A 55,631-nucleotide genomic window follows, 5' to 3' on the forward strand; every position below is an offset into this window, starting at 1 on the left:
CCGTCGAGAACGTGCTGGTGCTCTCGATCGGCTTGCCGTCGGCGCCGGCGGCGAGCGTGGTGATCGTGTACGTGGTGCCCGGCCTGGCGGTACGGGTGCTGCGCCAGGCGGTGCCGTCGGCGCTGAGCACGCCCGGCAGTTCGCCCGCCTTGCCGCCGCCCTGGATCCGGACGCTCTTGAGGGTGCCGGACTGCGCGGTGACCACCACGGTCTGGTCCGTCGGGACATTTCCGGCTTTGTTGAGTGGATTCACGACCACGGTGGCCGCCACAGGCGGCTTCGCGACTCCGTCACCGACCGCGGCGGTCTGACCGGCCGCGGCCCCGGCGGCCGGACCCCCGGTGGCGGCACCGGTCGCCCCGGCGCTTCCGGAAGGGTCGGTCTGGGTCCCAGAACACGATGTCAGCAGGGCCAGGGCCAGCAGCCCGGCGGATCCATGAGCCAAGCGCCCCACGTGCACTCCCCCGTCCGAGATCGATCCATTCCCCTCACTTGTTACCCTGAGTGATTGATTCGTCACATCCGCGCACCGGTAAAGAACAACAAAAAGCGGGCGTCCTCTCCCAGAAGAGGACACCCGCCGAAAGTCTCGCGGTCAGTGCGAGAAGTTACCCCGGTAGTACTGGAACACGAATCCGATCATGGCCATGATGATCAGGAACACGCCGATCAGGAACATCCAGAACCCGATCACGAACCCGGCGAACGCGAACGCCGCCGCCAGGCAGAGGAACAGCGGCCACCAGCTGCTCGGGCTGAAGAACCCGATCTCACCGGCGCCGTCGCTGATCTCGGCCTGCTTGTTGTCCTCGGGCTGGTCGCCGATGCGCCGCGCCGTGAACATCAGGTAGTAGCCGATCATGAACGCGAAGCCGACCGAGATGGCCATGGCCGTGGTGCCGACCGGCTCCCCGTGGCCGGTGTCCGCCTTGGTCCAGAACCAGTAAGCGACGTCCACGCCGGCGAAGAACAGGCCGCACAGCAGGAACAGCCAACCCTGTACCTTCATCAGGCCTCGACCTCCTGGGGCGTCTTGGCGGACACGTGCGGGTAGTGCAGGTCGAACGCGGGACGCTCGGACCGGATCCGCGGCAGCATGGTGAAGTTGTGCCGCGGCGGCGGGCAGGAGGTCGCCCATTCGAGCGAGTTGCCGTAGCCCCACGGGTCGTCGACCGTGACCTTCGGCGCGCTGCGCGCGGTCTTCCAGACGTTGTAGAAGAACGGCAGCACCGACAGGCCGAGCACGAAGGCGCCGACCGACGAGATGAGGTTCAGGTCGGTGAAGCCGTCGGCGGGGCTGTAGTCGGCGTAGCGGCGCGGGAAGCCGACGACGCCGAGCCAGTGCTGGATCAGGAACGTCGCGTGGAAGCCGATGAACAGCAGCCAGAACTGCAGCTTGCCGAGCTTGTCGTCGAGCATCTTGCCGGTGAACTTGGGCCACCAGAAGTAGAAGCCGGCGAACATCGCGAACACCACCGTGCCGAACACCACGTAGTGGAAGTGGGCCACGACGAAGTAGGTGTCACTGATCTGGAAGTCGAGCGGCGGCGAGGCCAGGATGACGCCGGTCAGGCCGCCCAGCAGGAAGGTGATCAGGAAGCCGATCGAGAACAGCATCGGCGACTCGAACGTGAGATGCCCACGCCACATCGTGCCGATCCAGTTGAAGAACTTCACGCCAGTCGGCACCGCGATGAGGAACGTCATGAACGAGAAGAACGGCAGCAACACCTGCCCGGTCGGGAACATGTGGTGCGCCCAGACCGTGATCGACAGACCGGCGATCGAGATCGTCGCGGCCACGAGGCTGATGTAACCGAAGATCGGCTTGCGGCTGAACACCGGGAAGATCTCACTCACGATGCCGAAGAACGGCAGCGCGATGATGTAGACCTCCGGATGGCCGAAGAACCAGAACAGGTGCTGCCACAGCAGCGCCCCTCCGTTCTCCGGGGTGAAGATGTGGGTGCCGAGCTTGCGGTCGGCCTCCAGGGCCAGCAGCGCGGCGGCCAGCACCGGGAAGGCCATCAGCACGAGCATGCTGGTCAGCAGGATGTTCCAGGTGAAGATCGGCATGCGGAACATCGTCATGCCCGGCGCGCGCATGCAGATGATCGTGGTGATGAAGTTGACCGAGCCGAGGATCGTACCCAGGCCCGACAGCGCCAGACCCATGATCCACAGGTCACCGCCCATGCCCGGCGAGCTGATCGCGGTCGACAGCGGCGTGTAGGCGAACCACCCGAAGGAGGCGGCGCCGTTGGGCGTGAAGAAGCCCGACACCGCGATGATGCTGCCGAACAGGTAGAGCCAGTAGCTCACCATGTTCAGCCGGGGGAAGGCCACGTCCGGCGCGCCGATCTGCAGCGGCATCAGCTCGTTGGCGAACCCGGCGAACAGCGGCGTCGCGAACATCAGCAGCATGATCGTGCCGTGCATGGTGAACAGCTGGTTGAACTGCTCATTGCTGGTGAACTGCAGCCCCGGCTGCGCCAGCTCGGCCCGCATGATCAGCGCCATGACGCCGCCGATCAGGAAGAAGGCGAACGACGTGATCAGATAGAGGTGACCGATGATCTTGTGGTCGGTGCTGGACAGCCACTTCACGACCACCGCGCCCTTGCTGGCACGCCTCGGGGTCGTCGAGATTGGCTCTTGGATGGCGGTCACTGAGCGCTCCCAGCCTGAGTCGCGATGTACTGGTCGTACTCAGCCTGCTTGACGAGCTTCACCGAGAAGAGCATGCGGCTGTGGTCGACGCCGCACAGCTCGGCGCAGCGACCCGCGTAGACGCCGGGCTTGTCCAGCGTCTTGATCTCGAAGAAGCGGCCCTTGTTGTCCTTGGGCAGCCCCGGGATGACGTCACGCTTGAACAGGAACGCCGGCACCCAGAAGGAGTGGATGACGTCGGGCGACTCCAGCTCGAACTCCACCGTCTTGCCCACGGGCAGCACGAGCTGCGGGCCCGACTTGTAGTCGCTCACGGGCTGGCCCACGACCGGCTTCAACGTCTTGCCGTTGAGCGTCGTGGTGAACCGCCAGCTCCACTGGAACGCCTCCACCTTGACCTTGACGTCAGGGTGGCCGGACAGGACCTGCAGATCCCGGCTGTCGCGCGCGGTGAAGAAGAAGAACACCGACACCATCACCAGCGGGATCAAGGTGTAGAGCATCTCGATCGGCAGGTTGTAACGGACCTGCGGCGGAAGCTCGGCCTTGGCCTTGCGCTTCACATGGAACACACACGCCCAGATGATCAGGACGATGACCACGGCGCCCGTGGCGAGTGCGGCGACCCAGGCCCCGTTCCAAAGATTCTGGACGATGTCGCCCTGGCTGGTGATGTGCGTAGGAAGCAGACCCTCACGCCAATTGGCCTCGGGAATGTCATTAGCACATGCCGTAGCGGAGGCCAGCAGCAACGCCAAAGCGGCGGCTCGCGGCACTCTGCGCCGGGCCAACGAACGCCGTGTCGAACGGCGAGTCGGACTCACGGATCGCCTACCCCACAGATGAAGCCCAGGAGTCCTCCTGGGCGCTCGTAATGTCTAAAAGCACAGCTGATTGCAGACACATTAGCGTGCAAGAGCCCCGCCCTCCCGCGCGCCCCCTCGAAGGCGTACGGCAAGTGGGACGATGGGTCTCGTGGCGTACTTTGACGCGGCCTCGACCGAGCCGCTCCACCCCCAGGCCCGCGAGGCGCTCCTGGCGGCGATCGATGTCGGCTGGGCCGACCCCGCGAGGTTGTACGGCCAGGCCCGCCGTGCGCACCTACTGCTGGAGCAGGCCCGTACGGAAGTGGCCGAGGCGCTCGGCGCGCGCCCGGACGAGGTGTCGTTCACCTCTTCGGGCACACAGGCCGTGCATCTCGGCGTGCTCGGCACCCTACACGGCAGGCGGAGGGCGGGGCGGCATCTGGTGACGAGCGCGGTCGAGCACTCCAGCGTGCTGCACGCCGCCAGCCTGCACGAACGCGGCGGCGGTACGGTGGAGATCGTGGGGGTGGATCTGCGCGGACGCGTCGACCCGGCCGCCTTCAAGGCCGCCGTCGCCAGGCCCGACACGGGCCTGGCCTGCCTGCAGACGGCCAACCACGAGGTCGGCACGCTCCAGCCGGTGGCGGAGGTGGCCGCGGCCTGCCGGGAGCACGGCGTCCCGCTGCTGGTCGACGCCGCGCAGACGGCCGGTCGGCTGCCGATTCCGGAGGGCTGGTCGGTGCTGACGGCCAGCGCCCACAAGTGGGGCGGTCCCGCCGGAGTGGGCGTGCTGGTGGTGCGCAAGGGCACGCGGTTCAGGTCGTTCCTGCCGGAGGACGAGCGCGAGCGGCGCCGGGTCCCTGGGTTCGAGAACGTACCGGGCATCGTCGCCGCCGCGGCCGCGCTGCGCGCGATGACCGCCGAGGCGGCGCGCGAACGTTCCCGGCTCTCCGCGCTCGTCGACAAGATCAGGCGGACCGTGCCGGAGATCGTGCCCGACGTGGAGGTGATCGGCGATCCGATCGAGCGGGCGCCGCACATCGTGACCTTCTCCTGCCTCTACGTCGACGGGGAGGTCCTGCTCACCGAGCTGGACAAGGCCGGATTCGCAGTATCGTCCGGGAGTTCGTGCACCGCTAGTACGCTTCGTCCATCGCACGTTCTGGAAGCCATGGGCGTGCTCACGCATGGGAATGTCCGGGTGTCACTGCCCAGGGGCGCTTCCGCGGCCGAGGTCGACAGGTTCCTCGCCGTGCTGCCCGATGTGGTGCACCGAATCCGGCAGGACGCAGGAGTCGCATGACCGAGGTTATTCAGCCGGCGTTGACGATCGACGCGCTCGGGAAGAAGTGCCCGATCCCGATCATCATGCTCGCCGAGCAGATCAACTACGTCCCGCTCAACGCCGTGATAGCCGTCCTGGCCGACGATCCGGCCGCGTTCACGGACGTCCCCGCGTGGTGCCGCCTGAAGTCCCACCGCCACGTGGGCTCCTACGAACTGCCGCAGGGCGGCTGGTCCATCCACGTACGCCGCAATTACTGATATTTCGTACGTACGGCGCAGAACATCCCAAAGTGGGTAGGAAGTCCCTCGGGTCAGACCATCGACTTCCGGGGGGAAGACATGACGGATGGACATTCACATCGGACCGCGCGCGACCTGATGAGCCAGGGCGCGGAGTGCATCCCCGCCCACGAGACGCTCGACCGGGCCGCGCAGATGATGCGTGACAGCCACGTCGGGGCACTGCCGGTCTGCGTGGACGATCGCGTGACCGGGATCATCACCGACCGCGACATCGTTATCAAGTGCGTGGCCGAGGGCCGTGCCCCGTCGGCCATGCGGGCGGGCGACCTGGTGGTCGGGCTGGTCTCGGTGCCGGTCGACGCCACGGTCGAAGAGGCCCTCCAGCTCATGGAGGAGAATCAGATCAAGCGACTGCCGGTGATGGCGGACACGCGGATCGTCGGCATGATCACCGAGGCCGACCTGGCCAGGCACCTGCCCGACGACCAGTTGGTCGAGTTCGTGCACCGGGTGTACATGGGCGCCTGACCGCCTGCCGCGTCGCGGGGCGCACAGGCCCCGCCGTGGTCGCGTACATATGTGGCGCGTCTTCGCGGGAAAACACACCACCCCGCCGCATTGACCGTGCGGCGGGGCGCTCCACGAGCGGTGGGTCAGGCGTGGTGGCAGCGGACGAGGTCCGCGATCTCCTCGGCGGCCCCGGCTCCGTAGGCGGCGCCGAAGCGCTCCAGGAAGGCCTTCTGCCCGAGCTCGTACTCCTGGCCGCCGACCCGCTCCAGCACGTGCGTGGCGGTCAGGTTGCCGAGCTGGCCGCAGCGCTCCAGCGGCAGGCCCCAGGCCAGACCCGACAGGAAGCCCGCGCGGAAGGCGTCGCCGACGCCGGTCGGATCGGCCTTGCCCTGCTCCGGCGCGGGAGCGACCTGGATGGACGGCTCACCCGCGCGGTCGATGACGGCGCCCTTGGGGCCGAGCGTGGTGACGCGGACGCCCACCCGGTCAAGGATCTCGGCGTCGGACCAGCCGGTCTTCTGCTCGATGAGCCCCTTCTCGTAGTCGTTGGAGAACAGGTAGGCGGCGCCGTCGACGAGGTCACGGATCTGCTGGTCGCCCATGCGCGCGAGCTGCTGCGAGGGGTCGGCGGCGAACGGGATGCCACGCTGGCGGCACTCGTCGGTGTGGCGCAGCATGGCGTCGGGGTCGTTGGGGCTGATGAGCACCAGGTCGAGCCCGCCCACGCGGTCGGAGACGGGCCGCAGCTCGATGAGCCGCGCCTCGGCCATCGCCCCGGTGTAGAACGAGGCGATCTGGTTGTGATGCTCGTCCGTGGTGCACAGGAAGCGGGCCGTGTGATGGTTCTCGGAGACGTGCACGGAATCGCAGTCCACGCCGTGGCGCTCCAGCCAGGAGCGGTAGTCGGCGAAGTCCGAGCCGACCGCGCCCACGAGAATCGGGGTGAGCCCCAGGCAGCCCATGCCGAAGGCGATGTTCGCCGCGCACCCGCCGCGACGTATCTGCAGGTCGTCCACCAAGAAGGAGAGCGACACCCGATCTAGCTGCTCGGCGATGAGCTGCTCACCGAAGCTTCCTGGGAAGGTCATCAGGTGGTCGGTCGCGATGGAGCCGGTGACGGCGATGCGCACGGGATTCTTCTTCCTCGTTGTCGGCAAGCCAATGAACCAAACGAGGATACGCGAGTAAGGATACGCGAAGGTCCCGCGTCGCACGGATGCGAGCGGGACCTTGAGCGCATCGACTAGTTGAACGAGTCGCCACAGGCACAGGAGCCGGTGGCGTTGGGGTTGTCGATGGTGAAGCCCTGCTTCTCGATCGTGTCGACGAAGTCGATGGAGGCGCCCAGCAGGTAAGGGGCGCTCATCCTGTCGGTGACCACGCTCACGCCGCCGAAGTCGGTAACGACATCGCCGTCCATCGAGCGGTCGTCGAAGAAGAGCTGGTAGCGCAGACCGGAGCAGCCACCCGGCTGCACGGCCACGCGCAGCTGCAGGCCCTCTTCGCCCTGCTGCTCAAGCAGGGCCTTGACCTTGGCGGCGGCCGCGTCAGTCAGGATCAGGCCCTGCGTCGTGGTCTCGCTGCTCTCAACCGTCATCTGCTGACTCCCTAACCCGGCTGTCTGTTTACGACGTCCTACTTAGACGCTACCAACACATCCCCTGTGCTACACATTCCCAGCCCTCCGGACCCCCGGAATAAACGCTACGGGCTATATGTCATGATGAGTATCGTCAGTTCGACGATAAGGGGGTATGGCCATGGCCACCCAGACTGGGCTGCCGCTCTTCGTACTCGGCCGGGACGCCGATCCGCACAGCGAGAAGGGGGTCGACTGTCCTGGTGAGCTGCCACCGGCCTCCGATCCGGACCTGGTGGAGCGTGCGCGTAAGGCCAAGGAGGCGCTCGGTGACCGGCTGTTCGTGCTGGGCCACCACTATCAGCGTGACGAGGTCATCCAGTTCGCCGACGTCACCGGCGACTCCTTCAAACTCGCGCAGCAGGCCGCGGCCAGGCCGGAGGCGGAGTTCATCGTCTTCTGCGGCGTGCACTTCATGGCCGAGTCCGCCGACATCCTGACCGGCCAGGAGCAGAAGGTCATCCTGCCCGACCTGGCGGCGGGCTGCTCGATGGCGGACATGGCCACCTTCGACCAGGTCGAGGAGTGCTGGGAGTCGCTGGAGGACGCCGGTCTCGCCGATCAGGTGATTCCCGTCACGTACATGAACTCCAGCGCCGACATCAAGGCCTTCTGCGGCCGCAACGGCGGCGCGGTCTGCACCTCCTCCAACGCCAAGCGGGCCCTCGACTGGGCCTTCGAGCAGGGGCAGAAGGTGCTTTTCCTGCCGGACCAGCATCTGGGGCGCAACACCGCGGTGCTGGAGATGGGCATGTCGCTGGACGACTGCGTCGTCTGGAACCCCCACCGCCCGAACGGCGGCCTCACCCGCGAGCAGCTCGACCGCGCCAAGATGATCCTGTGGAAGGGCCACTGCTCGGTGCACGGCCGTTTCACGGCCGAGTCGGTCGATGACGTACGGCGGCGCATCCCGGGCGTCAACGTGCTCGTGCACCCGGAGTGCAAGCACGAGGTGGTGCTCAAGGCCGACCACGTCGGCTCGACCGAGCACATCATCAAGACGCTGGAGGCGGCTCCGGCGGGTTCGAGCTGGGCGATCGGCACCGAGCTGAACCTGGTCAAGCGGCTCGCCACGCAGTTCCCCGACAAGAACGTCTCGTTCCTGGACAAGACGGTCTGCTACTGCTCGACGATGAACCGGATCGACCTGCCGCACCTGGTGTGGGCGCTGGAGTCACTGGCGCTCGGGGAGGTCGTCAACCAGATCACGGTCGACCCCGACACCACCCACTGGGCCAAGGTCGCCCTGGACCGCATGCTGGCCCTCCCCTAACGCCGGGGCTCCCCTGCCACGACGGACCGCCCTTATCCGCTCCCCCGCAGGGGGTATCCCGCCCAAGAGCCCCAGCCACAACGGACCGTTCCTCAGGCACTCCCCCGCAGGGGTTCCCCCAGGGGCCCCTGCCGCAACGGACCACCCTCATCCACTCCCCCGCAGGGGGTAATCCCCCCGGAGGGACCCCAGCCACAACGGACCGTCACAGGGATCGAGACAGTCGCGTGACGAACCCCACTAGTCGCCGAAGGCGTACACGACCCGGACGCCGATCGACAAGGTCTGGCGTCCGGGGCTGATCGACGCCTTCTCCTCCGCCGCCAGCGCGGCGAACGCCATCGGCTGCGGCCCGCCCACCGACTCCTCGGTCACCGACACGACCCCGCCCAGCGAACGCCCGGCCAGTTCGGCGTACTGGGCGGCCTTGGCGGCGGCGTCGCGGAACGCCCGTGTCCTCGCCTCCGCCAGGGCCCCGCTGGGGTCGGACAGCTCGAACGAGACGCCGTTCAGCCGCGCCTCCTCCCCCACCGCCGCCACGGTGTCGATCACCCGGTCGGCCCGCGACAGGTCGCGGACCAGCGCCTCGACGCCTTGCGCGGCTCTGTAGGCGGCCACCTTGGGATAGACCTCGTACTCGGGGCCGAGGGACAACTCGCTGGTACGCAGGTCCTCCGGGGCGATGCCGGCCCCCGTCAGCGCCTCCGTGAGCCGGACGGCGGCGGCCCTGACGGCGGCGAAGGCTTCGGCGGCCGAGGTCCTGCGCACCTCCACGCCCGCGTTCAGGCGCATGACATCCGGCGCGGCCGAGACCGCACCTTCACCGGCGACGGCGATCTGCTCGTGCTCCGTTTCCACGCGCACCCCCTTGGGTCCGTAGGATCGGCGGGTTCGTCAGGGCGTACCGCGACTGAAGCGCATGCCCATCTTGTCGAACTCGGCCCGCTTGGCCGCGGTGGCCAGCACTCTGATGACCTGCCCCTTCAGATCGATCACAACCGCCTCATATCCGGCGCCCTTAGCCCGCCACACGGCCAGGTGCTGGTCATCCCACCAGCCGATGAGCCGGTTGGTGACGAACGGGATGGTCACGGGCGTGCCGCCGCCGCCCGTCGTGGGCCTGGCGCAGACCGCGCCGCCCGCCGCGGTGCAGTGGGACAGGAACAGCCCGCCCGACGGGGAGACGTCGTCGCCCTCCACCCAGACGGGTGAGCCCGCGCTGGACAGCGTACGCAGCGCGTTGCCGTCCAGGTCGTAGAACTTCATCCGGCCGCCCACCCACGTACCGACGGCCTGTCCGCCGGCGTCCCAGAAGAAGCGCCACTCGCCCGCGCCCTTCTCCTTGACCTGGTAGACCTTGCCCGTGCCCCGCGCGACGTCGATGACGCCGTAGCCGTACTCGACGCTTTTCCCGCCTGTGTCCTTGAAGAGCGTGACCAGGCCGAGCTTGCCGTCCGGCGACCAGCGCGGCGTCGTCGGGAACACCGGCCTGGTGCTGAGTTTCACCGTGCGCTTGGCGCCGGTCCGGTGGTCGATGATCGACACGAGGGAGTAGCCGTCGCCGCTGTAGTCGACGTCGGTGGCGAGCGCGCGGGCGCCGTCGGCGTCCAGGGCGTACTCGAAGTAGTGGTTGTCGAGGGTGAAGTCGTCGGAGGCGGCCCGCCGGATGTAGACGCCCTTGCCGCCGTTCAGGCTGTAGGAGGCCAGCTTGATCGGGTCGGAGCCGTTCTCCCGGATCTCGACGGAGGTGCCGGGGAGCGCGATGGTCCGGGTGCTCTGGTCCGGGCTCGGCGTCGGGGTCGGGGTCGGGATGTACGAGGCGTCCGTGCTGTTCGTGTCGTCCGGTGTCGGCGAGGATGTGCCGATCGGGCCCGGCAGGGACGCGAGCCGTACCGCGACGATGCCGCCGACCGTGGCCAGCGCCAGCGTGCACGCGACCGCCGTGGCGACGATCCACCCGATGCCCCGCCGACCGCCCGTCCGTGCGGGCGGCTGGGTCAGCGGGAGCTGCTGTTGGTATAACGGCCGCGCGTACGGGGGCGGCGGAGGCTGCTGGTACGGCATGTGCGCCGACGGCACCGGCCCCGAGCCGCCCGGCGCCCGAGGCGTGGAGCCCATCACCGGGATGGGACCCGAGGTCACCGGCGGGACCGGGCCCGAGGCGGCCACGGCGGTCCCTTGGTGCAGGAGACTCGGCGAGGCGCCGCCGGGCTGGTGTTGGAGGCCGGGCGACGCGCCGCCGGGCCCGTGACCGAGCAGCCGCATCAGCGCCTCACCCGCCGTCGGCCGCCGCCCGGGATCCTTGGCCAGGCAGTCCGTCACCAGCGAGCGCAGCGCCGGATCCTGAATCGGCGTGACGTCGGCGTCGGTATGGATGATCCGGTTCACCACCGCCGGCAGGCTGTCCTGCCCGAACGGCGGCTGCCCGGAAGCGGCGAACAACAGCGTGCACGCCCACGCGAACATGTCCGCCTGAGGCCCGGGAGCCGCCTCCGTGAGCTGCTCGGGCGCCATGAACGACGGTGTGCCGATGGCGCTGGCCGTCAGCGACGAGGTCAGGTCGAGCGCCCTGGCGATGCCGAAGTCGATCACCCGGGGGCCGTCGGAGGCCAGCACGACGTTCGACGGCTTGAAGTCGCGGTGCACGATGCCCGCCTGGTGGATGGCGACGAGCGCGGTCACCGTACCGATCGCCAGGCGGTGCAGGGACGTCCCCGAGCGCGGACCGTCCGTACGCACCACGTCATCGAGCGTCGGCCCGTCGATGTACTCGCTGACGATGTACGGCAGACCGCCGAACAACCCCGTCTCGATGACCTGAGCGGTGCAGAAGGGGGCGACCCGCCGGGCCATCGCCACCTCGCGGACGAACCGTTCCGACGCCTCATGGTCCCCGGCCAGGTCCGCGCGGAGCAGCTTCACCGCGACCCGCGCGCCGTTGGCGGCGGTCGCGAGATAGACGGTCCCCTGCCCGCCCTCGCCCAGCCGCCCCGACAGGGTGTACGCCCCGACCGACGCGGGATCCCCTGGCCTGAGGGCCACGAGGTCCGGCATTACAACCCCCATATATGGCGTCTTTTCCGCCATTCTGGTGGGTTCTGCGGCTCCGCGTCAGCCCATCGACCCACACACCAGCCAGAACACGCCGGTCGCGTCGGTCCGCGGTCCGCCACCGAGACCGGGCGCGCCGTCGCGTCACGGCCCCGGACGGCGTCACGGCCCCGGACGGCGTCGCGTCACAGGCCGCGGACGGCGTCGATGATCGCGCCAGAGGCGGCGAGGTGGATGCGGCGGGTCGAGGCGGTCAGGCGGACGTGGTCGGCGTTCAGGTCGCCCGCCAGCCGCTCCTGACGTCGTGCCCTCCAACCCGCGCTGATCACGGTCACCGGGCTGATCACCGTTACCGGTACGTCCGGGAAGGCGTGCCGCGCCCGGACGAGGCGCAGGTCGGCCGCCATGTCCCGCCGGGCGAGGAACTCCCCCACCGCCGCGGCGAGCACCCGGCCGGTACGGTACCCGCGCCCCCGGTCCGGCAGCCCGCTGACCAGCCGATGGACGACCGGCCCCGCCAGGAGGGCGAGCGCGGCGGCCCCCCAGGCACCGCCCAGCGCGGGCAGCCATCGGCCGACGGACCGGCCGAGCGACGAGGCGCGCCGGTCACGGTCGGCGCGGCTCGGGTCGACGAGCACCAGCCGGGACACGCACATCGGATGCAGCCTGACGAAGGCCTCCGCGTGCCAGGCGGCCACCGAGTGGGCCACCACGGTGACCTGTTCGGGATGGGCGGGGGCCAGGGCGGCCAGGCGGGCCGCTTCCCCGTACAGAGTGGGTGGAGCCGGCGAGGCGGGACTGCGGCCGAGACCGGGCCGGTCGAAGCGGATCACCCGGTGGCTCCGCGCGAGTTCGGCGGCCACCCCGTCCCAGTGGGACGACACACCGCCCAGCCCCGCGCTGATGAGCACGACCGGCCCCGCGCCCTGAACGACCACATGCGGCCCCTGACCAAGCGACAGCGGAGGGTCGTCGGCCTCCAGCAGCCGCAGCGCGACGTACACCAGCCAGATCGCCACAAGCGTCGCCTGCCCGCGCTGCGCCAGCCCGGCCGGATACCCGCCCGCGATGGCCGCCAGCGTCAGTGCGGTGACGCCCAGGGCCGCGCCGGTGATCAGCCAGGCGAGGCAGGTGTCCCAGTAGCGGCTCAGCAGGGCCATCGCGGCCAGCACGGCGGCCGTGGCCAGCACACCGGTCACGGCGTGGACGTGGTGCGAGAGCGACAGCGGGCCGAGCTCGCAGACGGGATCGCCCAGCGCGGCGCAGTCGAGCGGGAACAGCCCACCGGCGAGTACGAGAACGCCGAAGGCCGCCAGCCCGAGCCAGGCGAACCGCTCCCGCCGCACCCGAGGCGTCAGCGCCACCCCGAGCACGATCGCCAGGCCCGCCAGCACGTCGGCGGTCCTGAACAGGCGCGTCGCGGGCTGGTCGCGCGCCGCCAGCTCGCCGACCAGGCCGTCGCTCCGATCGACCAGCGGACTGGTGAACTGGCCGGGCATCCAGGCGCTGTACAGCACGGCCGCCACCACGAAGGCAGTGGCCGCGAGCACCAGCAGTCGTCGCTCCACGTGATCATTAGATCACCCGGTGCGATCAGAGGCCGGGGGCGCCCCAGACCGGGAACCAGCGGCCGAGGTCCTGTTCCAGCGGTAGCTCGCCCTCCAGCGCGCCTCTGGCCTGGAGTTCGAGCGCGTTGTCGCGGTGCTGGCCGGACAGCGGCGCGAAGGGGTAGAACGTGCCGCGCTTGTACAGGTAGACGACCGCCAGCCGGCGGCCGTTGGGATCGGTGAACGACACCAGCGAGCAGAGCAGCGAGGGACCGAATCCGGCGCCCTCCAGCGAGGCGTTGACCGCGTGCAGCTCGGTGACCAGGTCGCTGACGTCGTCGGGCGATCGGCGCACCAGGAGCCAGGTGTAGCCGTAACCGTCGGAGGATTTGTCGACGCGGTCGCCGAGCAGCGCCTGCACATCGCTTTCGAGAGTGGCGAACGCGCCGCCCTCCGCCGCGCGGAAGGACACCGAGCCGAGACCGGTGGGAACGAGACCGGTGGCGGCCTGCAGCGTCACCGCCGCGGACGGCAGCGCGAACAGTGCGTCGAGGTTGGGTGGTGCGGGCTTCGACCGGCCTAGCAGGGTGTCGAGCCAGCCCATACGGTCAGCCCCTTCCGAGTTGGGCGGAGATCCTGGCCAGCTGCTCCAGGCGGCGCTCCAGCGGTGGGTGAGTGGAGAACAGGGTGGCGATGGAGGCGCCCTTGGCCAGCGCCGGGGCGAAGTAGAAGGCGTTGAACGGCGCCGCCTCACGCAGGTCCTGGCTCGGGATCCTGGCCATGTCGCCGGTGACCTTGGTCAGCGCGCTGGCCAGGGCCGACGGCCGCTGGGTGAGCAGCGCGCCCGCCCGGTCCGCGGCCAGTTCGCGGTAGCGCGACAGGGCTCGGGTGAGCAGGAAGCTGATCGCGTACACGACGATCGAGACCAGCATGATGATCAGCCCGATCGGCACGCCGCCGTTGTTGTCACGGCTGCGCCCCAGCCCGGTGTACAGGGCGAACCTGGTCATCAGACCGGCCACGATGCCGAGGAACGAGGCGATCGTCATGACCGCGACGTCACGGTGGGCGACGTGCGACAGCTCGTGCGCCAGCACGCCCTCCAACTCCTGGGGCTCCAGGCGGCGCAGGATGCCGGTCGTCACGCAGAGGACGGAGTTGTTCTGGTTGCGGCCGGTGGCGAAGGCGTTGGGGACGTCGGAATCCGCTATCGCCACCCGCGGCTTGGGCATGTCGGCCATCGCGCAGAGGCGATCGACCATGCCATGGAGCTCGGGAGCCTCTTGCGGCGAGACCTCCCGGCCGTGCATTGCGAACAGCGCGATGCGATCGGACAGGAAGTACTGCGCGAGCAGCAGGCCCCCGGCGAGCACCAGCACGACCAGTCCTTGAACGCCCACAGCGATGAGGACACCCATGAAGGCCACGTAGAGCAGCCCCAACAGGAACATCGTCACGACCATGCGGGTGGTCAGACCGCGGTCGGGCGCGAACCGCGTGTTCATGGCTAACCCGGGATGAGACCCTGGTCGCCCAGCATCTCCCGGACCTCCTCGATCGAGGCGTCCGCGGGGGGAAGGATCAGCTCTGACGGCTCAAGGCTGTCGTCGGGAAGCGACTTGCCGACGTGGCGAACCTTGTCGAGCAGGGCGTGCAACTTGACCCGGAAGCTCGCCTCGTCGTCGGACTCGATGGCCGACTCGAGCTCGCTGTCGAGCTGGTTGAGCACGGAGATGTCGTCGGCCGAGATCTCGACCTGCCCCTCGCCCATGATTCTGACGATCATGCGCCCTCCCCAGGCTGGCGCAGCTGCTGCGTGTTCTGAGGCTGAGCCTGCTGGGGCGCGCCCTGCTGGCCGCCCTGGCCCGGCTCGATGGCGCTCTTGGGCGCCGGACCCTGGCCGAGCTCGGCCTTCATCCTGGCCAGCTCCAGCTCCACGTCCATGCCGCCGCCCATACGGTCGAGCTCGGCCTGGATGTCGTCGCCGCGGGTGCCGCTGTAGTCATCGAGCGCGCCGCTGGCGAGCAGCTCGTCGATGGCGCCGGCGCGGGCCTGCATCTGCGCGGTCTTGTCCTCGGCGCGCTGGATCGCGAGACCGACGTCGCCCATCTCCTCGGAGATGCCGGAGAAAGCCTCGTTGATGCGCGTCTGCGCCTCGGCCGCGGTGTAGGTGGCCTTGATCGTCTCCTTCTTCGTACGGAAGGAGTCGACCTTCGCCTGCAACCGCTGGGAAGCCGTGGTCAGCTTCTCCTCCTCGGCCTGCAGGTTCTCATGCTGGATCTTCAGGTCGGCCATCTGCCCCTGCAGATTGGACCGGCGCTGGAGGGCCTCACGAGCCAGGTCCTCACGCCCGACGGACAGCGCCTTACGGCCCTGCTCCTCATAGCGCCTGGCCTGCTGTTCGAGGCCGTTGACCTGCAATTCCACCCGCTTGCGCGAGGTGGCGACGTCCGCCACGCCCCGGCGTACCTTCTGCAGCAACTCCAGTTGCCGCTGGTAGGAATAGTCGAGGGTCTCGCGCGGATCCTCCATTTTGTCCAGGGCCTTGTTGGCCTTGGACTTGAAGATCATCGAAAGTCTCTTCATCACGCTCATGCGCGTCGGCCGTCCCCTTCTTAGGTCGTGCTGGTGTTCACCCAGTGCAGCGCAGCCGCCTTGGGATTACCCTACGCATAACGCACGGGGGCGTCACTAAGTTGCCATCCAGGTAGGGTTGACGTCGTGTTGCGACGCCGTTCCCAAACCTCCGTGGACGACACCCCCGTCCCCATTGACGATCCTAAGCCCCAGGGCAAGGGTCGTCCCACACCCAAGCGCCGGGACGCGGAAGGCAGACGGCGCCAGCCGGTCACCGCGCCCAAGGACCGCAAAGAGGCCTATCGACAGGCCCGCGCCAAGCAGACTGTCGAGCGCGAGCGGGCCCGCAAGGGCATGCTCGCGGGCGACGAACGCTATTTCCCGGCCCGCGACAAGGGCCCGGCGCGCAAGTTCGCGCGCGACTGGGTCGACTCGCGGCGGCTGCCGAGCCAATACTTCCTGCCGTTCTCGCTGGTGATCCTGCTGGCGACGTGGATCCCATGGCCCGCAGACATCCGTCCGCTGGTGCTCGGCTACGTGATCACGATCGGCTGGCCGATCATGATGATCGGTGTGCTCTTCACCTCGATCTTCGTGGCCTGGCGGATCAAGAAGCTGGTGGCGGAGAAGTATCCCAAGGAGAACCTGCGCGGCGTCGGCTTCTATGCCGCGATGCGGGCTCTGCAGATCCGCAAGCTGCGTTTCCCGCCGCCCGCGGTCCTGCCGGGCGGCAAGCCGGTGCCACCCAAGAAGTAACGCGGTTCGCTCCGGCTTTCGCGCCGGCTTTCGCGCCGTTTCGCTCCGGCTTTCGCGCCGTTTCGCTCCGGCTTCTCCCAGCGCGGCACTCCTCGCGTGACCGTGGGCCGCCGGCCGCCCAAGGCCGGCTGCGGACACGCTCGCGGGGTGTTCAGCCCCTCATGGCGGAGTAAGGCTGTCGTGCAGGATGAAGGGGGGATATCCCATGACAGATCGTCCGCCCGAGAGCACCGGCTCCACATCGTCGTCGGACAGCCGCGGGACGACCGGGGCGAAGTGCGCGCTCGCGGTCAAGGGCCTGATGGGGATAGAGGCCATCACCTGGGGCAGCGGAAGCTCCTGGCGTACCGGCACGGGAGTTCCGGATCACATCGCGGCGCCCATCGAGTTGATGTGCTTCGAACTCCTGCCCTATGCCCTGCTCAGGGCCGCGCACATCAGCGAGAAGACGTTCCTGCTGGGCATGCGGAACCGGTCTTCGACCAAGTACGACGGCGGGTCGGAGGCGTGGGCGGGCTTTCTGTGCGACCCGGTGTCGAAGGACCGCGTGCCGGTGGACGAGCTCGCCGGCCTGCGTACCGTGGCGGGCGACGTCATCGTCATGATCGGCGCCTCCGCCGACGCGTTCCACACCGTAATCGTCTCGGGCACCGCCTCGACCGGCCCCGCCAAGGAAGGGCCGATGATCTACTCCCTCGCCGACCGCAGCCCGACAAGCGATCCCACCGAAATGACCCTCGGTAAGATCATCGCGCAGTTCCTACCTTATGAGACGGTCGCCGTACAGGTGTTCACCGTGAAGCCGGGCCTCCTGGAGTGAGTTCACGGCCACCAGCGGAAAGAGCTGTCGCGGCGCCAGGTGGGGGCGCCGATCTGTCACGGGCGGGCGCCGTACCACGTCTCTTTCGATTCTTTCGACGACCGACAGGGGCTCGTTCACAGCCATTGGCGGGTGGGCCAGGCTTCGAGGCGCCACGCGCTGTCCCAGAACATCCACTCGTATTCGGCCGCCCGGAGGAACGCCTCCGCCATGGCTTCGCGGATGGCGGGGCCGGACTGGGCGGCCTGCCGGTCGGTGATGGCCTTCGCCTGTTCGGCGGAGACGGCGAAGGCGGGGTCGGAATAGGTGGCGATCCACGCGTGGTACGGATGGTCGCGCCGCCCCTCCGTACGCGCCAGCAGTGCCGTGCCGACGTCCTGGTACACCCAGAAACACGGCAGCACGGCGGCGGCGAGCACGGGTAGTGGCGCGGTGAGCGCGGTGGCCTGAAGGTAGGACGCGTATGCCAGGCAGGTGGGCGAGGTGGGAATGGCCGCCATCTCCCCGGCGTCCAGGCCGAATTCGCCGAGATAACGGCCGTGCAGGGCCCGTTCGACCGTCAGCGCCGTATGGGCGGACTGGGCGAAGAACGCGGCGTCGGAGGAATCGTCCGCCCGGGCCGCCGCCGTCGCCAGCGTTTTCGCGTACGCCGCCAGATAACGGCCGTCCTGAACGAGATAGAAGGCGAAACGCTCCCGGTCGAGACCGCCGTCCCCCAGCGCGTTGTTGAACGGATGGTTACGGATCGCGTCGAGCAGCTTGGCCGCGCGCGTCCAGATTTCATCGCAGAACATGCCCTCACTCACCAGAGTGCGTGGAAATGGTGGACGGGGCCGTCTCCCCCGACCTGGAAACGCCCGCGGCCCGCGGCGCGCCGTTCAGATATCCCTGACCGTCCGCGCTCGAGTCGGTGCCGACGACGGAAAGCATCTTGGAAACGGGAGCCACCCGGACGTCCCTTCGCTAGTGCGAACTAGATCAGGTTCTACGGGTGTGATCTCAGCCCAACCTGCCGGGCACCCCGCGTCGCAGATCAGGGTAACAGAGGTCATGGTCGCGGACGGCGGTCCGCCATGGGCCCGCGAGGGGGCGGACGTCGCGATCGTGACGTACGCGTTCGGGATGGGCATCGACCGGCCGGACGTACGGTACGTGCCGCACCAGGAGCAGGCCGCCTCCATATGGTCGGTCCACAGCGACGCCGAAGAGAAGGCGGTCTTCATCCGGCCACGTTCCCCAGCGAGGCGAAGGCACGCGTCCAGACGAACCTGTTGGGGATTCTCGCGGTCGATCAACGGCCCGAGCACCTTCGTTCCGGCCGCGTGCCGAGCGGGAATCGCCAGCGCCTCGAAGAATTCGATGAATTCCGAGCGGACGATTGAGCTCGTCGCCGAACCCGAACCAGGTCTGAGTTTCTCTCTTGGTGCCTTAGACCGGCTCGACCGTAATGCGCGCCGCGCCTGGTACAGAGTTTCATTTGAGAAGCCTGGAAGAGTTTCATTTGAGAAGTCTGGACGTGTCGCCTCGGGTATCGGCCGTCGGGCAATCCGGAAGCGCGTCGGCCTGTATCATTCGACCGGGCTCTAAACGTCCCCGCATCGCCTCTTCTCGGCATGCGCCGAATCACTAGGATCGACTCCCTGTGGCCGCACGGCTCACAGCAAGGAGGATTTTCATGCGCATTTTACGCACCGGCTATACTCTCGCCCCGGCAATGGCGGCGGCGTTCTTGGTTCTGACGCTGACCTCATGCGGCAGCGGCAGCGGCGAAACCATCGCCACGGGAACCACCGCTCCCGAAGCCGCGGACACGAACCAGAAGGCGACGGGAAAAACAGCGGCCCCCGCCGGTGAAAGCGGCGTCAAAACCGGCGTCATGGATCAGCTGCGCAAATCGCGGGAGATAAAGGAGCTGCCGTACAAGCCGGCGGCCGTGACGAAGTTCGTGTCGTGCATGGCCGACGTCCTGGTGAAGTACAGCAACAAGAAGGACCTGCGAGCCTACGCCGACGGCTCGCTCGACCTGGAGAGCATCCGGCAGACCGACAAGGCCGCGGCCGACAAAGCGGGCTTCAAGTGCTCGGACGTCGTCACCAAGGACGATCTCAAGCAATAGACGGCCAGCCGCCGGATGACACCCGGCGTCCGATCCAGCAGGTCGATCGGCCGGGCACGTGCCTGGTCCATCGGCGGCGCGGCCAACCCGGACGATCCCTTGGCCAGGGGCTCGCGAACCACCAGACTTTGCGGCTCCGGCAGCACGGCCATGGATCGTCCGCCCGCCTCGCGCCGCTCGCGCTCGCCCAACGGCATCCGTTCGGCCTGGTCCAGGTCGGTGCCGCCGAACGTGTCCGTCCGACCATCCTTGGAGAGGTCAAGCTTGGTGGTATCAGGCCGCCCCGCCCACGAGCGGTGCCGAGCCGCGCAGTCGTCGAGGACCGCCAAGCCCCGTCAGCGCGCCCGGTCGATGAGCGCCCCGGCGGGCAGACCGCACCCCATCCCGGTTTAGATCACCGCATGAGACGGGCCTAAGGTCGGATCTATGGAATTCCGTACCCTCGGTCGCAGCGGTCTCAAGGTCAGCGAGATCAGCTACGGCAACTGGCTCACCCATGGCTCCCAGGTCGAGGAGGACGCCGCCAAGCAGTGCGTGCAGGCGGCGCTCGACGAGGGCATCACGACGTTCGACACCGCCGATGTCTACGCCGGCACCAAGGCCGAGTCGGTGCTCGGCCGGGCCCTGAAGGGCGTACGCAGGGAATCGCTGGAGATCTTCACCAAGGTCTACTGGCCGACGGGCCCCGGGCCGAACGACCGCGGCCTGTCCCGCAAGCACATCACCGAATCCATCCACGGGTCGCTGCGGCGTCTGCAGACCGACTACGTCGATCTGTACCAGGCGCACCGCTTCGACTTCGAGACGCCGCTGGAGGAGACGCTCAAGACCTTCGACGATCTCGTACGGCAGGGCAAGGTCCTCTACATCGGCGTCAGCGAGTGGACGGCCGACCAGATCGCCCAGGCGCTGAAGATCGCCGACGACATGGGCTTCGACCGGATCGTGTCCAGCCAGCCCCAGTACTCGATGCTCTGGCGCGTCATCGAGCCGGAGGTCGTACCGCTCAGCGAGCGTGAGGGCATCGGCCAGATCGTCTGGTCGCCCATCGCGCAGGGCGTACTGACCGGCAAGTACCTGCCCGGCCAGGCCCCGCCGGCAGGCTCCAGGGCGACCGACACGGCCGGCGGCGCCGACATGATCGCCCGCTTCATGAACGACGACGTCCTCACCCGCGTACAGGAACTCCAGCCGATCGCCGCCGACCTGGGCCTCACCATGGCGCAGCTCGCGGTCGCCTGGGTCCTGCAGAACCCGAACGTCTCCAGCGCCATCGTCGGCGCCTCCCGCCCCGAGCAGGTGCGCGACAACGTCAAGGCGGTCGGGGTCAAGCTCGACGCCGACGTACTGGAGCGGATCGACGCCGTGCTCGGCCCGGTGGTCGAGCGCGATCCCGCCAAGACGGCCAGCCCGCCGAAGCGCCCGTAACATCCCCGGCAGCAAAAGCCCCTTGAGCGACAATGACGCTCAAGGGGTTTTTCATCTGAATGTGGCACTACTACCCGCCTTTCGAAAACAGTGTGGAAAGACTCGGTCACGTTCGGTAATGTGTGCGGTGGGTGAGATTGCTGTGACAGGAGGTGTGCGATGGCGATCCGCCGCTCCGCCACCAAACGCCACGGCCTGCCCTCGATCGTGCAACTACGGCTCACGCCCACCCCGGCCGAGGCCGACGCCCTGGCCGCGGCGGTGCTGTTGTGCAATCAGGCGGCCACCGTCGTCTCCCGGCTGGCCTGGCAGCACCGCGTCTTCGCCGTGGTGGAGTTGCATCGGCTGGCCTATTACGAGGTGCGCGGGCAGGTGGCTGGGCTGGGTGCGCAAGCGGCCGTGCGGGCGATCGCCCGGGTCGCCGGCGCCTACGCCAACCGGCGCGCCAGCAAGAAACGCGCCCACATCTTCCGCCCACACGGCGCCGTCCCCTACGACGCCCGGCTGATGAGCTTCAACCGGGACGCCCGCACCGTATCTTTGTGGACCCCCACCGGCCGCGTCACTCTCCCCTACACCGGCCGGCCAGAAGACCTCAAAGCCGTGGACGCGCTGCCGCTCGGCGAGGCCGACCTGATCTGCAGACGCGGCGTGTGGCTGCTGCAGGTCACCCTCACCCTGCCCCAACCGGCGGTGCGTGAGCCGGTCGGCGGCTTCGTCGGGGTGGATCAAGGGGTGGCGAACCTGGCGGTCACCTGCGACGGCGTGGTGCTGCCCGGCCCCGCCCTGGCCGGACCGGTCAGCGGCAACGGCCACGTCCGCACCCTGCGACAGCGGCGGCACCGGCAACGCCGACGGCTGCAGAAGAAGGGAACTTCTGCGGCTCGGCGGGTGCTGCGCCGCCTTGCCGGGCGTGAGCACCGGATGATGACCGACCTCAACCACCAAATCTCGAAGTACGTGGTGCGTGAAGCCGAACACACCGGCCGCGGCATCGCCCTGGAGGACCTTCAGGGCATCCGCGCTCGGGTAAGGGCTCATCGGCTCCAGCGGCACACCCTGCACAGCTGGGCCTTCGCCCAGCAGATCACCTTCACCCGCTACAAGGCCGCCCGCGCCGGGATCGCCTTCGCCCTGGTCGACCCCGCCTACACCTCGCAGGCGTGTCCGGAATGCGGGTACGTGTCCAGGGCGAACCGGCCGGCGCGGGGCCGGTTCGTCTGCACCAGGTGTGGCCTCGCTGGGCACGCCGACCACATCGCAGCCCGCAACATCGCCACACGCGGCGCTGCGGGCTGGGCTGCCATCAACCAGCCACACGCTACCGGCCTTCCCTCAGCCAGACGGGACCGAGAGAGCAAACCACCAGCTTCAACCGGCGGTAGTTGATTTCTCCTTGCTTCACTCCGGACGCAATGACAATCCCGTGTATTCGACCCGGTCCTCGTCGAGCAGCGCCACCTGCTCGACCCCGGATTCCAGCAGTTCACCCCAGTTCTCGCCAAGCCAGGACTCCGCGTCCGCCTGGCTCGGAAAAACTTCTCGCGGCAAAGGGCGATCCGTTACCTCACCACCATTTGCATTTTCATAACGCCACCGCCATGTCATGCCATACGCTCCTTTTCCGCGGGTTCGCCGACGCACCCTCCGACGGCACTGGAACCTTACTCCCGAGCTTGGCGGTCAATCGATGCCGCGCGCGTATCGTGTGGCGGCGGGAGTCGCCGTCGCGGCGGCCGCCTTCCTCGCTGCCCCCTCCCGCCCTCGCCGCATTCTGGGTCTTCCCCACCCTCGCCACACTCTCCGTCGGACCCAACGACCCCGTCCCCGGAGCGCCCGACCCCAACGCCGTACGCCTATGGAGCGTCTGGCAGAGCGACGACACCGCTTGGCTCGCAAGCTCCGCCAAGGACGCTCCGCCGGACGGCTCGATGATCGGCCGGCGCTTCTCCGCCTCGCCCGACGGCACCGCGACGGGGCCGCCTGGGGGCGACCTGCCGTCGTTCCAGACGGTGTGCGGCAAGGACGCCGCGGCCTCCGGCGGCAAGCGGGTCGTGGTCAGGGTGGACTTCGGCGACCCCGAGTCTGACGCCTTCCCCGGCGAGCAATCGCCCGCGGAGGGGCTGACGAAGTGCGTGACGGGCGCGGAGACCGCCTCCACGGCCCGACTACTGGCCACGGCCGCCAAGGCCCGTGTGAACGCTCAGGGGGACGTGGTGGCGATCAACGCCTACCCGGCCAGGGCCGCCGCCGGCACCGACCTGGGCACCCCCGTCTCACCCACTGACGCCTCATCAGACGGCGCCTCGTCGCACGGGCCGCCACTCACACTGATCCTGGGCGGCGCGGTCGCCCTCGTCCTCCTCGGCGGCGGCGGCGCCATCGTGGCCACCCGCCGCCACCCCCGAACCCCCTCCCGCTGACCTACACCCGACACCCCATGCCCGCGCCCACGCCCGCCCCCGACGCCAGGCTCCAGGCCCTAACGCGCTGAGAGCGGCAATTCCGCTTCGGGTCGCTCCCCAACCCCAAGGCCCCCAGCCCGCCGAAACCGACAACTCCGCTACGGACCACCCTCCAACCCAAGAGCCCCAAGCCCGCCGAAACCGGCAGTCCGGTTGGAGACCATCCCCCCAAGAACCTCAGCCCGCCGAAATCGGCAGTCCCGCCGCAGGCCACCCACAAGAACCTCAGCCAGCCGAAAGCAGCAGCTCCGTTGCGGGCCGCGATGCCGGAGCCTATGTACGCTCGGCCCGGTGAAACTCCATCTCGCCGGTACCGCGGGCCCCACGGGCTGGCCGGAGCCGGGTTGCCCGTGCGCCTCATGTGCCGGGCTCCCCTACGGCCACAGACGACCGTTCGAGCTCGTCGTCGACGGTGTGGCGCGCTTCCCGTTCGACGACGTGCCGCCCGGTTACCGGGTCCTGGCCGACGGTCACGGCCTGGAGGGTCCCGATGGCACGCGCCTGCTATACGCGCCCTCAGAGGCGACGGCAGCCCCGGAGCCGACAACGGCCCCGGCCGGCCCGTACGACATCGTGCTGGTCGATCCGCTCGTCCGGCCCGAGCGGATCGGGCTCCTGCGCCGGGCGGGACTGGTGGCCGACAGCACCCAGGTGGTGGCCGTCGGGATGGACCACCGGGTCAGGTCCGAAGAGGAATTGTCGCGGCGGCTCGCCTTGTGGGGGGTGCGAGCCGTGCCGGACGGGACGACGCTCGACACCGCGCTCGCCGTCCCACCGGCTTCACGGGCTCCAGCACAGCCGAGGAGAACCCTGCTGCTGGGCGGTTCCCGTTCGGGCAAGTCGGCGGAGGCTGAGCTACGACTGGCCGCCGACCCGTACGTCACCTATGTCGCCACCGGCTCGCGCGGCGAAGGCGACGGTGAGTGGGCGGCGCGGGTACGGGCCCACCGCGAGCGCAGGCCCGCGCACTGGGTGACGGTGGAGACCACCGACCTGGCGGGGACTATCCGCGCGGCGACGACGCCGCTGCTGGTCGACGGGCTGGGCACGTGGCTGGCGGCGGTGTTCGACGAGTGCGGTGCCTGGGACGGCGATCGGGCGCCGGTGACCGCGCGCTGCGATGAGCTGGTGGCGGCGTGGCGGGGGACGACCCAGCGGATCGTGGCCGTGTCGGACGAGGTGGGCATGGGCGTGGTGCCCGCCACGGCCAGCGGGCGCGCGTTCAGGGACGAGCTGGGGCGACTCAACGAGCGCCTCGCCGACGAGTCCGAATATGTCGCTCTGGTGATCGCCGGCCGCCCAGTGCGTCTGTGACACCGGGATACGCGACGTCGGAGTGCGGTCGGGCCGGGCGGCGAAGCGCTCTGGCGTACGACCGGGCCCAGCGGCCGACCGCTTCGGCGTACGGCCGCAGACCGCCCTGGCACACCGCCGGTCTAGTGGCGGATCGCTCGGGCGTACCAGCGACCCTCCATGCGGTCGACGTGCAGGGAGCGGCCGAAACAGTCGGACAGGTTCGCGGGCGTGAGGACGTCCGCGACCGGCCCCGACGCCAGGACGCGCGCGTCGCGCATGAGCATGGCGTGCGTCGTCGTGGCGGGTACCTCCTCCAGGCGGTGGGTCACCGTCACCGTGGTGAGCACCGGCCTGGTCGTCGCCAGGTCCTCCACCGCCTCGATGAGGTCCTCGCGGGCCGGCAGGTCGAGGCCGGCGAACGGCTCGTCGAGCAGCAGCACCGCCGGGTCGGCCATGAGCGACCTGGCCACCCTGATCCTGGCCCGCTCACCCTGGGAGCACACCCGGAACAGGCGCTCGGACAGGTCCTTGCAGCCCACGTCCCCCAGCAGGCGCAGTGCGCGGTCCCGCTCGGCGTCGCCGTACCTGTCCCAGAGCGGGGCGCTCGTGCCCGTGTGGCCGGTGAGCACCACGGTGAGGGCGGTGGCGCCTTCCTCCTCCAGGAGTTCCTCGTCGATCAGCCGCTGGCTGGAGGCCACCAGGCCGATGTGGCGCCGCAGCGAGCGTACGTCGGCCCGGCCGAGCCGGTGGCCGAGGACGCTGACCGTGCCCTCCGTCGGGTGCCGTACGGCCGCGGCCAGCGAGAGCAGCGTCGTCTTGCCGGCACCGTTGGGCCCGAGCACGGCCCAGTGCTCGCCGTACTCCACTCGCCAGTCGACCGCACTCAGCAGCGACTTGCCGGCGACCCGGACGCTTACGCCTTCGAGTTCAACAACGTGCATCCGGCCACCCTAGTGGCCGCCCCCGGACTCCCTCAGCGTCCGATGGGTGGGGGTTATTGCTATTTTTACGGCCGGCCCGGTGAGCCCCACCCGCCATCTGCGGCTGAGGTCTGTCCAGGGGCACGCTCCTCCGGTTCACCGGGCTGGGCGCCGTGACGTGCGTCTACTTGACCCCGGTCCGTGGACGCGCCGACACCATAGGGAGGGTGTGCGGCTTCTTGGCCGGTCCGTGGGCGTGTCGGCGACCGTAGGGAGAGCGTGATGGACGGGGTGCGGTTCTCGGTCGGGACGCTGAGTGTGTTCCCGGTCCGGGTGACACTGGTCGATCGCCAGGTGGCGGGGCGGGCGATGGTGCTGGCTCCGGCCGTCGGGCTGGTGCTGGGCGCCGTGGCCTGTCTGCCGTTGCTGCTCCCGGGGCCGCCGTTGCTGGGTGCGGCGCTCGCGGTCGGGGTGCTGGCCGTACTGACGCGGGGGCTGCATCTGGACGGCCTGGCCGATCTCGCGGACGGGCTGGGCAGCGGGAAGCCCGCCCCTCAGGCGCTCGACATCATGAAAAAGTCGGATATTGGGCCGTTCGGCGTGATCACCCTGGTGCTGACGCTGCTCATCCAGGTGACCGCCCTTTCCGGGCTCGAACCGCCCGCCCTGACCGGGCTCGGGTCCACATCCCTGGCGACCGCTCTTTCCGGGCTCGGGCCGCCCGCCCTGGTGGCCGCCTGCGTCACCGGCCGGTTGGCGCTCACCTGGGCCTGCCGGTCGAGCGTTCCCGCCGCCCGCCCCGACGGGCTCGGCGCGCTGGTCGCGGGCACGGTCCGGCCGGGCGCCGCCTGGGCGGCCACCGCCCTCGCGCTGGCGGCGGCAGCGGGCCTCGGCCTGGTGGCGGGACAAGGGATGGTGTACATCCTTCCCCTTGGCGTGGCCGCCGGGCTCGCGGCGGCCTTGCTCCTGCTCCGCCATGCCAGGCGGCGCCTGGGCGGGGTCACGGGCGACGTGCTGGGGGCCCTCGTCGAGACGGCCACGGCCACCACGCTCACGGTCTGCGCCGTGCTCGGCTGACCGACGCCGCCCTTCACGGCCACCGCGCTCACGATCTGCGCCATGCTCGGTCGTACCCCTTGAGAGCGTCACGCCTGTACGGCGGGCCGCTCCGCGATGAAGGCGTTGATCAGGGCCGCGCCGCGCTCGGCGTCGTCGATGCTCACGGCCAGCTGCCCGCCGGAGCGGTAGCGGATGATCAGGCATTCGCCGCCCCGCAGCATGATGGTGGCGCTGCCCGGCAGCCCGCGCAGGCCCCAGCCCCCGACCTGGCTCGGATACCGCGACTCGGACCACGCCTTGTCGATCTTCGACAGCCGGATCCGCCGCACCGGCCAGCCCAGCGGCCCGAACCCGATCGCCAGCCCGTCCCGGGTGACCCGGGCGGTGAGCGACGAGGTGAGCAGTCCGGCGAACAGGACGATGCCCAGCCCGGGCACCGTACCCCCGGCAGGCAGGCCCGCCAGGACTCCGGTGATCGCCAGCACGCCGGCCACGGCCAGGGCGACGGCCGCGGCCATGCTCATGGCGGTCAGCCAGGAGTTGGTGATGCGGCTGACCCATACCGAGCGCTGTCCCGGCTGGAGCCGCAACCGGGGCGGCTCCTCACCCACGGGCGGGCGCTGGTCGAGGCCGCCCCTGCCGAGGTAACCGGCCAGGAGCGCGGCGGCGAGCGCGGCGCCGATGACGACCAGCACGGTGCGGCCTTCCAGGTCCGCCTCCCGCCAGGTGGGCACGTCGAGGTTGGCGAGCAGCGTCGCGCCGCTCATGCCGAGCGCGAACACCCCCATGCCGGCCAGGGACCCCCACCAGTACATCCGGCTGAGCCTGCGCTCCATCGCCTTCCCGTTCACCGCGACCCCGAACAGCACCGCCCAGGCCACGCCCCAGGTCACGACGCTCACGACCAGGAAGGCAGTGAACGAGTGCTCGCCATCGGGCACGAGACCCGATCTCCAGTGCACGGCCAGCGGGTCGGGCAGCCGGCCGCGCAGGGCGAGCGGGGCCGCGACCAGCGCGGCGGCGACGATCAGCCCCCAAGCGGCGGCGGCGAATCGCGAGTTCATGGCAGCTCCTCCAGCATCGTGATGAGGTCTTCGCGGCGGTAGCCGAGCCTCGTGGCCTCTTCCAGCAGTTCGCGGGCCCGCTGCAGGAGCAGTGCCCGCCCGTCGGCGCGGCCCGCGACGCTGACGCCGCGCCCCCGCCGGAACTCCAGCAGCCCCTCGTCACGCAGGTCACGCAGGGCGCGCAGCACCGTGTTGGGGTTGATGCCGAGCGCCTCGGCCAGGTCGCGGGCGGGTGGCAGCCGGTCACCCGGCGCGTACGAGCCCTCGCCGATGGCACGGCGGATCGCGCCGGCCACCTGCTCGTGCAGGGGACGCGCGTCGTTGAGGTCCAGAGTCAGCAACATGGTGCTAATGACACTAGCACCAAGTCGTCATGTGCGCGCGACGGCGAATGGTAGGATGAACCCCTGTTTGTGAGTACCTCTAAACCCTGGATAGCATCGGTTTACGTGACCACTGTGCGGCTGAACTCAGCAGATCCAGTCTCTTTCGACACCGACGCGCTGATCGTCGGGTTCCGGTCCGGCCCGGAAGGCCCTCGCCCCGCCACGGACGCCGAGTCCCTCGACGCGGCCTTCGGCGGCAGACTCGCCGCCACGCTCACCGCCGTCGGCTTCTCCGGCAAGCCCGGAGAGCTCGCCAAGGTGCCCGTGTTCGGCGCCATCACCGCTCCGCTGCTGGTCGCGGTCGGTCTCGGCGACTCCGCCGACGCCGAGACGCTACGCCGCGCCGCGGGAGCCGCCGTACGGTCCCTCGCCGGCACCGCCCGCGCCGCGCTCCTCCTGCCCGCCGAATCGGCCGACCAGGCCGAGGCCGTGGCGCTGGGCGCGCTGCTGGGCGCCTACGGGTTCTCCCGCTACCGCACCAACGGCGAGGTGAAGGCGCCCGTGGGCGACCTCACCGTACTGTCGGCGAACGAAGCGGATGGATCCGACGGGATCGCCGGTCGCGCCTCCGTGCTCGCCGAGTCGGTCACGCTCGTCCGCGACCTGGTCAACACGCCGCCCTCCGACCTGTGGCCGGCCAAGTTCGCCGAGATCGCCGAGCAGCGCGGCGGCGAGGCCGGGCTGAGCGTCGAGGTGCTCGACGAGAAGCAGCTCAAGGACGGCGGCTACGGCGGCCTCATCGGCGTCGGCCAGGGCTCGGCCAACCCGCCGCGCCTGGTCCGCCTCTCCTACACCCACCCCGAGGCCACCAAGACGCTGGCGTACGTGGGCAAGGGCATCACGTTCGACTCCGGCGGCCTGTCGCTCAAGCCGTCCGCCTCCATGGACTGGATGAAATCCGACATGGGCGGCGCGGGCGCGGTTCTGGGCGCCCTGATCGGCGTCGCCCGCCTGGCCCCGAAGGTCAACGTCGTCGGCTACCTCTGCCTGGCCGAGAACCTGCCCAGCGGCACCGCGCAGCGCCCCTCCGACGTCATCCACAGCTACAGCGGCAAGACCGTCGAGGTGCTCGACACCGACGCCGAAGGCCGCCTGGTCCTCATGGACGGCATCGCTCGCGCCGCCGAGGACTCCCCCGACCTGATCGTCGACGTGGCCACCCTCACCGGCGCGCAGATCGTCGCACTCGGCTGGCGCACGGCCGGCGTCATGGCCAACGACGACGCCGTGCGTGAGCTGGTCGTCGAGGTCGCGGGCGCCGCGGGCGAGGGCGCCTGGGGCATGCCGCTGCCGGAGGAGCTGCGCAAGGGCCTCGACTCCCCGATCGCCGACATCGCCAACCTCCAGCCCGAACGCTGGGGCAGCATGCTGGCCGCGGGCATCTTCCTGAAGGAGTTCGTGCCCGACGGGGTGCGCTGGGCGCACATCGACATGGCCGGACCCGCGTTCAACAAGGGCGAGCCGCACGGCTACACGCCGAAGGGCGGCACCGGGGCCATCACCCGCACGCTCATCGGACTGGCCGAGCGGCACGCGAGCATCTGAAACAAATGAAAAGATGACGGCATCACGAACACCCCGACAAGGAGCCTGACTGTGGCCTACGACATCGTCGTCCTGGGAGGCGGCAGCGGCGGATACGCCTGCGCGCTACGGGCGGCTGAGCTGGGCAAGACGGTCGCCCTGATCGAGAAGGACAAGATCGGCGGCACCTGCCTGCACAGGGGATGCATCCCCACCAAGGCCCTGCTGCACTCGGCCGAGGTCGCCGACGAGACCCGCGAGAGCGAGACGTTCGGCGTCAAGGCCCGGTTCGACGGCATCGACGTGCCGGCCGTCCACGCGTTCAAGGACAAGATCGTCACCCGCGCCTGGAAGGGCGTGCAGGGCCTGCTCAAGGGCGCCGGCGTGACGATCGTCGAAGGCGAGGGCCGGCTGGTCGGATCGCACCGGATCCAGGTGGGCTCCGAGGTCTATGAGGGCCGCGACATCGTCCTGGCCACCGGCTCCGCGCCCAAGTCGCTGCCCGGCCTGGACATCGACGGCGAGCGCGTCATCACCAGCGAGCACACGCTGAAGATGGACCGCGTGCCCTCCTCGGTGATCGTGCTGGGCGGCGGCGTCATCGGCGTCGAGCTGGCCAGCGTCTACCGCTCCTTCGGCGCCGAGGTCACGATCGTCGAGGCGCTGCCCCACCTGCTGCCGACCGAGGAGGAGTCGAGCTCCAAGCTGCTGGAGCGCGCCTTCCGCCGCCGCGGCATCAAGTACGAGCTGGGCGTCTTCTTCGAGGGCGTCAAGACCACCGACACCGGTGTGGTCGTCACCCTCGCCAACGGCAAGACCCTCGACGCCGAGCTGCTGCTGGTCGCGGTCGGCCGCGGCGCTGTCTCGGCCGGGATGGGCTTCGAGGAGCAGGGCATCAGGGTCGAGCGCGGCGCGGTCGTGGTCGACGAGCACTGCCAGACCTCGATCCCCGGCGTCTACGCCATCGGCGACCTGATCCCGACCCTCCAGCTGGCCCACGCCGGGTTCGCCGAGGGCATCATGGTGGCCGAGCACATCGCCGGGCTCAACCCGCCCGCCATCGACTACGCGGGTGTGCCGCGCATCACCTACTCCGACCCCGAGGTCGCCTCGGTGGGCATCACGTCCGCGCAGGCCGCCGAGCGCGGCATCGAGATCGTCGAACAGGTCTACGACCTCGCGGGCAACCCCAAGAGCCAGATCCTCGGCACCGCGGGTGCCGTCAAGGTCATCGCCCAGAAGGACGGCCCCGTCGTGGGCGTTCACATGGTGGGCCGCCGCATCGGCGAGCTCGTGACCGAGGGTCAGCTGATCTACAACTGGGAGGCGCTGCCCGCGGAGGTCGCCCAGCTCATCCACGCCCACCCGACCCAGTCCGAGGCCGTCGGTGAGGCGATGCTGGCCCTGGCCGGCAAGCCGTTGCACGTACACAACTAATTCAAGCCCTCGAAATAAGAACGCGAGAGAAGATAACGATGCCGGTCTCTGTACAGATGCCCCAGCTCGGCGAGAGCGTCACCGAGGGCACGGTGACCCGTTGGCTGAAGAAGGAGGGCGAGCGCGTCGAGGCCGACGAGCCGCTCCTCGAAGTGTCGACCGACAAGGTCGACACCGAGATCCCGTCGCCGTCCGCCGGCGTCCTCACCAAGATCGTCGTCGCTGAGGACGAGACCGTCGAGGTCGGCGCCGAGCTCGCCGTCATCGACGAGAACGGCCAGGCCGGCGGCGCCGCCACGCAGGAGGCCGCGCCGGCGCCCGCCGCGCAGCCCGAGCCGCAGCCGGAGCCCGAGCCGGCCCCGGCTCCCGCGCCGGTCTCCTCGATCCCGCAGCCCGCTCCTGCCCAGGCTCAGGCCCCGGCGCCCGCGCCCGCCCCGGCGCCCGCTCCGGTGCAGCAGGCCCCGGCCGCTCAGGCGCCCGCCCCGCAGGCTCCGGCCGCCACCGAGCCGACCCAGCTGCCGTCCTCGGGTGACAGCCCGTACGTGACGCCGCTGGTGCGTAAGCTCGCCAACGAGCACGGTGTCGACCTCGAGTCGATCACCGGCACCGGCGTAGGCGGTCGCATCCGCAAGCAGGACGTTCTGGAGGCCGCCAAGTCGCAGCGCGAGCAGGCCGCCGCGCCGGCTCCCGCCGCCGCCCAGGCCGCTCCGGCTCCCGCCGCCGCGCCCGCTCAGGCCGCGCCGGCTCATGTCGCCGCCGCTCCCGAGCCCGTCGAGGTCGACACCACGCTGCGCGGCCGTACGGAGAAGATGTCGCGCCTGCGGCAGACCATGTCCAAGCGCCTGGTCGAGTCGCTGCAGACCGCGGCCCAGCTCACCACGGTCGTCGAGGTCGACGTCACCAAGATCGCCCGGCTGCGCGAGCAGGCGAAGGCCGACTTCCTGCGCCGCGAGGGCGTCAAGCTGTCGTTCATGCCGTTCTTCGAGATGGCGGCCATCGAGGCGCTCAAGCAGCACCCGAAGCTCAACGCCACGATCAACAACGAGACCATGGAGGTCACCTACTTCGACGTCGAGCACCTGGGCCTCGCGGTCGACACCGAGCGCGGCCTGATCGCGGCGGTCATCAAGAACGCCGGCGACCTCAACCTGGCCGGCCTCGCCCGCAAGACCGCCGACCTGGCCGAGCGCACCCGCGCCAACAAGGTGACGCCCGACGAGATCACCGGCGGCACGTTCACGCTGACCAACACGGGCAGCCGCGGCGCCCTGTTCGACACGCCGATCCTGAACCAGCCGCAGGTCGGCATGCTCGGCACCGGCGCCGTCGTGAAGCGTCCCGTCGTGATCGACACCGCTGAGGGCGAGGTCATCGCCGTTCGGTCGATGGTGTACTTGGCGCTGACGTACGACCACCGCCTCGTGGACGGCGCCGACGCGGCCCGCTTCCTGACCACCGTGAAGCGGCGCCTCGAAGAGGGTCGTTTCGAGGCCCAGCTGGGACTCGCGTAGTTCAGGCGCGTCAGGGCCGGGGATTGATCGCCTTCCTCGGCCCTGGCCCACCCACCTCGGACGTCGGGGACGGCGATTCTGAGGGATCGCACCCACCGCCCTCGACTCGGTCAGCTGGTGGTGGTGACGAGGTAGACATCGCTGCCGACGACGTGGCCGAGCAGTTCCTCGACGCGATCGGCGGGGAGCGCGATCACCAGGCCCGTTCGTGGCTCGCCGCCGGACAGGTCGAGGACGGTGACGCCGGAGAAGGTGAGGGATTGCGCCTTTTCGGCCGATGTGGCGGGCGGGAGCACGAGGCGCAGCATGGCCGTCGTGCCCCGGGCGGCCGCGTCGGCGTACAGATGGCCGGGGCCCGGGCGCAGGGTGATGACGGTCTTGCCGTCGACGGCGCCGCATGGCAGACGAGGGCCCAGGGCTTCCGGGGGTACCTGCTTGCCCTCCTCGATCTGGCGCAGCACGTACCGGCCTACCGCGCCGACCGCGGACGGGCCCTTCACGTCGGTGCCAGCGAGGACCTGGTACGGGTGCAGCGTGCGGGCGGCCACCCAGCCGCCCGGCGATCGGACGGCCACATTGCCCACGACGACGAGGATCCCCATGGCGGTCGCCACGGCCACCAGCCACGGGCCCAACCGCAGCGGTCGTGCCTTCCGCCCGCCCCCCGAGGCACTCACCGAAGCTCCGGCCACGGGTGCGAGGTCGTCGAGCGGGCTGTCCCGTGGCTCCGCAGGGTCAGGAACGGCCCCGGGGATGTCCCGAGCAGGCTCGGCGGGGTCCGGAACGGGCTCGGTGGACTTCGGGGCGGGCTCAACGGACTTCGGGGCGAGTCCGGAGGGGGCCAAAACGGGCTGCATGGGCTCGGCGGCCGGGTAGCCGAGGCTGGTGACGTGTTCGCTGTCGGCCGCCCCGATCACCCAGAGCTTGTCCAGCTGCCGCCACTGCTCCGGCTCGCCACGATACTCGGACGGCCGCCGCAGCCCCATCGTGTCCAGCAACGTCCACCGATACACGTCGAACGCCGAACGGAACAACTCCCCGTACGGCTCAGCGGCACACACTGCCCCCCGATACCCCCACCACGCGACCACCAGCCCGCCCCAGCAGCACCCCAGCGCCCAGTGCCACGGCAGCAGCACCGCCCCGAGCGCCCCGCCCGCCAGCGAGAACGCCAGCCCCAGCCCGCTCACCGTGACCATGAGGTCGAGATCCCCCGCGGCCGCCGCGAACGTCTGCCGGAAGGTGTCCGGCAGCGTCGCGTACAGGCGCGGCCACGCCGTCACCCCGTCGATGCCGTACCTGTCGCGGCTATGGTCCTCGGCCCCCCGCAGGATGTTGCCCAGCGCGGTCGGCATCAGCCGGGACTCCTCCACCGGATACAGCGAGCCCCGCTGGTCGTCGGATGCCATGAAACGCAGCCGGCACCGCTCGGCCAGCCGTTCTCCGTACGGCAGGCCGTCCCAGTAACCCTCATAGACCCGGATCAGCCCGGCCCGCCGCACGGCGACGAGCTGGCTGATCAGCAGCGCGCCCGCGAGGACCAGCCCCGACATGACGACCTGCGCCTCCGCGCCGAGCCCCGACCACCAGCGGGCCGCTGTGGCCCAGCCCACGCCCGCGACGGCGACCGCCGCCAGGGCGCTCAGGAAGGCCAGCACCGGCAGGAACGTCGTGGTGAGCAACCGGCGGTCGACCACCCCCGACGCCGCTTCGACGAGTCCGCCCATGTCAGGCGCTCCAGTAGGGGACGAAGTCGTGATCCCCGTGCTGGCAGGTGTAGGCGGCCGCATGACTGAAGCGGCGGAAGGTGTTCGTCGCGCCGCAGGTCTTGCACTGGATGCGGCTGGGGCCCGGCGCGGCCCGCCTGCCGTAGGGCTGCGCGTCGCCGAGCTGCCGTCCAGAGACGAGGCGGGAGGCGGTGTCGCGAACGATCTCCGCTTTGATCGCCTCAGCGCTGAGCACGCCCACGACGTCCTTCCCCCGTACGATCACCAGGCCTGGGCTGCCGGACACCAACGCGTGCAGCAGGTCGGCCGAGTCGAGCACGTCGCCGAACGGAGTGTCCGCCTCGACGACGCAGGCCGGTCCCCGCTTGCCCGCGCCGGTGAGCCCGGCAGGCTCACCGTCCGGTCCGAGCAGGACCGTGAACCCCGGCCCGCCGTCCGCCACCTCCGCGACGGTGAAGTCATCGGTCATCAACTCCTCGACCGGCCGTTGCCGCTCCACACCTTCCCCCTCCTGCCGTGATCAGAGCCAGTCGCCGATCAGCGTGAACGGCGCCCAGTGGTACGGATCGGCGAACGCGGGCACGCCAAGGTCCGGTGCCGCGCCCGTGCCTGTGCCCGTGTCCATGACGAGCGTGGCCTGCAGCATGCCCACCTCCGCGCCCTGCCGCTGCTCCTCGTTCAGGTCGGGGCCGGCGACGAGGTCGCGGAACAGGCTGGCCGCCGCGGAGTAGTCACCCGCCGCCAGGCGCAGCCGCGCCTCCTCCAGCCGGACGGCGGCCAGCGCCCGGGGGTCGCCCGCCAGGCGCAGGCAGGCGCCACGCGCGTAGTCAAGGACGTCGGCGATCGTCCTGTCGCGCAGCCACAGCTGCGCCCTGCGCAGGGCCCCGGCCTTGGGCGAGCCGGCCCGCAACGCCGCGTAGAACTCGCCGAACAGCATGCTGGTCGACAGCTCGTCCACGCGCCACAGGGCGACCAGTGCCGAGGGCGCGCCCGCGTACAGCAGCGCCCTGGTCAGGCCGATCAGCTCGTCTCCTGGGCGGCTCTGGCTCATGCCGGTCTCGCAGGCCGCCAGCGTCACCAGGTCCACGTCGAGCCGGAGCCCGAGGATGTCCGCCGCGGTCAGTCTGCCGCCCGCGAGCTCGATCCCGGACCGCATCGGGTCCTCACGGTCGAATACGCCGTGTGTCGCGAAGTGGACGATGTCCGGCGCCTGCCCGGGTTCGGCGAACCGGGCCAGCAGGCTCTCGCGGGAGGCATCGCCCGCCGCCAGCACTTCCTGGCCGCCGAGCGTCTGCGACACGGCCAGCGCCTGCTCACTGGCGAAGGCCAGCGGATGCTCTTCGGGCGGCGCGGCGACGATGAGCGCGCTCGCGCGGCGGGCCTTCCGCTTGGCCTGGCAGTAGCGCAGTACGGAGGCCGACGGCACGAACACGACCGGGTTGCGCTCGATCAGCGGGACGCCCTCGACGAGCACGGCCTGCAGGGGCAGCAGGTGAAGGGAGTCGTGCGGCACCAGGTAGACCACGTCCCCCGGCTCGGCCCACTCGGCCACCGGCGCGAGCAGCCGCACCAGTCGCTCGTCCGCGAGGTGCGCGCCGAGGCCGGTCCTGTCGCGGGCCAGGGTGTCCCCGGCGGCCCCGGCCAGTTCGCGAAGCTCGGCTCGGGTCACGTCCACGGTGACGACCTGCGGCTCCGGCGCGTCGGCCGTCACGCCGAAGACGTACGTCTCGTGGTCGGTCACGTGGTACTCGGCCAGCACCAGACGAGCCATGGCCTCGGTCCCCTCTGGCCCGTCCTGTGAAGGGCCCGGAGTCAGCAGCGCGGTGATGCCGTTCCAGCCGAGGCGTTCTGCCCGGCGCATCGACACGTACTCGGGAGTCAGCTCGGCGAGCTGGTTTTCCAGCCGGTGCAGGCGCGACAGGTTCTGCCTGTAGGCCGTCAGCAGCGCCGCGTCCGCCGATCCACCGGCCCGCAGGCCCGCCTCCTGCGCACGCAGGAGGCGGCGGGTCTCGGCCTCCTCGGCGAGGATCGTCGCCGGTGCGCCGGGTGGTGTGGCCAGGGCGGTCCAGGCCAGCCTGCGTACGAGCTCCTGACCGCGCGCGGCGTCCGCCCATTCGAGTGCGCCCGCCCTGTCGCCCAGGTGGAGCGAGAGCCGTACCAGCATGCCGGGGGCGTCGAGACGGGACTCGCTGAAGTAGGTGACGGCGTCCGTCTCGTCGAGCAGCGCCCGCCTGGCGTCCCCCATCGCCTCCGCCGCGGCCAGGTAGGCCACGCGCGCCTGCGCGTAGTCCTCCTCCAGCATGCTGATCTCCGCCAGCAGGACGCGCGTCTGGTAGACGGTGTGCGGGTCGGCGAGCGTCTCAGCTTCCCGCAGCGCCTCCTGCAGGTGGTGGCGCGCGAGAGGGAGGTCGTCCTGGTCGCGCGCCAGCACCCCCAGGTCGCAGAGGGTGGCCACGACCGCGCGCCGGTAGCCCGCCCCGCGCTGGATGTCCAGCGCCCGTTCATGCACGCGGCGGGCCTCGTCGTACTGCCGGGCGAGCTGGAACAGCGACGCTATGGCACCGAGGTCGTCGGAGACGCCCAGCTCGGCGCCGATCTCCAGATTGATCGTCAGGGAGGTGGTGAAGCATTCCATGGCCTCGCGGTGCCGCCCGCCCGTGTCCAGCAAACGGCCCACGTTGTGCGTGGCGGCCGCCTCGCCCTCCCTGTCTCCCGCCGCGCGGTAGGCCTCGGCCGCCTGCCTGGCCAGCCGTTCCGCCGGTGCCGGTTCATTGAGCAGCTCGTGGACGAGGCCCAGAGTGAGCAGCGTGTGCCCGAGCAGCGCCGGGTCGGCGCAGTCGCGGGCCGCGGGCTCGATGCCGGCGAGCAGCCCGCGCGCCTCGGTGAGACGCCCCTGGTCCTTGACCGCGACGGCGAGGTTGACGGCGGCGCGTACGGTGCCCTCGCGTGAACCGGCCCGCCTGAACAGCTCCACGGCCCTGCGGTGGGACTCCTCGGCCGCGTCGAGTTGCCCGAGGTCACGCTGCACCAGGCCGAGGGTGTCCAGGGTGCTCGCGTACTGCTCCGCTGCCCCAGGGCCATCCCCCAGCAGCTCACAGGCCTGGACCAGCGCCCGCAACGCCTCCTGACCGCGCCCCGCCTTCAGCAACGCCAGCCCGAGCCACTGCCGCAGCGCGGACCTGATGAGCGGATCGGCGCGCCTGCCGTCGGCGAGCCTGCACGCCTGCCGGTATTCGCGAGCCGCGTCCTGCGGCCGCCCGCGCGCCAGGCGCCGCCGCGCACGGGCCAGGTTGGGCGTCCAGGGGTCGCCGGTCCGGACACGCAAACGCCTTGGCATGGCCCTCCGCGCTGGTTCTTCCGCCGCCACGCAGAAGCTATCCCCACCGGATCGCTCTGAGAAGGGCGAGATACGCATTCGTGATCGGGCGTGAACAGCGGCGTTCGCGGGGAAATCCCTCCGGTGGGTGACAAGCGGGCGTTACCTGATCACGACCTGCCGATCCGGCCGCCGAGGCGAGCCGACCGGGTATCAGCGTGGGCACGGCTGTTCGTCTCGGCCACGCCGTAGGCACTCGGGGACGGCGGCACCGCGGTCACCGCCTGGCAGTTCTCCGAGCTGGGCCGCTCCAGGGTCTTCCTCGAACTGCTCGGCGAGCGGCTGCCACCGCCCGCCGAGGGATCCGCCGCCAAGCGTGAGGCGTATGACACCTATGTCCGGCTCCGTGACCTGTCGGACCTCGAGAGCCCCGGCGCGGCCCAGGCCGTGCGGAAGGCTCACGACGAGTGGCACGCGGCGTGCGCCGAACTCGCCGCGCAGGGCGGTGCCGCAGGCGAGTACGCCGCCCTCCGGCTCGGGCGCCCGATCGAGTACGACGAGCTGCGCCGGCTGCTGGGCACGGCCGGCGAGGTCGTGCCCGGATCATGATCAGTTAGACGCCCAGCGAGGAAGGCCCGCTCAACCTCGTTGTCGGTCAGCTCCAGCGCCTGCCGGTACGCGGTCGCCGCCTCGTCCGTACGGCCGAGGCGCCGAAGCAGGTCCGCCTTGATCGCCGGCAGGTACTGGTACCGGGAGAGCCGGCCATCCTGCTCCAGCGCCTCCACCAGCGTCAGTGCGAGCGCCGGTCCATGGAGCATCGACACCGGCACGGTCCGGTTCAGCGCCACCACCGGTGACGGCCAGAGCGCCAGCAGCCTGTCGTACAGTGCCACGATCTGTGGCCAGTCCGTCTGCTCGTACGACGGCGCCTGGGCGTACAGCAGGGCGATCGCCGCCTGCAGCAGGTAGCGCCCCGCGCGGCCGCCGCGCGGCCCGGCCACGATCAGCTCATGCGCCTCGGCCAGCGCGCCGCGGTCCCACAGAGAGCGGTCCTGCTCCTCAAGCCGCAGCAGCCGGCCGTCGGCGCCCGTCCGGGTCGCGCGCCGGGCGTCGGTGACCAGCAGGTGGAGCACGCCGAGTACGGCTGCCAGCCGGTCCGGCAGCTCCGCCGGGCGCGGCACCCGATAGGGGATGCGGGCGACGGAGATCTTCTTCTTCGCCCGGGTGATGCGGGCGGCCATCGTCTGCTCCGACACCAGCAGCGCCCGGGCGACGTCCGGGGTCGGCAGCCCGCACACCAGCCGCAGCGTGAGCGCGAGCCGCGCTTCCTGCGCGAGTGCGGGGTGGCAGCAGGTGAAGATGAGCCGCAGCCGTTCGTCGGGTACGGCATCCTCCAGTTCCACCGCGTCCGCCTCGTCGCGGTCCGCCAGTCTGTGCGGCGCGAGCTCTTCGGACTCCACCAGCAATGGCAGTTTCGACCGGAAGGTCCGCTCGCGGCGGATCGCGTCCATCGCCCGGCGCTTGGCCGTGGTGGTGAGCCACGCCGCGGGGTTGGCGGGGATACCATCGCGTTCCCAGGCCGACAGCGCCGCGGCGTACGCCTCCTGTACGCACTCCTCGGCCAGGTCCAGGTCCTGCGCGACGCGCACGGTCGCGGCGAGCACGAAAGCCCACTCGCGCCGATGCGCGGCGGCCACCGCCTGTCCCGCGTCCGCCCGTCCCACCTCCGTTTGGCCCGCGCCCGCCTGGCCCGCGTCCGTTTGGCCCGCGTCCGCCGCGGCCGTCATCGGGCGGTGGGTGCGATGCCGCCTGCGACGGGACGTACCTCGACGCCGCCACGACCCCACTGGACGGCGGGGTTACGACGCGCCAGGTCCAGGGCGGCGTCCAGGTCGGGGGCCTCGATGACGCAGACGCCGGCGATGACTTCCTTGGCGTCGATGAAGGGCCCGTCGGTGACCACGTCGCCGCGCAACGAGGTGGCGGTGTCGGCGGACCGCAGCGCGTACGCCGCGATCATGGCGCCGGAGTCGAGGAGGTCGTCGGCGTGCCGCTGGCTCGCCGCCTGCTGCTCGGGGGTGTAGTCGCCGGCTCCGGCGTCGTCGAAGATGAGGATCGCGTACTGGGCCACGAGGGTCTCCTTGGCTGTCTGTCCGGTCGGTACGCCTCTACGTCGGACGGGCGAGGCGAATTCGACAGACCGTACGCCAACCTTTCCAGACGCGCCCTGGCGCGACTTCAACAAGGCACCCCCGCTACTTGACGGATCGACGAGCGGGCCGGGCTGGGCATGGCGATGTCATTGCGATGGAATTACCCAGGTCAGGGGTGCGTTGTACCCATCTGTGCGCCTGGCCTAGACAGTGAGCATCCCTCTGGCCGCGCCGCCAAAGTCCGAGTACGGACGTCATACCCATCACATGCATCACAGGAAATCACCTGTGACCGCTGAACCCGCCTGTGCGCGGGACCGGGGACCCATGTCTCGATCGGGGCTAATCGGCACGTCAACGTGCCGTAGGGCAGCTTCCACGCCCGAGCCCGTCAGCTAACCCGGTAAGCGGAATGGAAGCAAGGAGCAATCACCATCATCCGCATCCCCAAGATCAACTATGCCAAGATCGCGCTCGGCGCGACCCTCACCGCCGCCGCCCTCGGCGCCCACACCGCGGCGAACGCCGCCACGGCTCCCACCGGGCACACTCCCATCGCGGCTCAGGCCGCCCCCGCCTCCGCGCAGGGCGGCAGGAACGGCGAGGCCCAGGTGAACGTCACCGCCCAGCAGGTCCTGAACCTGGCCAAGGCCCAGGTCGGCACGTCCGAGGACGCCAACGGCGGCGGCACGAAGTTCCAGAAGTGGTACATGAACTCAGCCCGCGCCGCCGAGACCGTCCAGCGTGACGGCGGCAGCAGGCAGGACTACCTGAACGCCGCCTGGTGCTCGATGTTCGTCTCCTGGGTCGGCGAGGAGACCGGCGCCCGCTCCCAGGTCGGCTGGGACGCCTACACCGTCGCCCACGCCAAGTGGTTCGCCGCCAACCACCGCTGGGGCACCATGGCCAAGCCCGGCGCCGTGGTCTTCTACTCCTGGAGCGGCAGCAAGGACCTGAGCTCCATCAGCCACGTCGGCTTCGTGGTCAAGGACAACGGTGACGGCACGATCTCCACGATCGAGGGCAACACCGGCAACGGCAAGGTCGAGCAGCGTGTCCGTCCCACCTCCCAGGTCGTCGGCTACGGCTACCCGCGCTACGCCGCCTGACAGCTGTTCTGCCGCCTCTGGCACCCCCCGAACGGCGTCCCCCCGAACGGCGTCCCCGGAGCGGTGCGCCGACACCGGAGGTGGAAAGATCGTCGCATGCCGATCGATCCGCACCTGCTCGCCGTTTTCACCGCGACCACCATCGTCGCTCTGATCACCCCCGGACCGGACATGCTGTTCGTGCTGGGATGCGGTCTGCGGGGTGGGCCCCGCGCCGGGCTGCTGGCCACGGTCGGCGTCATCACTGGTGACGCGTTGTACATAGCCGCGGCCGCCGCCGGGCTCGCCGTGCTGCTGACGACGTTCCCGGTCGTGTTCACGGTGCTACGGCTCGCCGGCGCCGCCTACCTGATCTACCTCGGCGTCCAGATGATCCGCAACCGCAAGAACAGCCAGGCCGACGATCCGGCCAGCCGCGGAATGTCCGGCCGGCGTGCCTTCCTCAACGGCGTGGTCTCCTCCATGGCCAATCCGCAGACGTTCACGTTCATGGTCGCCTTCCTGCCCCAGTTCATCGATCCCGGGGCGGGGCCGATCTGGCTGCAGTTCGCCGTCCTCGGCGCCATCCTGATCGTCCTGGAGTTCCTGGCCGACGCGACGGTCGGCGTGCTGGCCGGGCGGATCGGCGGCTGGCTGCGCGGTCGTCAGGCGGTGCGCCGCCGGATCGACGCCGCGACCGGGAGCGTGTTCATCGGTCTGGGCGTCACCCTCGCGGCCGAACGCTGACCGACTGCGGCACGGTCAGCGGTTGAGCAACGCTGTCACGGTAACCGCGGTCGAATAGCGCCAAAGGTCGGCCGAACCCCCGATGTGCATCCAAGCCCCGGCTCGGCGAGCCGGGGCTTTGTCACGTCGCGTCGCATGCCGAACCCCTCCTGGCCGACGGCCCGGCCGTGCCTGGCAAGTCCCCCCGGTCTTCGATTCCCTTGCGATGGCCTCTTGACGTGGGCCGATGTGCATGAGGTACATTCCTCGGCAATAGTCTGGGAAGTTCCCAGATGGTAAGGGAGTCCCACGTGGAACAGCGAGGGGGAAGCCCTCAGCTGCTGCGCCGGATCAACGACCGCGCGGCGCTGCTGGCTCTGCTCGATCGAGGGCCGCTGACCCGGTTGGAGCTGGAATCACACATCGGCCTGTCGAAACCGGCGACAGCCGACCTCCTGCTTCGGCTGGCGGAAAGTGGTCACGTACGGCGCGCGGGGCTCCGGGAGGGCGGTAAAGGGCCGCGCGCGCAACGCTGGGCGGTCAACGGCGCGCTGGCCTACGTGGCGGCGGTCGACCTCACCCCGCGCGCGCTGGACATAGCGGTGTCCGACATCTGTGGGGAGATCGTCGCCGAGCACCGATACCGTCCCGGCGAGGAGGCGGACCTCGACGTCGAGGATCTGTGCCGCGCGGTCTCGGCCGCCACGGCCGAGGTCGGCCTGACCACTGGGCAACTACGCAGGGTCGTCGTGGGAGTGCCCGGTTCTGTGGACGCGCGCACCGGGCACCTGGGCTTCGCCCCGCATCTGCCGCCCTGGCAGGGCTTCGACGTCCTGGATCGGCTGTCAGGATCGCTCGCCACGTCGGTGGCCGTCGAGAACGACGTCAACCTGGTCGCCCTCGACGAGATGGCGGTCGGCCAAGCCGTCGGGGTCGACGACTTCGTGCTGATCTGGATGGGGCGCGGGATCGGTGCCGCGGTGGTCTCGGGCGGGCGTTTGTTACGGGGCGCGTCCGGTGGTGCCGGCGAGATCGACTGGATGCCCTGCCCGCCCTCCGGCGTGGGCGGTGGCCGGCGCATCGGTGACGTGCTCGGCATCAGGGCGGTGATGGAACTGGCCCACGCGCACGGGCTCGCCGGAGACGATCTGGAGAAGCTTCTCGCGCAGGATCTCGACACGGACCCTGTCGCCCGGTCGGCCTTCCTCCGTGACCTGGCGCGCCGGGTGGCGCTGGCCGTGGCGGGTGTGGTGTCCGTGGTCGATCCCGAACTGGTGGTTCTCACAGGCGACGTCGGCAGGGCCGGCGGCAGCGTCCTGTGCGGCCTGGTCACCGAGGAACTGGGCGAACTCGTCCTTCCCCGGCCAACGATTCAACCAAGCCTGCTGACCGGTAACCCGGTTCGCTCAGGCGCGCTGCGGCTGGCATTGGCCGGAGCGCGCGAAGAGGTGTTCGCCATCCATCCCTGACGACAGCCTCACCCCTTGACCTGACCATGGCGGCGGGTCAGCAGTTCACCCCCTTTGGAGGGTTTCGATGCGACGAATCGGTGTCGCGGCGGCGTGTGCGGCATTCACGCTCCTCGCGAGTGCGTGTGGCCCGGAGACGAGCTCATCAGGTACGGCCAATGCGCCGAGCGCCGATGAGAAGGTCTCCCTCAGCGTCTGGAGCAAGTTCAGCGGTCGCGAGCTGGGAATACTCCAGAAGGTGCTGGACGGTTTCCAGGCCAAGCACCCGAACATCACTGTCAAGAACCAGGGCAGCCAGGACGACGACAAGGTCGCCCAGGCGATCAGAGGAGGAAACCCTCCAGACGTCGCCATCTCCTTCTCCACCGACAACATCGGCCAGTTCTGTTCCAGCGGTGCCTGGCAGGACCTCAAGGCCTACATCGCCCGCGACAAGGTGGACCTGAACCAGCTTCCCGCCGCCACCCGCGCGTACACCGAGTTCAAGGGCACGCGCTGCGCGATGCCGCTGCTCGCCGACGTGTACGGCCTCTACTACAACAAGGCGATGTTCGCCAAGGCCGGCATCAGCGCGCCCCCGAAGACGATGTCGGAGCTGTTCGAATACGCCAAGAAGCTGACAGTGCGCAACCCCGACGGGTCCATCAAGGTCGCCGGCTTCGTGCCCACGATCGGCTTCTACGCCAACCACGTGCAGATGTGGGCGGCCAACTGGGGCGCCCAGTGGGCGGGCCAGGACGGAAAGTCCGCCCTGGGCACCGACCCCCAGTGGCAGGCGATGCTCGAGTGGGGGAAGAAGTTCACCGACTTCTACGGGCGCGACAAGCTGGCGAAGTTCACGGCCGGTCTCGGCCAGGAGTACTCACCGGACCATGCCTTCGAAAAGGGGCAGATCGCCATGGTGATGGACGGCGAGTTCCGCACCGCCTTCATCGAGGCCGAGGCGCCCAAGCTGGACTACGCCACGGCTCCGTTCCCGGTCGCGGACAACAAGCCTGAGCTCTATGGGGGCGGCTACACCACCGGCACGATCATCGGGATTCCCAAGGGCGCCGAGAACGCCGGTGCCGGCTGGGAACTGGTCAAGTATCTGTCGACGGATTCCGGCGCTCTGCAGGAACTGGCCCATGGCCTCAAGAACGTCCCGTCCACGGTCCCCGCGCTGCAGGATCCGACGCTGCGGAAGGATGCCCACTTCAAGACCTTCCTCGACATCTTCGCCAACCCGAACCTGGCCACGAACCCGGCCAGCGCGAACGGCGGCGCCTACCTCAAGTCCGCCGAGGACTTCTCCATCGCCTATCAGGGCGGTGGCGTCCCCGACCTGAAGGCGGGACTGGCCAAGACGGGCGCGCAGATCGACGCCGACGCGCAACTCGGCAGCTGAGCGCTGATGACCGCCGCACCGCACACCACGCATGTGGCCGGATCCACCTTCACCAGGTGGATCCGGCCGCGGCCGGGACACTGGATACGGCCGCTGGCTTTCATGGCACCGGCGCTGGCCGGATTGGCGCTGTTCGTCGCCTACCCGCTCCTCGCGCTGGTCTACTACTCCTTCACCCGCTACGACCTGCTCAACACTCCGATGTGGGTCGGGCTGCGCAACTACGTCTTCCTCCTCTGGGGCGATCCGCTGGCCCGCAAGGCGGCCTACAACACCGTGTGGCTGGTCGTCGTCATCACCGTGCTCCGCCTGGTCTTCGCCACCGGAGTCGCGGCCGTGCTGGTGCGGGTCAGGAACGGCGCCGGGCTGTTCCGGACGCTGATCTACCTGCCCGCGCTGGCTCCGCCGGTGGCGGCCACCCTGGCCTTCACCTTCTTGTTCAATCCCGGAACCGGGCCGGTGAACACGGTGCTGAGCTGGTTCGGCGTCTCCGGGCCGCTGTGGTTCAGCGACCCCTCGTGGGCCAAACCCGCGCTGACCTTGCTCACCTTGTGGGCCTCGGGCGAGCTGATCATCATCATCATGGCGGGGATGCTCGACGTGCCGGGTGAGCTCTACGAAGCGGCGTCCCTGGACGGCGCGGGCTCGGTACGGCGGTTCTGGCACGTCACGCTTCCGGCGATCGCGCCCGTGCTCGTCTTCGGAGTGATCAACTCCATCATCCTCGGGCTGCAGTACTTCACCCAGGCGGTGGTCGCGGCCTCGGTGGCCTCCGGGTCGGCCGACATCGCCGGCAGCAGGCGGGCCATCGGCTACCCGGACAACTCGACGCTGACCTTCCCCGTCTGGCTCTACCAACAGGGGTTCCACTACTACAACATGGGCTACGCCTCAGCCATGTCCATCGCTCTTTTCGTGGTCTCGACGGTGTTCACCGTGTTCTTCGTGCACCGTCTACGCCGTGCTTCCCATGCTGAGGAGGTGGCGTGATGGCCACTGTCACCACCACTGCCGACGTCTCCTCCAGCTCGACGTCCCGGCTCGGCCCGGCGCACCGCCGGTCGAACCGGCGCGGCATCATGCGCTGGATCGCGGTGCACAGCATCGCGCTGGCCCTCGGACTGATGTTCGTCCTGCCACTGATCTTCGTCGCGCTCACCGCGTTCATGTCGGACCGGCAGGCGCTGACGGCCGATCTGTGGCCCCGCTCCTGGCATCCGGCGAACTTCGCGGAGGTGTTCCACGCCGCGCCGCTGCTGAGGTATCTGGGCAACAGCATGATGTACTCGCTGCTCGCCGTAGCCGGGATGCTGCTGTCCAGCGTGCCGGCCGCCTATGCCCTGGCCCGGATGCGCTGGCGGGGCCGCCAGGCGGTGTTCCTGGTGATCATCGCCGCCATGATGATCCCGCCGCAGGTCCTGTCGGTCCCGCTCTACATCCTGTGGGCCCGTCTCCACCTCACAGGCACCCTTTGGCCGCTGATCCTGCCGTACTTCCTGATCGACGCGTTCAGCATCTTCCTGCTGCGGCAGTTCTTCCTCACGGTCCCGCAGTCCTACCTCGACGCCGCCCGCGTCGACGGCTGTGGCGACCTGCGGACGCTGCTGCGTGTCCTGCTCCCGATGACCCGGCCCGGCATCGCGGCGATATCCCTGTTCTGCTTCATGTACACCTGGAACGACTATTTCGGGCCGCTGCTGTACGCCGGGGAGAACCCGGACGAGTGGACCCTGTCGCTGGCCCTGGCATCTTTCCGGGGCGCGCACCAGGTGCAGTGGAACCTCACGATGGCCGCCACGGTAGTGGTCATGCTGCCGGTCATCCTGCTCTTCGTACTCGCTCAAAAGTCCTTCGTCCGAGGCATCACTTTCACAGGAGTCAAGGGTTGAAACTCACCATCGTCGGAGGCGGCTCCACCTACACCCCGGAACTGGTCAGCGGAATCGCCGATCAGCACGCCGCTCTCGATGTCGAGGAGATCGCGCTGGTCGACCCTGACACCGAGCGACTCGAGGTCGTGGGCGGGTTCGCCCGCCGCCTCCTCGATCACGCGGGCCATCCGGCCAAGGTACGCCTCACCGCCGATCTCGAGGCCGGCGCCGATGGGGCCGCCGCCGTACTGCTCCAGCTACGCGTCGGCGGCCAGGCGGCCCGCGTGACGGACGAGACCGTGCCGCTGGAATGCGGGTGCATCGGTCAGGAGACCACGGGAGCGGGAGGCCTGGCCAAGGCGCTGCGCACGGTGCCGGTGGTCCTCGACCTCGCCGAACGGGTACGGGAGATCGCCGGCGAGAAGACCTGGATCGTCGACTTCACCAACCCGGTCGGCATCGTCACTCGCGCGCTGCTCAACGCCGGTCACCGCGCGGTGGGACTCTGCAACGTCGCCATCACCTTCGAGCGCTGGGTGGCCGGGCAACTGGGTGTCGCTCCGGAAACGGTCACGCTGGAACACGCCGGGCTCAATCATCTGACCTGGGTGCGTGCCGTACGCGTCGACGGGGTGGACGTACTTCCCCAGCTGCTGTCCGAACATGCCGACCAGCTCGCCGACCACGTCGGGCTCCCTGTCGCCGCGATGCGCCGGCTCGGCGCCATACCGTCCTACTACCTGAAGTACTACTACCGTCACGACGCGATCGTGGCCGACCGGCAAGGCCCGTCACGAGCCGAGACCGTGAGCGAGATCGAGCACCGTCTCCTTGAGATGTACCGCGATCCGAGCCTGGTCGCCAAACCGGCGTTGCTGGAGCAACGGGGCGGCGCCTACTACTCGGAGGCGGCGGTGCGACTGGTGGCGTCCCTCCTGGGCGACAAGGGAGACGTGCAGGTGGTGAACACCCGCAACGGCTCCACCCTGCCGTTCTTGCCCGCCGACGCCGTGGTCGAGGTCCCCGCCCGGATCACCGGCACCGGCCCGGCGCCACTGCCGGTGGCCCCGCTGCCGCCGGCCATCAGGGGCCTGGTCGCCCACGTCAGCGCGTACGAGAGCCTCGCCCTGGAGGCGGCGCTGCACGGCGGCCGTGACCGGGTGTTCGACGCGCTGATGGCGCACCCGCTCATCGGCCAGATCGACCAGGCGGCGACCCTGGCCGATCGGCTGGTCGCCGTCAACCGTGACTTCCTGCCCTGGGCGGCGGCGTGATCGACGGAGTGCTGGCGATCGACGGCGGCAACTCGAAGACGGACGTACTCCTCGTCGCGGCCGACGGCACGGTGCTGTCGCGGGTGCGCGGTCCCGGAGCGTCCGCGCAGAAAGTAGGGGTCACCGCCAGTGCCGCCGCTCTCGACGCGCTGGTCCGGCAGGCAGCGCGGCAGCTCGATCCAGCGGCTCGCGCCCCGTACGCCCGGCACACCGCGGCCTACCTCGCCGGAGTCGACTTCGGCCGGGAACAGCAGGCGCTGACGCGGGAGCTGGCCGAGCTGGGCTGGTCCGAGGAGATCACCGTCGACAACGACATCTTCGCGCTGCTGCGCGCCGGTACCCCCGGGCACGGGGTCGCCGTGGTCTGCGGGGCAGGCATCAACTGCGTCGGCGTGGCACCGGACGGCAGGACGTTGCGGTTCCCCGCGATCGGCCGGTTGTCCGGCGACTGGGGTGGCGGTTCGTTCCTGGGCGACGAGACGCTGTGGCGGGCGGTGCGGGCCGAAGACGGTCGCGGCCCTGACACCGCGTTGCGACGGGTGGTGGCCGATCACTTCTCCGTGTCCTGTGTGGCCGACCTCGTCGAGCGGCTCCACTTCGGGGAGGTCGGCCGCGCCCGGCTCCAGGAGCTCAATCCCCTGCTGCTGGCGACCGCGGGGGCCGGCGACGCCGTGGCCAGAAAAGTGGTCGACCGGCTGGCCGAGGAGGTGGTCCTGCTCGCTTCGGCGGCGCTGCGCCGGTTGGATCTGCTCCACGTTCCGGTGGACATCGTGCTTGGGGGTGGCGTCCTCGCAGGTGGCGATGAGTACCTGCTCGACCGCATACACGCCGGTTGCCACCGGGTGGCGCCGAAGGCGACGGCCCGTGTGGTGGATGTGCCCCCGGCCGTGGGCGCCGCGTTGCTGGGCCTGGACAAGATCGGGGTGAGCGCCGACGCGGAACACCGCCTACGCGACTGCTACCGTGCCGGCACCGCCTGCGGGTAGAGCGCGACCCTGGCATCCAGGGTGGCCTTCAGGCATCCCGCGAGCGCCACGTTCTATGATCAAGCCGGTGGAAGATCAGCCGGCCGGTGGGCTCGCGCCTCTGTACCTGCTCGCGGGCGCTCCTGGCGCGGGAAAGACGACCTTGCTGCCGTACCTGCTGCGGAACGCGGGCGGGTTGGTCGTGATGGACATGGACGAGCTGCTCGAGGACGGCGCGCTGCTCGGGGTACCCATCGCGGAGCCGCAGGCCGCTCCTGTGTGGCCCGCGTACGACCGGCTGTGGACGCGCATCGTGACCATGGTGCGGCGGGCGGGGACTCCGGTGCTGTTACTGTGCCCGGTCCCCGATGCCCATGAGCTCGTACCGGAGGGGCGGTGGGGCGGGCCGGTCCATTGGGCTTTGCTGGACTGTCCCGATGAGGTACGGGTGGATCGGCTGCGGGCGCGCGATTTGGGGCTCGAGTGGATCGAGGAGGGCATTGAGGACGCGATTGAGGACGCCGCGCAGGGCCGGGCGCTGATCCCGCTGGTGTTCCACTCCGGGAGCTCCCAGACCTCTGGAAGCTCCCGGAACTCTGGGAGCTCCGGAAGCGAGACGGGGAGCGAGGAATTGGGCGGAGATGTCGCCGGTCTGGCGTCGCGGATCCTCTCATGGGCGGGCTCCGGGACGACGACGAGCGGCGCGGCTTCGTGAGGCGCTGACGGCGTGCGGATCGCGCTTCTGGGTGAGCTGGAGGTACGCGACGACGACGCAGGCGGCCCTGTTCTCGCGCGGCCTTCGCCCGGCGGTTCCACGACCCTGGCCTGCCCGCACCGCTGACCTATCTCATGTGGCGGCGCTTGATCTCCGCCAGCCCCTGGCACCGACAGGTAGGGCGGGCAGCAGTGGGCTCTATGGGCGGTAGGCGTCGCGGCGGTGTTTGATGGACTGGATCGTCACGGTGTGTTTGTCTTCGTCTATGCGGTAGACCACACGGTAGGTCCCGCGCCGGGCAACATGCAGTCCCCCGTATGGCTCTTGCAGAGGCTTGCCGACGCGCCATGGTTCGCGAGCGACAGTGCCGGTGATCAACTCCCAGGCCGCGGCCGCTACAGTCTCGGGAAGGCCCGAGGCGAGCGCACGACGAGCCGGTGGGCTCAGGAGGATGGTGTAGCGGTCGCTCACGCGCCGGCCTTGCCGAGGCGGGCTGCCAGGATAGCCGTCATCTCCTCCTCGGTGGTCACGTCACCGCGCGCCTCGGCGGCAGCGGCCTCAACCAAGTCGGCGCGCATTTCCGGGTCAGCGAGAATCTCGAGTGTCTCCTGCAGGGACTCCCACTCGGCCACGGACACGATAACGGCATGCGGCCGCCCGTTCCGGGTGAGCGTGAAGTGATCGTGCTCGCGCGCGGCCCGGTCGGCAAGCTCAGTCAGCCGGTCCTTGGCTTCGCTGATCGGAATTACCTCCATGGGTCCATGATAACGCCATGGCTGGGATATCGGCCAAGATTTCGGCTAGCTACCGATGCGCTGCACTGCTCGGTTGGCCCGCTCACGACCGTGCACCAAGTGGCGATGCCGGGACTGCGCCGAGGAGCGGCGCCGCGTCGATCAGCTTCTCTCCCCAATAGGCACGGCGGACGGCACCGCGGTAGCGGTCGTGTCTTCGTCGTCGTCCCCGATGGCGTCCCTCCCCCGTCCGTCCGGTCCGTCCCGTGTGGTCGCCCGTTGCCTTGAGCTCGGCCATGGGCATCACCTGTCCCATCTGGACAACGACCGAAGCCGTGGGCGAAGCGCGCGGCGGAGCCGCGTCTCGGGAAGACGCCCGAGCGGAGCGAGGACCGACGCGGGGGCGGGCGCCAGCCCGCCTGACAGGGCGAGCGAGCGAAGCGAGCACCTTTTGATCGGGGTGGGCATCAGACGGCCAACACTCCAGACGGGTAACGGGGGGTGGCGGGGGCCCCGGCGTAGTGTGGGGGTATGGCGATCATCGTTACGGGGGCGTCCGGGCTGCTCGGGGGGCCCTTGGTGGAGGCGCTCAAGGGGCAGGGGCGGCGGGTTGTCAGGATGGTGCGGCGGCCTCCGGAGAGCGATGAGGAGGCCTACTGGGAGCCTCGGGACGATGTGATCGATCTTTCGGTGCTCGAAGGGGCCGAAGGAGTCGTACATCTGGCCGGAGCGCCCATCGCCGACCGGCGCTGGAGCGAGTCGTACAAGCGCGAGCTGGTGCGCAGCCGGGTCGACGGGACTCGGGTGCTCGTCGACGCGTTGCGGCAGTTGTCGAGGCCGCCTGAGGTGCTCGTGTCGGCCTCCGGGGTGGACTTCTACGGTGATACCGGGGATCGGGTCATCGATGAGTCCCAGGGGAAGGGCACCGGGTTTCTGGCTGATCTGTGCGAGCTCTGGGAAGGTGCCGCCAGGGCCGCCGAGGAGGTCGGTGTCCGGACCGCGCAATTGCGTACCGGGCTTGTATTGAGTGGGCGGGGTGGGGCGCTTGGGCGGATGCTGCCCATCTTCAAGATGGGGCTCGGCGCGCCGCTCGGGAGTGGGAAGCAGTACTGGTCCTGGATATCCGAGGACGACTGGGTTCAGGCAGTACTACATATCCTGAAAAATCGGGAATTGGTGGGGGCGGTTAATCTGACTTCGCCCAATCCGGTGAGCAATGCGGAGTTCACCACCACGCTCGGGAAAGCCCTGCGTAAGGGCACCGTACCGATGCCTGTCCCGGCCTTCGCGCTGAGCATCGGCCTGGGAGAGTTCGCGCGGGAAGGGCTGTTGCCCAGCCACCGGGTTCTGCCCGGGAAACTGTCCGGAAGCGGCTACGGATTCACCCATAGCCACCTCGACGAGGCCTTGAGCGACATAATCTAGCGCCATATTCTTAGGTGCTGTTCATCCTTTACCACGCGGGAGATGCCAACATGACCAGGTCAGGCCAGTCGCACATTCTTGCCATCGGCGGTGGGTCGTTCCGCCAGACGGCGCGTTACGGCTTTCTGGAGGCGAGCCCGCTGCTGCGCTACGGCCTCGACCTGACCGGCCAGGACCGGCCGAAGCTGGGGCTGGTCGCCACCGCGATGGGCGACGACGCCGACTGGCTGCTGAAGATGTACGGCGCCTTCGCCGGATGGGACGTCGAGCTGAGCCATCTGACGGTGTTCCCGATGCCCAACGTCAAAGATCCCCGGGCGTGGATGCTCGAGCAGGACATGATCTATGTCAGCGGTGGCAGCGTGGCCAACCTGGCGGCCCTGTGGCGGCTGCACGGCTACGACGAGGCGTTCGAGGAGGCGTGGCGGTCGGGCGTGGTGCTGTCCGGGCAGAGCGCGGGCGCCCTGTGCTGGCACGTCGGCGGCAACACCGACTCCTTCGGTCCCGAGCTCAACGTGTGGGCCGACGGCCTGGCCTTCCTGCCCTACTCGTGCGGAGTCCACTACAACTCCGACCCGCAGCGCCGGCAACTGCTGCACCGGTCGGTGGCCAGCGGCGAGTTGCCCGAGGGCTACGCCGCCGACGAGGGGGTGGCACTGCACTACGTGGGCACCGATTTCATTCAGGCCGTAACCACCGATCCAGCCGGATACGCCTACAAAATCGAGCATGACGGGGCCGAGGGGGCAAAGGAGTTCCGGATCGAGCCTCGGCTGCTCACCTCCTGAATTACCCTGGATGGGTGAGGGAACGGCACAATGGACACATGCGCCCCAAGCACGGGGTCGACCCCCACGCATTGGCCATCGTCCGTCTCGGTGTCGACGTCCCCTACGAGCAGGCTTGGCAGCTGCAACGCTGGGTGCACGGCAAACGGGTGGCCCGGGAGCTGACCGACACGGTCCTGCTCCTGGAGCACGCTCCTGTCTACACGGCGGGCAAGCGCACCGCCCCGCACGAACGCCCCTCCGACGGCACCCCCGTGATCGACGTCGACCGCGGGGGCCGCATCACTTGGCACGGTCCCGGCCAGCTCGTCGCCTACCCGATCGTCGAGATCGACGACGTGACCCGCTACATCTGCCGGCTCGAAGACACGATGATCCAGATTTGTGCGGACTTCGGCGTCACGGCCAGGCGGATACCGGGCTGGGCCGGGGTCTGGGCCGCGGGCGACCCCATCCTCGGCCTGCCCGACCGCCAGCTCGGCGCCGTGGCCATCCGCGTCTCACGCGGCGTCACGATGCACGGCTTCGCGCTCAACTGCGCCAATGATCCGCGGTGGTTCAGCCGGATCGTCCCGTGCGGCATCCCGGACGTGGGCGTCTCCTCACTGTCCGCCGAGACGGGCAGGCGGATCGTGGTCGAGGAGGTCATGCCGATCGCCGAGAAACGGCTGGCCGAAGCGCTGGGCCTGGAGCCGTACGACCTGCACGAGGAAGACCTCATGCGCCGCTGACCCACTGCCGGTCGCCGAATCACGGTGAAATCTGGCATTCGCCTGTTTACGATCAGCCTGTGAAGCGGTCTGCGACGTGGCTCGCGGCCCTGGTTCTCGCTCTCGTCGTGCACACCCTGACGCTGGCCTTCGTCGTGCTGGGCGGGTGGACGATCGTGGTCAACGCCCAGTTCGCCGCGGCGTGGGCGCTCGGTGCCCTGCTGATCGCCATCGGGTGGATGCTGCGGCCGCGCCTCGGCAGCCTGCCCGCCGATGCCGAGGTCCTCGATCCTTCCTCGGCCCCGCAGGTGTACGGCATGGCGGAGCGGGTGGCCGACCGGATCGGCGTCAAACGCCCCCAGAAGGTGGCGGTCAGGGATCTGATCCTGGGCACCACGTACGCGCGCACCGGTCCGCTGCGGGTGCCCGTGCTGGTCATCGGGCTGCCCTCGTGGCTGGCCCTTTCGCCGCGGCAGCGGGTCGCGCTGCTGGCCAGGGCGTATGCGGAGCTGCCGACCAGCAGCGAGCTCATCGTGGACGGCGCGCTGGCGACGCTGGGCGCATGGCGAGAGGCGCTCATCGGAGCGGCGCCGCTGCGTGCGCGCGAGGCGGCCCACACTCAGATGGCCACCTCCCTCGGCGTGCTGAACTCCAACAGCACCGGCTACGAGGCGGTCAGCTTCCTGGGCCGGATCGTCGGGCGGGTGCTCGGCGGTCCGGTGCTGCTCACGGAGTACTGCCTGAAGCGGCTGGCCCGCTCCGACGACGCCCGCAGGCACGAACGGCGGCAGGCGAGGGCCCTGCGCGTCCTGACGGCCGAGGAACTGGCCGAGATCGACGGGCTGCTGGCCAGCGGCAGGTACGTAGCCCCCATGCAGGCGGCGGCCCTGCGCGGCGAGAGCGTGGCGTCGATCAGGCGGACCGCGCTGCTGGCCCCCGACAGCGCCCCCGACGGCGTCCGCGCCGCCGCGCCTGGCCCGGCGCTGTCCGGTTCCGTACTGTCCAGCTCGGAGCTGCTCGGCGCGGCCGAGTCGGACCGGATCGACGACGAACTGCTCCGCCACTACACCCGCGCCATCCGCGGCTTCGGCCTGATCATCTGAGCCGGCCAAGCCAGCCGAATCATCCGATGACCCGGCGAATGATGCCCCTGGGAGTGGGACAGGTTGGGCGAGACGTAAGCTGGGGCGGTGACCGTTGCTCCTGAAGGCCGAAAGCTCCTCCGCCTGGAGGTGCGCAACGCCGAAACCCCTATCGAGCGCAAGCCCCCGTGGATCAAGACCAAGCTGAAGACGGGCCCCGAATACACCGAGCTGAAATCGCTCGTGCGCCGGGAGGGCCTGCACACGGTCTGTGAAGAGGCGGGCTGCCCCAATATCTACGAGTGCTGGGAAGACCGCGAGGCGACGTTCCTCATCGGCGGCGACCAGTGCACGCGCCGCTGCGACTTCTGCCAGATCGACACCGGCAAGCCCAAGGAGTACGACCGGGACGAGCCGCGCCGCGTGGCCGAGTCGGTCGAGCAGATGGGCCTGCGCTACGCCACGGTGACCGGCGTGGCCCGCGACGACCTGCCCGACGGCGGCGCCTGGCTCTACGCCGAGACCGCGCGGCAGATCCACGCGCTGCTGCCCGGCTGCGGGGTCGAGCTGCTGGTGCCCGACTTCAACGGCGACCGTGAGCAGCTGGAAGAGGTGTTCTCGGCCAAGCCCGAGGTGTTCGCGCACAATGTCGAGACCGTGCCGCGGATCTTCAAGCGCATCCGGCCCGCGTTCCGCTACGAGCGCTCGCTGGGCGTGATCACGACGGCCCGTGAGGCCGGGCTGGTCACCAAGTCCAACCTGATCCTGGGCATGGGCGAGACGCGCGAGGAGGTCGTGGAGGCGATGCGCGACCTGCACGCCGCCGGCACCGACCTGCTGACGATCACCCAATACCTGCGCCCGACGCCCCGCCACCACCCGGTCGAGCGCTGGGTCAAGCCGGAGGAGTTCGTCGAGCTCCAGGCGGAGGCCGAGGCGATCGGCTTCGCGGGTGTCCTGTCGGGCCCGCTCGTCCGCTCCTCCTACCGCGCGGGCAAGCTCTACAAGCAGGCCATCGAGGCCCGCCAGAGCGCCTGAAGTTCCCTGGGCCGCCTCCGCCACGGAGGCGGCCTGGCCGCGTGACATCGGCTCCGCTGAATGGACGTGCAATACCGGTTTGGTAACGCACGTAGGCCGGGGTCTCACCGTCACGTCACGGCGCCCGGCCCCGCATCACCGGAGGAGCGTGCCCCTGGACAGGGCCCGGCCCCGTACGGCGGGTGGGGCCCACCGTGCTCTGCCGTAAAAGAAAAACCCCCGAACGACCAGAGGCGTTTTCGTATCCCGCTCGGTTGGTTTGTATTCTTCGAAGCATGGCAAAGTCCGAGGACCCAGAGAAGCCGGGACGCATCAAGCAGTTCCGCATGATCGCGCAGATCATCAAGCAGGCCAACCCCAAGGGGTTGCCGATCGTCTTCCTTTCGGCGGTCGGCACGCTGGCTGTGATCGTCGTGATCGGGCTGGTCACGGACTATCTGTGGTATTCGGTGTTCCTCGGCGTGCTCGCCGCGCTCACCGTCGGCCTCGTGGTGTTCGGGCAGCTGGCGCAGCGCGCCCAATATTCGATCCTGCACGGCCAGACCGGCGCCGCCGCCGCGGTGCTGCAGGGCATGCGGGGCAACTGGCAGGTCACCCCGGCCATCGCGGTCAACCGTGACCAGGACCTGATCCACCTCGTGATCGGGTTCCCGGGGGTCGTGCTGGTGTCCGAGGGGCCCGGCAACCGGGTGGCGAAGATGCTCGCGGCCGAGAAGAAGCGGGTCGCGCGGGTGGTGCTGGGCGTCGAGATCTACGACATCCAGTGCGGTGACGGCGA

At 69.7% G+C, this 55,631-nt stretch carries 56 protein-coding genes and 2 riboswitches (2 of these 58 only partly in view); of the genes, 30 read left to right on the top strand and 26 right to left on the bottom strand.

Translation table 11 applies throughout. The features are described from left to right. The 4 genes from AB0J16_RS14480 to AB0J16_RS14495 all read right to left on the bottom strand — a co-directional run. Positions 1 to 454, bottom strand: the start of a protein-coding gene (locus AB0J16_RS14480; protein WP_358538619.1) for an Ig-like domain-containing protein. It extends 830 nt beyond the left edge of the window; the window shows 454 of its 1,284 coding nt (coding positions 1–454); it begins with the start codon at positions 452 to 454; its stop codon lies beyond the left edge, outside the window. Positions 455 to 595: 141 nt separating this feature from the next. Continuing rightward, positions 596 to 1,009, bottom strand: a complete 414-nt coding sequence (locus AB0J16_RS14485) for a cytochrome c oxidase subunit 4 (RefSeq protein WP_225298434.1) — start codon at positions 1,007 to 1,009, stop codon at positions 596 to 598. Then, complete coding sequence (gene ctaD / locus AB0J16_RS14490) at positions 1,009 to 2,670, bottom strand: cytochrome c oxidase subunit I (protein WP_357944954.1); 1,662 nt, start codon at positions 2,668 to 2,670, stop codon at positions 1,009 to 1,011. The genes AB0J16_RS14485 and ctaD overlap by 1 nt, the downstream gene beginning before the upstream one ends. Next, a complete protein-coding gene (locus AB0J16_RS14495; RefSeq protein WP_358538623.1) occupies positions 2,667 to 3,461 on the bottom strand; it encodes a cytochrome c oxidase subunit II in 795 nt (264 codons plus the stop codon). Before AB0J16_RS14495 ends, ctaD begins: the two co-directional genes overlap by 4 nt. 175 nt (positions 3,462 to 3,636) lie before the next feature. Between AB0J16_RS14495 and AB0J16_RS14500 the strand changes: the two genes are divergently transcribed. The 3 genes from AB0J16_RS14500 to AB0J16_RS14510 all read left to right on the top strand — a co-directional run bounded on the left by AB0J16_RS14500 (position 3,637) and on the right by AB0J16_RS14510 (position 5,534). Further along, positions 3,637 to 4,779 (top strand): cysteine desulfurase family protein, encoded by a 1,143-nt coding sequence (locus AB0J16_RS14500; protein WP_358538625.1) that lies wholly within the window; start codon positions 3,637 to 3,639, stop codon positions 4,777 to 4,779. Further along, a complete protein-coding gene (locus tag AB0J16_RS14505) occupies positions 4,776 to 5,021 on the top strand; it encodes a sulfurtransferase TusA family protein (RefSeq protein WP_225298426.1) in 246 nt (81 codons plus the stop codon). The genes AB0J16_RS14500 and AB0J16_RS14505 overlap by 4 nt, the downstream gene beginning before the upstream one ends. An 81-nt stretch (positions 5,022 to 5,102) precedes the next feature. After that, a complete protein-coding gene (locus AB0J16_RS14510) occupies positions 5,103 to 5,534 on the top strand; it encodes a CBS domain-containing protein (protein WP_358538628.1) in 432 nt (143 codons plus the stop codon). A gap of 125 nt (positions 5,535 to 5,659) precedes the next feature. Here AB0J16_RS14510 and AB0J16_RS14515 read toward each other — a convergent pair whose 3' ends face one another. Together AB0J16_RS14515 and erpA are read right to left on the bottom strand one after the other, a co-directional pair. After that, positions 5,660 to 6,646, bottom strand: coding sequence for a carbohydrate kinase family protein (locus AB0J16_RS14515; protein ID WP_358538631.1), 987 nt, complete (start codon positions 6,644 to 6,646; stop codon positions 5,660 to 5,662). A gap of 113 nt (positions 6,647 to 6,759) precedes the next feature. Beyond that, positions 6,760 to 7,113, bottom strand: coding sequence for an iron-sulfur cluster insertion protein ErpA (gene erpA / locus AB0J16_RS14520; RefSeq protein ID WP_214637841.1), 354 nt, complete (start codon positions 7,111 to 7,113; stop codon positions 6,760 to 6,762). A gap of 157 nt (positions 7,114 to 7,270) precedes the next feature. Between erpA and nadA the strand changes: the two genes are divergently transcribed. Continuing rightward, the gene (gene nadA, locus AB0J16_RS14525) at positions 7,271 to 8,428 is read left to right on the top strand and encodes a quinolinate synthase NadA (RefSeq protein ID WP_358538634.1); all 1,158 of its coding nucleotides are present in this window, start codon (positions 7,271 to 7,273) and stop codon (positions 8,426 to 8,428) included. Between the two features lie 240 nt (positions 8,429 to 8,668). Here the strand turns inward: nadA and AB0J16_RS14530 are convergent, their stop codons facing one another. The 7 genes from AB0J16_RS14530 to AB0J16_RS14560 all read right to left on the bottom strand — a co-directional run bounded on the left by AB0J16_RS14530 (position 8,669) and on the right by AB0J16_RS14560 (position 15,621). Continuing rightward, positions 8,669 to 9,286: an SIMPL domain-containing protein gene (locus AB0J16_RS14530; protein WP_358538637.1), complete on the bottom strand. Its 618-nt coding sequence runs from the start codon at positions 9,284 to 9,286 to the stop codon at positions 8,669 to 8,671. Positions 9,287 to 9,322: 36 nt separating this feature from the next. Next, a complete protein-coding gene (locus AB0J16_RS14535; RefSeq protein ID WP_358538640.1) occupies positions 9,323 to 11,482 on the bottom strand; it encodes a protein kinase in 2,160 nt (719 codons plus the stop codon). 182 nt (positions 11,483 to 11,664) lie between these two features. Then, on the bottom strand, positions 11,665 to 13,047 hold the full coding sequence (locus AB0J16_RS14540) for an alpha/beta fold hydrolase (RefSeq protein WP_358538643.1): 1,383 nt from the start codon (positions 13,045 to 13,047) through the stop codon (positions 11,665 to 11,667). Positions 13,048 to 13,072: 25 nt separating this feature from the next. Continuing rightward, positions 13,073 to 13,630 (bottom strand): hypothetical protein, encoded by a 558-nt coding sequence (locus AB0J16_RS14545; RefSeq protein WP_357640042.1) that lies wholly within the window; start codon positions 13,628 to 13,630, stop codon positions 13,073 to 13,075. A gap of 4 nt (positions 13,631 to 13,634) precedes the next feature. Then, positions 13,635 to 14,531 carry a zinc metalloprotease HtpX gene (gene htpX, locus AB0J16_RS14550; protein ID WP_358188227.1) on the bottom strand — a complete coding sequence of 299 codons (897 nt, stop codon included), beginning with the start codon at positions 14,529 to 14,531 and terminating at the stop codon, positions 13,635 to 13,637. Between the two features lie 2 nt (positions 14,532 to 14,533). After that, positions 14,534 to 14,812, bottom strand: coding sequence for a hypothetical protein (locus AB0J16_RS14555; protein ID WP_225298409.1), 279 nt, complete (start codon positions 14,810 to 14,812; stop codon positions 14,534 to 14,536). Continuing rightward, positions 14,809 to 15,621, bottom strand: a complete 813-nt coding sequence (locus AB0J16_RS14560; protein ID WP_357640049.1) for a PspA/IM30 family protein — start codon at positions 15,619 to 15,621, stop codon at positions 14,809 to 14,811. The genes AB0J16_RS14555 and AB0J16_RS14560 overlap by 4 nt, the downstream gene beginning before the upstream one ends. A 153-nt stretch (positions 15,622 to 15,774) precedes the next feature. Between AB0J16_RS14560 and AB0J16_RS14565 the strand changes: the two genes are divergently transcribed. Together AB0J16_RS14565 and AB0J16_RS14570 are read left to right on the top strand one after the other, a co-directional pair. Then, complete coding sequence (locus AB0J16_RS14565) at positions 15,775 to 16,359, top strand: DUF3043 domain-containing protein (protein WP_225298405.1); 585 nt, start codon at positions 15,775 to 15,777, stop codon at positions 16,357 to 16,359. A 205-nt stretch (positions 16,360 to 16,564) separates the two neighbouring features. Beyond that, positions 16,565 to 17,179: a hypothetical protein gene (locus tag AB0J16_RS14570; protein ID WP_358538647.1), complete on the top strand. Its 615-nt coding sequence runs from the start codon at positions 16,565 to 16,567 to the stop codon at positions 17,177 to 17,179. A 116-nt stretch (positions 17,180 to 17,295) separates the two neighbouring features. Here the strand turns inward: AB0J16_RS14570 and AB0J16_RS14575 are convergent, their stop codons facing one another. After that, the gene (locus AB0J16_RS14575) at positions 17,296 to 17,973 is read right to left on the bottom strand and encodes a TenA family protein (RefSeq protein WP_358538650.1); all 678 of its coding nucleotides are present in this window, start codon (positions 17,971 to 17,973) and stop codon (positions 17,296 to 17,298) included. Between the two features lie 144 nt (positions 17,974 to 18,117). Then, positions 18,118 to 18,213, bottom strand: a riboswitch (TPP riboswitch). A 641-nt stretch (positions 18,214 to 18,854) separates the two neighbouring features. Here AB0J16_RS14575 and AB0J16_RS14580 point away from each other — a divergent pair. The 3 genes from AB0J16_RS14580 (at position 18,855) to AB0J16_RS14590 (ending at position 22,112) form a co-directional block, all read left to right on the top strand. Next, a complete protein-coding gene (locus AB0J16_RS14580; protein ID WP_358538652.1) occupies positions 18,855 to 19,295 on the top strand; it encodes a hypothetical protein in 441 nt (146 codons plus the stop codon). A gap of 426 nt (positions 19,296 to 19,721) precedes the next feature. Continuing rightward, positions 19,722 to 20,723 carry an aldo/keto reductase family protein gene (locus AB0J16_RS14585; protein WP_358538654.1) on the top strand — a complete coding sequence of 334 codons (1,002 nt, stop codon included), beginning with the start codon at positions 19,722 to 19,724 and terminating at the stop codon, positions 20,721 to 20,723. A 159-nt stretch (positions 20,724 to 20,882) separates the two neighbouring features. After that, complete coding sequence (locus tag AB0J16_RS14590) at positions 20,883 to 22,112, top strand: transposase (protein ID WP_358538656.1); 1,230 nt, start codon at positions 20,883 to 20,885, stop codon at positions 22,110 to 22,112. A 12-nt stretch (positions 22,113 to 22,124) separates the two neighbouring features. On the opposite strand, the gene AB0J16_RS14595 is transcribed toward AB0J16_RS14590, so the two are convergent. Next, positions 22,125 to 22,331 (bottom strand): hypothetical protein, encoded by a 207-nt coding sequence (locus AB0J16_RS14595; protein ID WP_214637851.1) that lies wholly within the window; start codon positions 22,329 to 22,331, stop codon positions 22,125 to 22,127. 68 nt (positions 22,332 to 22,399) lie between these two features. Between AB0J16_RS14595 and AB0J16_RS14600 the strand changes: the two genes are divergently transcribed. Both AB0J16_RS14600 and AB0J16_RS14605 read left to right on the top strand, forming a co-directional pair. Continuing rightward, complete coding sequence (locus AB0J16_RS14600) at positions 22,400 to 23,146, top strand: hypothetical protein (RefSeq protein WP_358538659.1); 747 nt, start codon at positions 22,400 to 22,402, stop codon at positions 23,144 to 23,146. 333 nt (positions 23,147 to 23,479) lie between these two features. Beyond that, positions 23,480 to 24,502, top strand: coding sequence for a bifunctional adenosylcobinamide kinase/adenosylcobinamide-phosphate guanylyltransferase (locus tag AB0J16_RS14605; RefSeq protein ID WP_358538662.1), 1,023 nt, complete (start codon positions 23,480 to 23,482; stop codon positions 24,500 to 24,502). 122 nt (positions 24,503 to 24,624) lie between these two features. Here the strand turns inward: AB0J16_RS14605 and AB0J16_RS14610 are convergent, their stop codons facing one another. Continuing rightward, positions 24,625 to 25,425, bottom strand: a complete 801-nt coding sequence (locus AB0J16_RS14610; RefSeq protein WP_358538665.1) for an ATP-binding cassette domain-containing protein — start codon at positions 25,423 to 25,425, stop codon at positions 24,625 to 24,627. Between the two features lie 261 nt (positions 25,426 to 25,686). On the opposite strand from AB0J16_RS14610, the gene AB0J16_RS14615 reads away from it, so the two are divergent. Beyond that, positions 25,687 to 26,481, top strand: a complete 795-nt coding sequence (locus tag AB0J16_RS14615; RefSeq protein ID WP_358538667.1) for an adenosylcobinamide-GDP ribazoletransferase — start codon at positions 25,687 to 25,689, stop codon at positions 26,479 to 26,481. A gap of 68 nt (positions 26,482 to 26,549) precedes the next feature. Here AB0J16_RS14615 and AB0J16_RS14620 read toward each other — a convergent pair whose 3' ends face one another. Together AB0J16_RS14620 and AB0J16_RS14625 are read right to left on the bottom strand one after the other, a co-directional pair. Beyond that, complete coding sequence (locus AB0J16_RS14620; protein ID WP_358538670.1) at positions 26,550 to 27,527, bottom strand: hypothetical protein; 978 nt, start codon at positions 27,525 to 27,527, stop codon at positions 26,550 to 26,552. Next, complete coding sequence (locus tag AB0J16_RS14625) at positions 27,524 to 27,871, bottom strand: GntR family transcriptional regulator (protein ID WP_357944901.1); 348 nt, start codon at positions 27,869 to 27,871, stop codon at positions 27,524 to 27,526. Before AB0J16_RS14625 ends, AB0J16_RS14620 begins: the two co-directional genes overlap by 4 nt. Positions 27,872 to 27,976: 105 nt before the next feature. On the opposite strand from AB0J16_RS14625, the gene AB0J16_RS14630 reads away from it, so the two are divergent. From AB0J16_RS14630 to sucB, 3 genes are read left to right on the top strand one after another with little or no spacing between them, the layout of a single operon-like run. Then, positions 27,977 to 29,458: a leucyl aminopeptidase gene (locus tag AB0J16_RS14630; RefSeq protein ID WP_358538673.1), complete on the top strand. Its 1,482-nt coding sequence runs from the start codon at positions 27,977 to 27,979 to the stop codon at positions 29,456 to 29,458. Positions 29,459 to 29,509: 51 nt separating this feature from the next. Continuing rightward, complete coding sequence (gene lpdA / locus AB0J16_RS14635) at positions 29,510 to 30,874, top strand: dihydrolipoyl dehydrogenase (RefSeq protein ID WP_358538676.1); 1,365 nt, start codon at positions 29,510 to 29,512, stop codon at positions 30,872 to 30,874. Between the two features lie 38 nt (positions 30,875 to 30,912). Next, a complete protein-coding gene (gene sucB / locus AB0J16_RS14640) occupies positions 30,913 to 32,385 on the top strand; it encodes a 2-oxoglutarate dehydrogenase, E2 component, dihydrolipoamide succinyltransferase (protein ID WP_358538679.1) in 1,473 nt (490 codons plus the stop codon). A gap of 110 nt (positions 32,386 to 32,495) precedes the next feature. Here the strand turns inward: sucB and AB0J16_RS14645 are convergent, their stop codons facing one another. The 6 genes from AB0J16_RS14645 to AB0J16_RS14670 all read right to left on the bottom strand — a co-directional run bounded on the left by AB0J16_RS14645 (position 32,496) and on the right by AB0J16_RS14670 (position 39,559). Beyond that, entirely contained in the window at positions 32,496 to 34,112 is a 1,617-nt protein-coding gene (locus AB0J16_RS14645; protein WP_358538682.1) for a hypothetical protein, read from the bottom strand. Between the two features lies 1 nt (position 34,113). Then, the gene (locus tag AB0J16_RS14650; RefSeq protein WP_358538685.1) at positions 34,114 to 34,611 is read right to left on the bottom strand and encodes a hypothetical protein; all 498 of its coding nucleotides are present in this window, start codon (positions 34,609 to 34,611) and stop codon (positions 34,114 to 34,116) included. 21 nt (positions 34,612 to 34,632) lie between these two features. Beyond that, positions 34,633 to 37,449, bottom strand: a complete 2,817-nt coding sequence (locus tag AB0J16_RS14655) for a CHAT domain-containing tetratricopeptide repeat protein (protein ID WP_358538687.1) — start codon at positions 37,447 to 37,449, stop codon at positions 34,633 to 34,635. Between the two features lie 149 nt (positions 37,450 to 37,598). Continuing rightward, on the bottom strand, positions 37,599 to 37,802 hold the full coding sequence (locus tag AB0J16_RS14660; RefSeq protein WP_358538690.1) for a hypothetical protein: 204 nt from the start codon (positions 37,800 to 37,802) through the stop codon (positions 37,599 to 37,601). 84 nt (positions 37,803 to 37,886) lie between these two features. Beyond that, positions 37,887 to 39,215, bottom strand: a complete 1,329-nt coding sequence (locus AB0J16_RS14665; RefSeq protein ID WP_358538693.1) for a sigma-70 family RNA polymerase sigma factor — start codon at positions 39,213 to 39,215, stop codon at positions 37,887 to 37,889. Next, positions 39,212 to 39,559, bottom strand: a complete 348-nt coding sequence (locus AB0J16_RS14670; RefSeq protein ID WP_358538695.1) for a YciI family protein — start codon at positions 39,557 to 39,559, stop codon at positions 39,212 to 39,214. Before AB0J16_RS14670 ends, AB0J16_RS14665 begins: the two co-directional genes overlap by 4 nt. Before the next feature lie 305 nt (positions 39,560 to 39,864). Beyond that, positions 39,865 to 40,006, top strand: a riboswitch (cyclic di-AMP (ydaO/yuaA leader). Between the two features lie 186 nt (positions 40,007 to 40,192). Here AB0J16_RS14670 and AB0J16_RS14675 point away from each other — a divergent pair. The 9 genes from AB0J16_RS14675 to AB0J16_RS14715 all read left to right on the top strand — a co-directional run bounded on the left by AB0J16_RS14675 (position 40,193) and on the right by AB0J16_RS14715 (position 49,076). Then, on the top strand, positions 40,193 to 40,690 hold the full coding sequence (locus AB0J16_RS14675; RefSeq protein WP_358538697.1) for a CHAP domain-containing protein: 498 nt from the start codon (positions 40,193 to 40,195) through the stop codon (positions 40,688 to 40,690). A 96-nt stretch (positions 40,691 to 40,786) separates the two neighbouring features. After that, complete coding sequence (locus AB0J16_RS14680; RefSeq protein WP_358538699.1) at positions 40,787 to 41,416, top strand: LysE family translocator; 630 nt, start codon at positions 40,787 to 40,789, stop codon at positions 41,414 to 41,416. Between the two features lie 290 nt (positions 41,417 to 41,706). Further along, positions 41,707 to 42,864, top strand: a complete 1,158-nt coding sequence (locus AB0J16_RS14685) for an ROK family protein (protein WP_358538702.1) — start codon at positions 41,707 to 41,709, stop codon at positions 42,862 to 42,864. A 67-nt stretch (positions 42,865 to 42,931) separates the two neighbouring features. Next, on the top strand, positions 42,932 to 44,251 hold the full coding sequence (locus tag AB0J16_RS14690) for an ABC transporter substrate-binding protein (protein ID WP_358538704.1): 1,320 nt from the start codon (positions 42,932 to 42,934) through the stop codon (positions 44,249 to 44,251). Between the two features lie 6 nt (positions 44,252 to 44,257). Further along, positions 44,258 to 45,241 (top strand): sugar ABC transporter permease, encoded by a 984-nt coding sequence (locus tag AB0J16_RS14695; protein ID WP_358538707.1) that lies wholly within the window; start codon positions 44,258 to 44,260, stop codon positions 45,239 to 45,241. Then, on the top strand, positions 45,241 to 46,140 hold the full coding sequence (locus tag AB0J16_RS14700) for a carbohydrate ABC transporter permease (protein WP_358538709.1): 900 nt from the start codon (positions 45,241 to 45,243) through the stop codon (positions 46,138 to 46,140). The genes AB0J16_RS14695 and AB0J16_RS14700 overlap by 1 nt, the downstream gene beginning before the upstream one ends. Then, a complete protein-coding gene (locus AB0J16_RS14705; RefSeq protein WP_358538711.1) occupies positions 46,137 to 47,396 on the top strand; it encodes a 6-phospho-beta-glucosidase in 1,260 nt (419 codons plus the stop codon). Before AB0J16_RS14700 ends, AB0J16_RS14705 begins: the two co-directional genes overlap by 4 nt. Then, positions 47,393 to 48,382, top strand: a complete 990-nt coding sequence (locus AB0J16_RS14710) for a BadF/BadG/BcrA/BcrD ATPase family protein (RefSeq protein ID WP_358538713.1) — start codon at positions 47,393 to 47,395, stop codon at positions 48,380 to 48,382. The genes AB0J16_RS14705 and AB0J16_RS14710 overlap by 4 nt, the downstream gene beginning before the upstream one ends. A 67-nt stretch (positions 48,383 to 48,449) precedes the next feature. Further along, positions 48,450 to 49,076, top strand: coding sequence for an AAA family ATPase (locus tag AB0J16_RS14715; protein WP_358538715.1), 627 nt, complete (start codon positions 48,450 to 48,452; stop codon positions 49,074 to 49,076). Positions 49,077 to 49,274: 198 nt separating this feature from the next. Here AB0J16_RS14715 and AB0J16_RS14720 read toward each other — a convergent pair whose 3' ends face one another. Next, complete coding sequence (locus tag AB0J16_RS14720) at positions 49,275 to 49,547, bottom strand: type II toxin-antitoxin system RelE/ParE family toxin (RefSeq protein WP_358538719.1); 273 nt, start codon at positions 49,545 to 49,547, stop codon at positions 49,275 to 49,277. Then, on the bottom strand, positions 49,544 to 49,831 hold the full coding sequence (locus tag AB0J16_RS14725; protein ID WP_358538721.1) for a type II toxin-antitoxin system Phd/YefM family antitoxin: 288 nt from the start codon (positions 49,829 to 49,831) through the stop codon (positions 49,544 to 49,546). The genes AB0J16_RS14720 and AB0J16_RS14725 overlap by 4 nt, the downstream gene beginning before the upstream one ends. Before the next feature lie 510 nt (positions 49,832 to 50,341). Here AB0J16_RS14725 and AB0J16_RS14730 point away from each other — a divergent pair. The 6 genes from AB0J16_RS14730 to AB0J16_RS14755 form a co-directional block, all read left to right on the top strand. Then, complete coding sequence (locus tag AB0J16_RS14730) at positions 50,342 to 51,235, top strand: TIGR01777 family oxidoreductase (protein WP_358538723.1); 894 nt, start codon at positions 50,342 to 50,344, stop codon at positions 51,233 to 51,235. A gap of 50 nt (positions 51,236 to 51,285) precedes the next feature. Then, complete coding sequence (locus AB0J16_RS14735; RefSeq protein WP_358538725.1) at positions 51,286 to 52,023, top strand: peptidase E; 738 nt, start codon at positions 51,286 to 51,288, stop codon at positions 52,021 to 52,023. Positions 52,024 to 52,061: 38 nt separating this feature from the next. Continuing rightward, entirely contained in the window at positions 52,062 to 52,754 is a 693-nt protein-coding gene (lipB, locus tag AB0J16_RS14740; RefSeq protein WP_358538728.1) for a lipoyl(octanoyl) transferase LipB, read from the top strand. 59 nt (positions 52,755 to 52,813) lie between these two features. Next, positions 52,814 to 53,836: a hypothetical protein gene (locus tag AB0J16_RS14745; RefSeq protein WP_358538731.1), complete on the top strand. Its 1,023-nt coding sequence runs from the start codon at positions 52,814 to 52,816 to the stop codon at positions 53,834 to 53,836. An 87-nt stretch (positions 53,837 to 53,923) separates the two neighbouring features. Continuing rightward, positions 53,924 to 54,853, top strand: coding sequence for a lipoyl synthase (gene lipA / locus AB0J16_RS14750; RefSeq protein ID WP_358538733.1), 930 nt, complete (start codon positions 53,924 to 53,926; stop codon positions 54,851 to 54,853). Positions 54,854 to 55,128: 275 nt separating this feature from the next. Continuing rightward, on the top strand, positions 55,129 to 55,631 hold the 5' portion of the coding sequence (locus AB0J16_RS14755; protein ID WP_357944837.1) for a DUF4191 domain-containing protein. 178 nt of this gene lie beyond the right edge of the window; 503 of the gene's 681 nt are visible here — the first part of the coding sequence; the start codon lies at positions 55,129 to 55,131; its stop codon lies beyond the right edge, outside the window.

It is taken from the genome of Nonomuraea sp. NPDC049750 (genome assembly GCF_040659625.1).
In the GTDB taxonomy this organism is placed as follows: domain Bacteria; phylum Actinomycetota; class Actinomycetes; order Streptosporangiales; family Streptosporangiaceae; genus Nonomuraea.

What these genes read in the sequence shown, in the direction of transcription:
- sucB (WP_358538679.1), top strand. Translation starts at nt 30,913, where the DNA reads ATGCCGGTCTCTGTACAGATGCCCCAGCTCGGCGAGAGCGTCACCGAG.
- AB0J16_RS14555 (WP_225298409.1), bottom strand. Translation starts at nt 14,812, where the DNA reads ATGATCGTCAGAATCATGGGCGAGGGGCAGGTCGAGATCTCGGCCGAC.
- AB0J16_RS14690 (WP_358538704.1), top strand. Translation starts at nt 42,932, where the DNA reads ATGCGACGAATCGGTGTCGCGGCGGCGTGTGCGGCATTCACGCTCCTC.
- AB0J16_RS14570 (WP_358538647.1), top strand. Translation starts at nt 16,565, where the DNA reads ATGACAGATCGTCCGCCCGAGAGCACCGGCTCCACATCGTCGTCGGAC.
- AB0J16_RS14655 (WP_358538687.1), bottom strand. Translation starts at nt 37,449, where the DNA reads ATGCCAAGGCGTTTGCGTGTCCGGACCGGCGACCCCTGGACGCCCAAC.
- AB0J16_RS14510 (WP_358538628.1), top strand. Translation starts at nt 5,103, where the DNA reads ATGACGGATGGACATTCACATCGGACCGCGCGCGACCTGATGAGCCAG.
- AB0J16_RS14545 (WP_357640042.1), bottom strand. Translation starts at nt 13,630, where the DNA reads ATGGGCTGGCTCGACACCCTGCTAGGCCGGTCGAAGCCCGCACCACCC.
- AB0J16_RS14725 (WP_358538721.1), bottom strand. Translation starts at nt 49,831, where the DNA reads ATGGAGGTAATTCCGATCAGCGAAGCCAAGGACCGGCTGACTGAGCTT.
- AB0J16_RS14485 (WP_225298434.1), bottom strand. Translation starts at nt 1,009, where the DNA reads ATGAAGGTACAGGGTTGGCTGTTCCTGCTGTGCGGCCTGTTCTTCGCC.
- AB0J16_RS14735 (WP_358538725.1), top strand. Translation starts at nt 51,286, where the DNA reads ATGACCAGGTCAGGCCAGTCGCACATTCTTGCCATCGGCGGTGGGTCG.
- AB0J16_RS14625 (WP_357944901.1), bottom strand. Translation starts at nt 27,871, where the DNA reads ATGTTGCTGACTCTGGACCTCAACGACGCGCGTCCCCTGCACGAGCAG.
- AB0J16_RS14680 (WP_358538699.1), top strand. Translation starts at nt 40,787, where the DNA reads ATGCCGATCGATCCGCACCTGCTCGCCGTTTTCACCGCGACCACCATC.
- AB0J16_RS14500 (WP_358538625.1), top strand. Translation starts at nt 3,637, where the DNA reads ATGGGTCTCGTGGCGTACTTTGACGCGGCCTCGACCGAGCCGCTCCAC.
- lipB (WP_358538728.1), top strand. Translation starts at nt 52,062, where the DNA reads ATGCGCCCCAAGCACGGGGTCGACCCCCACGCATTGGCCATCGTCCGT.
- AB0J16_RS14535 (WP_358538640.1), bottom strand. Translation starts at nt 11,482, where the DNA reads ATGCCGGACCTCGTGGCCCTCAGGCCAGGGGATCCCGCGTCGGTCGGG.
- AB0J16_RS14615 (WP_358538667.1), top strand. Translation starts at nt 25,687, where the DNA reads ATGGACGGGGTGCGGTTCTCGGTCGGGACGCTGAGTGTGTTCCCGGTC.
- htpX (WP_358188227.1), bottom strand. Translation starts at nt 14,531, where the DNA reads ATGAACACGCGGTTCGCGCCCGACCGCGGTCTGACCACCCGCATGGTC.
- AB0J16_RS14580 (WP_358538652.1), top strand. Translation starts at nt 18,855, where the DNA reads ATGCGCATTTTACGCACCGGCTATACTCTCGCCCCGGCAATGGCGGCG.
- nadA (WP_358538634.1), top strand. Translation starts at nt 7,271, where the DNA reads ATGGCCATGGCCACCCAGACTGGGCTGCCGCTCTTCGTACTCGGCCGG.
- AB0J16_RS14645 (WP_358538682.1), bottom strand. Translation starts at nt 34,112, where the DNA reads ATGGGCGGACTCGTCGAAGCGGCGTCGGGGGTGGTCGACCGCCGGTTG.
- erpA (WP_214637841.1), bottom strand. Translation starts at nt 7,113, where the DNA reads ATGACGGTTGAGAGCAGCGAGACCACGACGCAGGGCCTGATCCTGACT.
- AB0J16_RS14575 (WP_358538650.1), bottom strand. Translation starts at nt 17,973, where the DNA reads ATGTTCTGCGATGAAATCTGGACGCGCGCGGCCAAGCTGCTCGACGCG.
- AB0J16_RS14560 (WP_357640049.1), bottom strand. Translation starts at nt 15,621, where the DNA reads ATGAGCGTGATGAAGAGACTTTCGATGATCTTCAAGTCCAAGGCCAAC.
- AB0J16_RS14665 (WP_358538693.1), bottom strand. Translation starts at nt 39,215, where the DNA reads ATGACGGCCGCGGCGGACGCGGGCCAAACGGACGCGGGCCAGGCGGGC.
- AB0J16_RS14505 (WP_225298426.1), top strand. Translation starts at nt 4,776, where the DNA reads ATGACCGAGGTTATTCAGCCGGCGTTGACGATCGACGCGCTCGGGAAG.
- AB0J16_RS14585 (WP_358538654.1), top strand. Translation starts at nt 19,722, where the DNA reads ATGGAATTCCGTACCCTCGGTCGCAGCGGTCTCAAGGTCAGCGAGATC.
- AB0J16_RS14610 (WP_358538665.1), bottom strand. Translation starts at nt 25,425, where the DNA reads ATGCACGTTGTTGAACTCGAAGGCGTAAGCGTCCGGGTCGCCGGCAAG.
- AB0J16_RS14620 (WP_358538670.1), bottom strand. Translation starts at nt 27,527, where the DNA reads ATGAACTCGCGATTCGCCGCCGCCGCTTGGGGGCTGATCGTCGCCGCC.
- AB0J16_RS14730 (WP_358538723.1), top strand. Translation starts at nt 50,342, where the DNA reads ATGGCGATCATCGTTACGGGGGCGTCCGGGCTGCTCGGGGGGCCCTTG.
- AB0J16_RS14595 (WP_214637851.1), bottom strand. Translation starts at nt 22,331, where the DNA reads ATGACATGGCGGTGGCGTTATGAAAATGCAAATGGTGGTGAGGTAACG.
- AB0J16_RS14590 (WP_358538656.1), top strand. Translation starts at nt 20,883, where the DNA reads ATGGCGATCCGCCGCTCCGCCACCAAACGCCACGGCCTGCCCTCGATC.
- AB0J16_RS14700 (WP_358538709.1), top strand. Translation starts at nt 45,241, where the DNA reads ATGGCCACTGTCACCACCACTGCCGACGTCTCCTCCAGCTCGACGTCC.
- AB0J16_RS14695 (WP_358538707.1), top strand. Translation starts at nt 44,258, where the DNA reads ATGACCGCCGCACCGCACACCACGCATGTGGCCGGATCCACCTTCACC.